The sequence below is a fragment of the Chthoniobacterales bacterium genome, from assembly GCA_039930045.1.
Lineage (GTDB): Bacteria > Verrucomicrobiota > Verrucomicrobiia > Chthoniobacterales > DASVRZ01 > DASVRZ01.
On record JBDSQB010000008.1, the window covers coordinates 1 to 57,671 of the forward strand.

Consider the following 57,671-nt stretch of genomic DNA (forward strand, 5'->3'; position numbering starts at 1 on the left):
CTCAACGAGTTTGCGATGCTGTGGCTGCATGTTCCCAGAAAGTAGGGAGTATGGTGGATTGCCAACCACGACAGTGAATTGCTGTTTGCGCTTCACCTCATTCACTGCTTCCGCTTCATTCGCAAGTGCGTCCCCCCAATCGGCAATGGATAGCTGAATGCTGTCACTTGCGGGTTCAAGGGCATTGGTGAGGTAGACTCTTACCCGCTCCTCTGTACTGAAATGGTAACCGGTCTCGGCGAGCTTGAGGCCGATCTTCATGTGGGAGATGGCGTAGGGGGCCATCATCAGCTCGAAGGCGTGGAGGCGGGGGAGGAGGTGTTGCGGCACATACTCGTTCCACGCGGTGCGCTCTTGGGCATCGGTGAGGCGCTGCTGTTTCCACTTCGCCGCAAGGGTGCGGTGGATGACGTCGATGACTTCGACGAGGAAGGTGGCGGTGCCGGTGGCGGGGTCGAGGATTTGGACGAAGGGTTCGTCCGGGGAGATGGTGCGCTTTTCGCCCGGCTCGTCGGTGAGCGGCGGGAGTTTCAGACCGGGGTGCTTTTTCAGCATCTCGCCCCAGGTGGTGGTGTCGGCGAGTCCGTCGGCGAGTCCGAACTCGGTTTGCAGGAGTTCGTGGACGCTGCGGACGATGTAGGAGACGACGGGCTGCGGGGTGTAGAAGACGCCACGCTGGATTTTGAGTTTCTTATTATAGGCGCTGAGGAAGTGCTCGTAGAAGTGGATGACGGGGTCTTCGCCGCGGGTCTTGTTGTTGAAATCGGCCAGAATAACCTCCATATGGGTATCCGGACTGGTGAGGAGATCGGTGACATCGCTGACGCCGAGTTCGTCGAAGTCGATTTTGCCTTTTCGGCTTTTCAAGCCCAGGAAGATGCCGAGCATTTCCTTCAGAAATGGGCTGGTGAAGTAATGCGTCAGGTCTTCTTTGGCAAAAGCCGTTCCTTCACCCACCACGGTGCGACGCGCTGCTAGTGAGAAGAGTCCATAGGCGACCGTCTGGGCAAACATGTCGGCAAAACCTTCGTCGTCGAGATCGTGAATAAGGCCCGCCTGAAAAGCGATTTGTAGTTTGCGGATTTCGCCAAAGCCGTCCTCCACGCGCAGAATATCACGGATGCGAGTCCGTAGGTTTCTCGCCAGCTCGGCCAGCGCGATCGCGAGGTCGGAGGATGTCCGAATAACGTGGCGATGACGCAGAAGGAAAGCGGAACTCCACTCGGCGCGCCAGGATTCGGGGTCAGCTTCGTATTTGGCATGCCAGCGTAGTTTATTGCTGAGGGTCTGCGCGACATAATCCATGTGCAGCGGCGTATCGTCCGCGTCCCAGCCGAGCACCCGCAACTCGGTGAGTGCGGAAGTCTCATTTTCCACAAAATGGGCAAAGGTGAGTTCGCGATTAGCGTCCTCTCCCGTGGCAGAGATGAAGAGAAGGTCCTTCGGCTGCCAAGCGGGTCGTTCGGCCGCATTAGCAGAGGCGCGCTTTTTGAAGACGAGATGCCGCAAGATGCGGCGCAAAACAACGATGGGCAGACGTTTTCTGCCAAACTCGACAAAGAAAATGCCCCACGGCTGCGCCTGATGGAGTGGCCGAAGCTGATGGATGGCTTTGACTTTGACTTCTTCCTCGGCTTTCAACCCCATCTCGGCGGGTTCGTATTCGAAGGTTAGGTCCTCGAATTCAAAGTCTTCTGTCGGCCAGTCGAGATCGTCCCGGAGATAGTCGATGAGTTCCGGGAAACGGCGGATTTGTTGGAGCTTGTCTGAGGAGATGGACATAGAGATCAGTTAATTCAATTCCATCCAACACTTAAGCACCGGCGTGATTCCCGGTGGAGCTTGAAGGCTTCGAAGATGGCTCTTCACCAGCTCCTTCTCCACTTTCTTGCGCAGGGTAGCGAGAGATGTGCGGTCAATGGAGCAGTGGCGCGGAGTTTTTGGCAGACAGCGCACAAAGTCTGCGATGGCCGCCGGTTCGGAGAGCATCTGGTCCCCCGCCAGATCGCTGCAAACCCAAACAGTAAAACCAGCGGCGTCCGACCAGCGAAGCTCACCACTTTCTCCCGGCACCAAGTCCACATCTGGCCGCGGAATGCGAAAGCAGAAAAAAACGGCTCGCGTGCCGGTTGTGGGATGCTCTTTTCCTGAAAAAAGTTTGAGAGGTAGCTTGTCGAGAGTGGCGGCAAGCTCCGGGTAATCTTTGACGAGTTGATTGTATTCAAGTCGAAGTTGTTCTGTTTCGGATTGGGTGCCGTCGAATTGCTTGTTGAGCTCTTTAGTCACCTCGAAATCGTCGTCACTTTTCAGCAGCTTGCCGTGTTCGATGCCGAGGGTTTTGGAAATGGTTAGCACCTTTCGGCTCACTCGCTCGTAGATGCCGAGCAGGTCGTTCAGTTCATCGGGTGGGAGGAAGTTCCAATAGATGATGCGCCCGCGTTCGCCAGCCAATTCGGGATGAGCGGCATTGATGGCGTCTTCCGTCGCAGGATTCATGCGACGATCCACGCGGCCGATCCGCTGCATGAGCCGAACCGGATTCCAGTGTAGATCGTAGTTAATCAACCGGGAAGCGTCCTGAAGGTTGAGGCCTTCTGCGAGAACGTCCGTGGCGATGAGGATTTGAATCTCCGACCCATCCATTTTACCCGCTGGCACATGGTTATAGAAGGGGGAGAAGCGGTGAATCACCGAACTGCGCTGGCGTTGCGAGCTACTGCCGTCGATGCGCTCAAGTTGGGTAATACCAGCGTTTTTCAGTTCATCTTCCAGATAACGGGCAGTATCAGCAAATTCAGAGAAGACCAATACCTTCTGACCAACTGCAGCTTTGTCCGTTTTAAGGAGCTTGATTAGAGCTTTGAGCTTGTCATCACGATCCGGCTTCACGGCGCGGACCAGTTCGAGGAACTCGGCTAGCTGGTCGAGATCGTCATAAGTATCGTCGATCATTTCATCGACTTTGTAGGTCTTGGGATCGAGCTTTTCGACAGCTTCGATCTCTTCCTCACTGACAAAGTCCTCCGGCAACTCGTCTTCCGTCTCTCCGGGAAACAAATCGGGTTGGTGCGCGTGCACGTAATCGATGAGTTGATCGTTTCGGATTTTCCACTTCGCCAAGCGGTTCTTATCGTGAGCGGAAACCGTATGCGCTTCGATCCACGCCACCAATTTCTTCAACAATCGCCAGCAGGACATTTCAAAAGCCTTAGCAGAGCTTTCAAAGCGTTTGAGAAATTGAACTCGAATCAGCGCAACCACCTGAGCCTGGCGTCCCGTTTCCAAATTTTCCTCCGTCTCGGTGTGGAGGTAGCCGAGCGGATAATAGATGGCCAGCGCGAAGAGGGGCTTGGTTTTGCTGAAGGCTTTCTCGACGCTTTCCAGCAGGCGCCCGTAGGTGATCTTTAATTTATAAGGTGCAACCCGCGGCGTCTCTCGATGGGGAAACATGATTTCTCCACCTTCTAGCAACCGTTGGCTTTCTTTGACGTAAGAGCGGCTGCGCTGAACGACAAGGTGCTCAAAGAGGGTCTCCTTCTGGAGTGCGGTCTCCACTGCGGCAATCTCTAACTGCGCTGAGGAATCGACGTTCTGTTGGTTAAAGAGCTTTTTCTCGAGTGCGACGAAATGGCCGCGGGTGCTGTGAATGCCGAGATTATGGCCATCCTGGGAGAAGTAATTATCGTTGGTCCCGGTCACAAGACCAAGGATGTGACGGAAATCGTGGACTGAGTTGTTAATCGGAGTGGCCGTAAGGAAATAAAGCTGCTTGGGCCGGCTGCCTGGCTGATGGAGCGCCTCCTGCAACATGCGGTACCGGGACGGGGCACGATCCCCTTCGCCGGCAATACCTGGATTTCGGAAGTGATGCGCCTCGTCAATGATGATGACATCGGCATCGCGCAGAATGCGGCGAAGATCACGCGGCCAATTTCCTTTCCGCTGGAGATCGGTGTGGTTACGAACGAGCAAACTAACGAATCCGCTGTTGAGATCGGGTAAAAGCTGCTCTATGACGGGCTCCCAAACATCTTGCCGAGCTGCCTTCGGCGCGAATAAGACCACGTTCTTTTTTTCTTTGCTAACGAACCGCTCGATCAGCATCAAGCCCACGTAAGTTTTGCCCAAGCCAACGCCATCGCAAAGAAAAGCACCTCCATAACGGCGAGCTATCTGCACGAGATTTTTATATGCATCCTGTTGGTATTTAGCGAGTCGTTGAAAGACGACCGACTCTTCGATGTCCCATTCGTCCGGCGTCAATTCGTGACCACTAAAAAATTCATGAAGCGATTTAAACCACACTTCAAAGGGAGTATGCGGCGTTGTATGCCGTTCGATTGTGCGGAGAATGTCTGGAGTAATGTCCTCTGAAAGATCCCAATGACGTTCATACCACTCTTGGAGTAATCCAACTTCTGGCCCGCGTATCTGGACGTTGAGTTCAATATTATCCCACAAGCCCGGAAACGTGAAGTTAGAGGAACCCACTAATCCATAAGAACCAATTACCGCCGAGCGTCCATGCGTGAGGTAAGCCTTGGCGTGAAATTTTTCCTTCCGATAGACGCGGCATAGAATCTTGCCGGATTTAATAGCGGCGACGATGGCGGGCACACCTTCCAGAAAGTCATTTTGGATTTTTTCTTTTTCGATACTTTCATCCAACCGATGGCCAATTAGGGAGAGACCTTTCTCAAACGCTCGTTTTGTTCGGTAGGACACCTCATCGCCCAAAAGAATTCGAAATTGCTCGACCAACTGCCACTTATCTTTAAGAGAAAGAAGCGATCCGATCTCAAAATAGCCCGTGGCAATGTCGATGGCCCTGGCAATTTCGCACCATTCGCTTAGGTAAGTGCCCACTTTCCACTCCGTGTCGCTGTTATCGACAATGAACAGCTCGCTGGCAGATTTATTTGTTGCGCTCATAAACGGGGAAAATCTGACAATTTGATCAAGGTTGCAGCAAGCGCAGGAACGAAAAAATAGGGGTGCGCACCATGACCGCGTACAGATTGCCGAATCCCACAGGAAAAGAGAAGAAAATCTAGCCGCTCTTTATGTTTCACCGCTTTTTAAAAAGTTTGTCTTGCATCACGAGAAGTTCTCGCTGCCGAGCGTCTATCAATTGGAGCGTGTTCGCAGACTTCTTGACTCTCGGGTCAGGCTGTTGTTGCCGCTGGGCCGGCGGTCAATGCTGCTGGGTGAGGTGTTTCACTGGCTTGGACAGGGAAAGACGGCTTCCCCAATATTCTTCAAGTCGTTGCAACCATTTGCCGCCGATGGCCGCTCACGCTCCCACTCGCTCTAACAGCCGGAGCGGTGACGACTGGGGTCGTTGGAGGGATTCCAACGAATCGATCCCGCATTTTCGTCTGGAAAGAAGTCGTTGTGACAGGGGACGCAGACCCACTGGAGGGAGACAATGGCGCTGCGATTAGCAGCGAAGTCGTTTTGACGGTTGGCAAAGTCATTCCAACGGTCTGCAAAGTCGTTGCAACAGTCTCAGAAGTGATTTTAACAGTCAGCGATTTCACTTTTTTATTATCAATTATGATACTTGCGAAGCATATTTGAACAATCTAGTGCGGGCATCAGGCTAAAAACGACCCTTTTGCTCCCAATACTGGCACCAAAGACGTGGTTTTTGCGGTTTTGGAAGGTTTTTTGGGCTTTCTCCCACCGGCACTGCAAAACGGGGCGCAGCGGCTGCTAGTTAGTTTCTTGTTGCGAACAATTACGCCAGCAATCGGGGTTAACTCATCCCTGTTCACCCAATGAGGTTAGAAAGAAAAATACCATGATAGTAAAACCAGCAATCGGATTCCTAACCAAGGATCCCAATGCCAAGCTCGGTGTTAGCATTGACACCATCACCACAGGCATGACTAACAATCCCGCGTATCCGGCGACGGATTCCGGCATTGCCGAGGTCATCACGCTGAACACGGAGTTTAAGCAAGCCACGATCGATGCCGTGGGGGGCGGGGTCGTTCTAACGGCGATCCGTAATACCAAGCGGGCCAACCTGATCAACCGCGTGCGTCTGCTCGCCCTCTATGTCGAGATGACGTGCCAGGGCGACATGGACATTCTGCTCTCGAGCGGATTCACGGCGCAAAAGACGGACCGCACACCCTCGGCGGTATTGCCTGCACCGCGCGTGCTGAGCATCAAACCCGGAGCGAACTCCGGCACGGTGGCGCTCAAGCTCGAGCCACAAGAGGCGCTGATCTATAACTGGCGCTGCTACCTGGCCTCGGCGCCGGGCCAATACACCCTGCTGCCGCAAACCAGCTCGGCGAATGCGTTGTTTCCGGAATTGACGCCGGGGCTGATGTATTGCTTCCAAGGCAACTCGGTGAACAGCGCCGGAACGAGTGACTGGAGCGTGCCTTATTCGCAGATCGTGTTGTAAATGTTAGCAATCACTTCCTCGGAAAAGGCGTGTCGATAAAATCGGCACGCCTTTTTTGTTGGTGTTCTAACATTCCGACCGTTCGGAAAGTTTGACAAAGGTAGGGACGAGCGGCCCGCTCGTCCGAGAAGCTGACCCAACGGACATGCGAGGCCGCATGTCCCTATCTGTCTCAGCGCATTAGGATGGCTGTAGTCGGCACTGGCTCCATGGGAGCCTAATATGCCGCCAAGATAAAAGCGTTGAGCACCGTAGGTGCGACATCGAGAACATGCCGGTCCTACGGACCTGATTTCACTAAACAATTGAATGGCTATAGATAGGTCGACCCGCTGGGTCTAGGGCCAAAATTGTGTCGCGGGTCGAGTAGACATCTCGCCCCTTGTTCCCAAGTTGCACTTGGGGACACACTTGTTTTGGCAGTTGCACTGCCTATGCGTTGGTTTCAAATACAGTAAAATGAGGAGGCAGTGCAACTGCCGGAACACTGGCATTCCCAAGTGCAACTTGGGAACGAGGGGCAATGTTAGTCTGCGCGCTCCACGATCTAGTCAGAAGATGTTAGAAGCTAGCTCAGCAGTTCGCGGAGTTCGGTGACTCTCCGTTGGAAGAGTTCGAGCGAGGCGCGGATGGGGACGGGGGTGGACATGTCCACGCCGGCGGCTTGCAGGGTTTCCAAGGGATACTTCGAGCCGCCGGATTTCAGGAAGCCTAGATAGGACTCTAACTCGGCTGCGCCGCCGGTGAGGACGCGGTCGGCGAGGGCGGTGGCGGCCGAAAGGCCGGTGGCGTATTTGTAAACGTAGAAGGCGTTGTAGAAATGCGGGATGCGGAGGCATTCGAGTTGCAATTCATTGTCGAGGACGACGCGGGGGCCGAAGTAGGCGGTGAGCAGTTCTTGATAGACGGCTTTGAAGGTGTCGAGGGTGAGGGCCTCGCCGCTTTCCTCCAAGGCATGGATGGTTTTTTCGAACTCGGCGAACATGGTCTGTCGAAAGAGGGTGCCGCGGAGGTCGTCGATCTGGCGGTTGATGAGGTAGGCGCGCATCTGGCGGTCGCTGGTGGTGGCGAGCAGATGGTGGGTGAGCAGGTTTTCGTTAAAGGTGGACGCGACTTCGGCGAGGAAGATGGGGTAGTTGTAATCCTGGTAGGGCTGGGTCTTTTGCGAGAACCAGGTGTGCATGGAGTGGCCGGCCTCGTGGGCGAGGGTGTAAACGTCGGAGAAGACGTCGGCCTTGTAGTTCATGAGGATGAAGGGCGGGTTGCCATAGCTGCTGGAGGAAAAAGCGCCGCTGCGTTTCCCCTGGCTTTCGTAGCGGTCGCACCAGCGCTGGCGCAGGCCGGTGGCGAGCGTGTCGCAATACTCGGAGCCGAGGGGCGCGAGGGCGGCGATGACTTGGTCGATGGCGGCGTCGAAGCTGACATTCGACTCAAACTCGGAGATGAGCGGGACGTAGGTGTCGTAGGCGTGCAGCTCGGCGAGACCGAGTTTCTCGCGGCGCAAGTCGTAGTAATCGTGCAGCGGGGCGAGGTATTCGCGGACGGTGGAAATGAGGTTGTCGTAAACGGCGACGGGGATGGCGTCGTGGAAGAGGGAGGCTTCGAGGGCGGAGGGGTAGTTGCGGGCCTTGGCGTCGAAGACATCGCTGCGGACGGAAGACGCGAGGGTGGAGGCGACGGTGAATTGGTGGTCGGTAAACTCGGCGTAGAATTGGTGGAAGGCGGTCTTTCTAACCTGCGGATCGGGCGAGATGAGAAATGACGAAAAGCTGCTCTGGGTGAGCGGACGTTCGCCGCCCTTGGCGTCGCGCAGGGTGCCGAATTTCATATCGACGTTGGTCAGTTGGGAGAAGGTCTCGCTGTGGCCGTGGAGGGCGCTGCCGGCGAGAGCCATGAGGCGTTCCTCGGACGACGAGAGAGTGTGCGGCTTCATGCGCCGGATGCGCTCGAGGCGGCTGAGCCAGGGCGTGAGTTTTTCAGCAGAGAGGAATGCAACCCAGGTCTCGTCGGGGATGGCGACGAGCTCGGGGACGACGAAGGCGGCGGATTCGCCGATCTGGGTCCAGAGGTTTTGCAGGCGGGCGCGGCGGCTGAGGTTGACGTTGTCCGAGCTGTCCTCGCTGGCGCGGAGCATGGAGTAATGGCCGAGGCGCTCGATTTGCAGGTCGAGGGTTTTCTCAGTTTCGAGAAGGGCGAGGAGCGTTTCCGCCGATTCCCCGACGCGTCCGCGATAGGTCTCAATCGACTGGAACTCGGCCCGGAGTTTCTCAAAGGCGGCTTCCCAGTCGGAGTCGGTGGGGTAGAGCAGCGCGAGGTTCCAGGTGTCTTCCAAGGCGATGTCGCTGCGCAGCGGAGTGGAATGCGGTTCGTCTTTGTCGAAGAAAATCATAGGCCACAGAGTACGCCATCGAGGGAACGGGGAAATAAAGAATTTCTGGCGTTTTCGGTTTTCCTCCGGTTAATTCACCGCGTGCGTCCCCAGTTTCTCCTCCTAGCCATTCCCCTTCTCCTCAGCTCGTGTGCCGTGACGGAGTCGATGCAAAAGAAGCGCGCTGAGAAGGTGGAAAATGCCCAGATTCAGAGTTTGAAAGATGCGAATACGGCCCAGCACACGGCGTTTCGCGCGACGAAGACTTGGAAGAGCAAAATCTTTCGCGATGAGGCCGTTCTCGCCCTGGCCAAGAAAGAAAACATGCGCGTGCAGATCGTCCTTGGTGAGCAGCGCGGCTATCTCTTTGTGAAGGATCTCATCGCCTACGACTTCCCGGTTTCGACGGGACGCAAGGGGCATCTGACTCCGACGGGCGACTTCAAAATCATCGCCAAGGAACTCACCCACCACTCGAACTTGTATGGAAAAGTGGTGGATGCCGACGGCAATGTGACCAATGAAAATGCCGACATGGGCAAGATCAAGATTGAGGCCGGCGACATTTTCCAAGGTGCGCCGATGCCGTTTTTCATGCGGCTGACGAACGATGGCGTGGGGATGCACATTGGGCAGTTGCCCGGTTACGCCGCGTCGCACGGCTGCATCCGGCTGCCGAGACTGGTCGCGCCGAAGCTCTACGAGATGGCTCCGATGGGAACGCCGGTGAGCGTGACGGACAAACGGTCGTAGCTCTCGGGCAGCATCCACATATCTCTGAGCCTCAGGGACTTCCCTGACGTAGATTTTTTAAAGAGGCTGGCTCCGTGGCCTGAGATTAGCTACTCACTCATGGCATGTGCATTCAGCTTTTCCCCCGCCAGTGGCCAGTCGCCGCAGGGCTTTTCCTATGTGTGAGCGGCAGTCTTTGCGCCCAGGAATTGGTGCGTCCTCAGTTTGAGACGGCCCAGCAGACGACCAATCTCGCCCCGGTCCAAGTTTCCAAGAAACAGGAAACTGTCTCCGCCATGGACCAGGCGGTGCTCTCGAACAACACGGGCGATCTCGGCGAGCAATGGATCTATCAGTCGAAGGAAACGCCCAAGTCCTTCACCGCCGTCGCCGAGGTTTCAGCCTGGCACACGTCGAACGTCGCTTTGACCTCGCGCAATGCTCTCGATGACAACTACTTCGTCGGCCAGCTCGCCGTCACCTGGCAGCATCCGCTGGCCAAGTCGGTCGTCTTCGACATCAGCCTGCAGCAGGCGTTCTTTCGCTATAATGAGTATTCCCAACTCAATTTTGATAGTCTGAACGCCGGTTTCGGCCTCACCGGCCAGACGACGTTCCTCGGCGGCACCTCGTGGTATGCCCGCTACAATTTCAACCGGCTGACCGCGGAAAACTACGGCAGCGAACTTTACACGAGCCATTCGCTGCTCGTCGGCGGCCAGAAAGTCTTCCAGCTTTCGCGGGCCGACTCGCTCTTTCTCGGGGGGTCGGCGCAGGTGAATTTCGCTGATCCGGCGGAATTGGAGCGCCGCGAGTATGCGCTTTATGGCGGCTACGCGCTGGCCGTCACGCGCTCCATTTCCTGCGACGCGATTTATCGGGCGGCGATCTACGATTACAATCAGACCGACCGCACCGATCTGAACCAGACGCTCTCGATCGGCGTGCACTGGCATCCGCTCGAAGTTCTCACCATCTCCGGCTCGGTCTCCGGCGCGCTCAATCGCTCGGACAAGGCCGTCTTCGATTACGATCTCCTCACCGCTGGCGCGACTCTCTCGGTCAATTACCAGTTTTAAGCTCATGAAAAACCCCTCAGTTCTCACGGTTCTTCTCCTCGGTATTTCCTTGCCCGCCTTCAGCGCACCGCTGAGCGAGGCACGGATCAATCGCGTGCAGCACGATGTCAAAATCACCGAGGCCAGCGGCTCGGCCAAGGCCGCGAGTGAGGGCGAAATGGTCCACGGCACCCAGGGCATTCGCACCGGTGCGCAATCGGCGGCGGAGTTGCTTTTCCCCGATAACACTCTGGCCCGGCTCGGCTCGGACACGATGTTTACCTTCGAGACGGGCACGAGAAAGATGAATCTCGAGAACGGCACGCTGCTTTTCCAGATTCCCAAAGGCGTGGGCGGCGCGAGCATTCGCACGGGAGCGATCACGGCGGCGATCACCGGCACCACGGGTTTTATCGAGCGCGGGCCGACCCATTACAAACTGGTGCTCCTCGAGGGAACGATGCGCGTTTTCCTGAACGACCGGATGCGCGAGTCCATGCTCGTGAGCGGCGGTCAGATGCTGATCGGCCCAATCAAAAGCGGCTCGATCAAGGACTGGCAGACCGTCCCCATCGACACGGCGAAGCTGATGAACACCTCGAAGCTTCTCGACAAAAAGAAGTTTGCCCCGCTCTCTGGGGCGGCCAGCACGAAGATCGAGGAAGTCATCGAGCACCAGAGGACGCAGTTGCAAAAAGGCGGGCTGGCCGAGACGAACCTCGTGATCGACGGCTTCGGAACAACGCTGCTCGCGGTGCAAAACGCCGCCGAGGCGAAAGAGAAAAAGGGCAAGCTGGAGCAGTTTCAGCACGAGTCACATTCCAATCCAACTCCGACCCCCCGCCCGGCCGCGCTTCCGAATCCCGGTCCCTCCCCCACTCCGCGTCCGGCTGCGGTTGATGGCGATGAATTGGCCGATTACCCCGGCGTGAACGACGGGGCGTTTGCGACTTCCACCTATCGCGGCGCGACGACGCACAACAAGCCGTTCACCCTCCAAATCTCCAAGGTGGACTCCCGCACCATTTTCGATCTGCGCGGCAGCACGCCTATGATCAGCGGCAGTTCCTCGGGGAAAAAGGATGACAACAACGACAATGAAAATGATGGCGAACACAACCATTCGTCCACCAGCGGCACGATCTACGGCGGCTGGGCGGCGGACGGTCCGGCCTCCTCATTTCTCTTTAAATCGACCAGCAACTTCGATGTCCAGACGTCGTTCGACGGGAAGTTTGGCTCGAACTACGACTTTGATTTCCCGCGTTCCGGCGTGGCGGTTTTCTCCTTTAAGAAACTGGAAATCAATGGCACTCCCCACGTTTACGGTCTGAGCACGGCGCGCAATATCGCCCTCGTCAGCGCCGATGGAATCAAACTCGGCAAGGACTCCCTCTCGCTCAACGATTTCGCCAGCCTGACTCTGGCCGCGACCAAGGGCGACATTCGTCTGGACAAGGATGGCGATGTTTCCAGCACCGCGTCGGCGTTCCATTTCCTGCACCTCTACAACCGCTCCGGCAAAGTGAAACTCGAGGGAACGATCAGCCTGCCGCAGGCGAATCTCTTCATCGATGCGGCGCGCGACATCGATATCACGGGTGACAGTCATTTGGTTTTCAATCGCGGCGCTTTCAATGCCTGGGGCGACATCACGCTCGACGCTCCGGTGGAGGCCGACTATTTCCAGCTCGACGCGGGCGGCGATCTTTCGCTGAACGGCGTCCTGCAAACGCACGAGCTTTTTGCCCTGGCCGACGGTCAGCTCAATGTCCAGCAGCCGATCTCCGCGACTCCAAAAGCGTCGCAGACGACCGGCGGCGTGGTCAGTCTGGAAGCGGCGGACACGGTGACGGTTTCGTCTACGGTCAACGCCACGAGCGCGCCTGATCCGACCGTCACCGGGGCTGGTTCGCGGATCAAGCTGGTCGGGAAACGTCTCACCGGCACCGCCATTTCCATCAGCAGCACCGGCCAGCTTAATGCCTTGCTCGACACGCTGGCGACGGGCCCCGGCGGAAAAGTGACCCTCGAATCTCGTGGCGGCGCGATCGTGGTCAACGGCACCATCACCGCACCCAAAGGCACGGTCGATATTCAAAACTCCGGGACGAATGGCGTCATCACTTTCAATGGCGCAACCATCGCGGCGGACGTCGTAAAAGTCGGCGCGATGGGCAACAACGGCACGCTGAACATCGGTGGCGGCAGCATTGCGGCGGATACGTTGCTCAAGCTCTACGCCGGCGGCAGCAACGGCACGGTCCACTTTCAGGACAATGTGACTCTCAATGGCAACAGCACGAAAATCATCGCTGCGAACACCGTCCAGATCGACAACTCGAAAGTGGTCACGGTGAATGGACTCACACCCGCCCAAGTTTACACGAACAACGCCCACTACACCGGCAGCGGCGGTGATAGCACCACGACTGGAACCTTCGGCGGTCAGGGCGCCACGACTCAGGCGCACTCGGCCCGGCCTTCCTTCTAACCTATGCAACGACTCGCCAACACAGGCATCATTTCATTCCCTGGTACGGCAACGAACGAGCCGCAGCACGTGAGCTTGGGCGAGTTGCGGGCTAATCGCCTGCTCTCGCGCGTGCCCGGCTCCGTCCTCGCCGAAATCGCCTCGCGCATCCCGCGGGTCACGGTCCCGGCGGAGAACATTATTTTCCAGGAGGACGATCACGGCGACTGCGCCTACCTCATTCTTCAGGGAACGGTCCGCATCTCCAAACGCGGGCGCGGCGGCCAGCAGGAGACGCTGACCTATCTGCAACCGGGCGATTATTTCGGCGAAATGGCGTTGCTCGATTCCAAGGTGCGTTCCGCCCAGGCCTGCGCCGCCGATGGCGCGGTGGTCGGGCTCGTGGACCATTCGACTTGGGACCTGCTCCTGCAACTCGCGCCGCAGCAGGTAATGAGTAATTTCGCCTGGTCGCTGAACGAGCGGCTGCGCAACAACAATCAAAAATACATCGAGGAAATGGTGCGCACCGAGCGGCTTAGCCTTCTCGGGCAAACGCTTGGCTCGGTCGTCCACGATCTGCGCAGCCCGATCACCTGCATCCTGGGTGCGATGGAAATGTTGCAAATGCGCAACACCGATCCCGAGGCGGGCTGCTTCTTTGAAATGATCGGCCAAGCCGTCGAGCGAATGCAGGCGATGACCGAGGAAATCATGGATTTTTCCCGCGGCGTGACGCGTTTGAATGTGACTCGACTGCCCCTCAGCCGGCTGGTGACGGAGATTGCCAAAGAGGAGGCGCATCTCTTTTCGTCGCCGAATGTGAAACTCGTGACCGAGCTGGAGCAGGACGGCTCGATCGAGATCGACCGGGCGCGCATCCAGCGGGTGATTGTGAATTTATTGAAGAACGCCCGCGAGGCGATCAAGGCCAGCGGCACGGTCACGATCACGGCGACGCGGAACGACGGTTACGCAGTGATCTCGGTGCGCGACACTGGTTGCGGGATCGAGCAGCAAAGATTGGCGTCGATCTTCGAGCCCTTTGTCACTCATGGAAAAGCGAACGGAACCGGGCTCGGCCTGGCGATTGCGAAGTCGGTGGTCGAGGCGCACAACGGCCGCATGATCGTCACCAGTGAAGTGGGAGTCGGATCTGTTTTTGAGGTTCAACTGCCGCTCTGCCTCGGGAGCAAGTAAGTCCCCCGGGAGCGCACGCGTCTCGCGTGTTCCAGCGGGCGTCCCGCCCGGTGGCTTTACCATCTTCCCGGCGAGACGCCGGCAAGTGCACGCGAGACGCGTGCGCTCCCGGAAGAGTCACCTCGTCGCGACTGAGTGGACTTCGATCGCTTTCTCGAAGCCGCGGATCGTTTCCGTCGAGACCAATGGCAATGAAAATTCGCCCTCGACCAGCTTCGCCACGTCGCCGCTGATGAGGATTTCCTCCTGCCGCTCGCGGGTCAGCGACTGGAGCCGGGCCGCCAGATTGGCGGCGTCGCCGATGACGGTGAGATCCATTTTTCTCTCGGAACCGATGTTTCCAACGACGCATTCGCCGTGGGCAATGCCGATGCCGAGCGCGAGTTGGGGTCGTCCCTGGGCGAGCCATTCGGCGTTCAAAGTTTTGAGCGACGATTGGATCGCCAAGGCCGCGCGAACGGCGTTCACCGCGTCCTCTTTCACGCCGTCGCTCCGCAGATTTCCCCAGACGGCCATCATGCCATCGCCCATGATTTTATCGAGCGTGCCGCCGTGATGGAAAACGTCCTCGATCACGCGGGCGTAATATTCGTTGAGCTGGGCCACGAGTTCCTGAGCGTTCAGCATATTGACCATCGCCGTGAAATTCCGCAGGTCGGCAAAGAGCACGGTGACTTCTTTGCGAACGCCGACGAGCGACGTGAGGTAACTCTGCGGGCTATCCAGAATTTCCTTGGCGACATGACCCGAGACGTAGCGTTCCAGCGTGGCCCGAACCCGCTGCCGCTCGAAACGTTCGCGGGAAAGGTCGAACAAAATGCCGCCGAAGACGGTGAGCGACAGCACGACGATGGGCGCGGCCAGCGGGACGAGGAACCCGGCGTTATTAAACAGCCACTGCGCGACCATCCAGTAAACGATCACGAGCAGGAGAAACGCGCCGAAGCGAATACCCGACGTGCCGGACAGGCCGTTCAGCAACGCCCCGATGGCGGCCGCGAGGGCGATAATTCCCGCCGCGAGCCACGGGCCCGGCAGATGGATAAATTCCCCTGCCCGCGCCGCCGCCAGCGCGTGGAGATGGACCTCTGGACCCGACATCAGACCGCGCGTGCCGAAGATGGAGGTGAACGGAGTTGGATGCTCATCATGGCTCCAATGGCCCTCGGGGCCGACGACGACGATCTTGTTTTTGAAGAAGGCGCCGTCCTGAAAATTGCTGTGCCAGAAGCTCGGCAGGAAGACCTGATAGACGGAAAAATGCGGATACGTCCCCGGCTCTCCGCTGAAACGAAACGGCGTGCTGCCTGTGTCGGGAAGCTTCAGTTTGGGGTCGGTCAGGTGCAGAATGCTGGCCGCGAGCGAGTTAAAGACGATCGTGCCGTCGGTGCGTTTGCGACCCACGAAATCCTCGGGAGCGGCGCGAAAAATGGCCGAGCGCACGATGCCGTCGTCGTCGGGAACGAAGTTCGCAAAGCCGATCTGCGCGTCCTGTTTTCCCTGCGTGAGGAGGGTGTCGCTTGGCACGCTGAAACTCGGCACCGGCGTGTCCACCCCGGTGAAAGTGCCGCCGATAATGGCCTGATCGGAGTAACGCTGGAGTATGCTGGAAAAGTCCGCGTCGCCGCGGCCCGGTCCCGGAAACAAAAGATCGAAAGCGACGACTCGCGCGCCGGCTTTCATGAGTTTCTCCAGCAGCGCGGCATGAACCGAGCGCGGCCAGGGCCAGCCTTCCTGCATGAGTGCAAACTCGGGAATGGTGTGGATCTCGTCGTCCAGCAGTCCGTCGAGCCGAATCGAGGCCTGGTCGATGGTGAGGAGAACGATGTCGGCGGCGACGGGTGTTTTGCGGCCAAAGACGGCGCGCAAGTCCTTGGTGTAATTCTCCAGGCGCAGCAGCGGGAGGAAGATGAAATTCATCAAGATCCCGGCCAGTCCGACCACGGCGGAGATGGCGAGAAGGAAGACGAATCGTTTCGGGGGACGCTGCATCCCTCGTTCAAAGCAGGAACCGCTCCTCGCCCGACTTTGATTGAGTGCCACCCAAAAAACACGGGTTTCTCTGGAGCCGACGACGGGATTCGAACCTGCGACCTGCTGTTTACGAAACAGCTGCTCTACCACTGAGCTACGTCGGCTTTAATTGGAGAGCCGGTTATTTCGCACAAATTGGCGACGGCGGCAAATTGATTCGCCAGTTGACGATTGAAACCTAACTCGACTCAGGCTTGTCTTCGACTTCGGCCAGTTTTTCCTCGATCCGTCGGTCCGGGATGAACCAAAGAGCGGCGACTCCAATGTAGAGTGCGATGGAGATCCAGACGTTGAAGAAGGCGAAAATGAGGCCCGCGAAATAGAGAACCGGGGAGAGTTTTCCCTTCCAGTCGTGGCCCACGGCGTCGGCTAACAGCGAGTGGCGGCCCTGCTCGCGGATGATGAGCCGTTGCAGGATGTTGTAGGCGACGGCGGCCATGAGGAGGACGAAGCCATAGACGGAGACGGGGGTGGGAGCGAGGTGGTTTTCGCCCATCCAACCGGTGGAAAAGGGGAAAAGCGAGAGCCAGAAAAGGAGGTGGAGGTTGGCCCAAAGGATGGGCCCGGTGACTTTCTCGGTGGATTGGAAGAGGTGGTGGTGGTTGTTCCAGTAGATGCCGACGTAGATGAAGCTGAGGAGGTAGCTCAGGAAGACGGGCAGAAGCGGCTCCAACTCGGGCAGCGTGGTGACGTGGGGAATTTTCAGTTCCAGCACCATGATGGTGATGATGATGGCGAGAACGCCGTCGCTGAAGGCTTCGAGCCGGTGGCTGGTCATGGGGGCGACGTTAGCCGCAGGGGAGTCGGGGCGCAATCGTGGCCGGGCACAAAAAAGCCAGTCTTCGCAGACTGGCTTGATTGCACTGAAACTCGACTGAAAGCGCTTTCGGCTTAGAGCGTGGAGCAGAATTCCTCGAACCGGTCCAGGCCCTTTTTGATGATGTCGAGGCTGGTGGCGTAGCTGAGGCGGATGGTGCGGTCGTCGCCAAATGCGAGACCAGGAACGACGGCGACGCTCTTTTTGCTGAGGAGGCGGTCGGAGAAATTCTGGGAGCTGAGGCCAAGCTTGCTGATGTTGGCGAGCACGTAGAAAGCGCCCAGTGGCTTGACGGCGGTGACGCGGTTAATCGCGCTGATGCGGCTGTACATGTAGTTGCGGCGGATGTCGAACTCGTCGCGCATGTCGATGAGCGATTGCTGGTCGCCCTTGAGTGCGGCGAGCGCGCCTTTCTGGGCGAACGAGCATGGGTTGGAAGTGCTGTGACTTTGAATTGAATCGATAGCCTTCGCGATGGCCTCAGGAGCAGCGAGGTAGCCAAGTCTCCAGCCGGTCATGGAGTAGGCCTTGGAGAAACCGTTGATGGTGATGGTAAGGTCTTTCGCCTCAGGAGTGACGCTCGCGGTGCTGACAAATTCGGTGTCGTCATAGACGAGCTTCTCGTAGATCTCGTCGGAGAGGATGAAGATGTCTTCCTCGGCAGCGACTTCGATGATGCCTTTGAGTTCCTCGCGGGTGTAGATGGAACCGGTGGGGTTGCCGGGGCTGTTGATGATGACCATCTTCGTGCGCGGGGTCATCGCATTTTCAAATTCCTCGGCAGTCATTTTCCAGCCGTTTTCTTCACGCGTTTGAACGAAGACGGGCTCGGCTCCGGCGAGGCGGACCATTTCGGGATAGGAAAGCCAGTAGGGCGATGGAATGATGACTTCGTCGCCGGGCTGGCAGGTGGCGAGAATGGCGTTGTAGCAGCTATGTTTCGCACCGTTGCTGACGATGATCTGGCTCGGCTTGTATTCGAGCTTGTTGTCGGCGAGGAACTTGTCGGCGATGGCCTGACGCAGTTCGGGAGTGCCCGAGCTCGGGGTGTATTTGGTGAAACCGGATTGCAGGGCTTCGATGGCGGCGGCCTTGATGTGGTCGGGGGTGTCGAAGTCGGGTTCACCAGCGGCGAAACCGCAAACGTCGATGCCCTCGGCGCGCATGGCCTTGGCTTTGCTGTCGATGGAGAGCGTGATGGAAGGGCTGAGGCTGGTGGCGCGGGTGGCTAGTTGCATAAAAGTCTAAGTGGAATGGGTTTTTGCAGGGTGAAAATCGGGGACCGGATATTTACAGACTCCCGTAATGGTTTTCAACCAATGGTTTCAGATTATTTTCCGTCACGCGGACGATGGCCATCTCGCGCTTGGCGTTGTCGGGCGAGTCGGAGGCGTGCGCGGCGTTGACCATGATGCTCTCGCCAAACTCGCGGCGAATGGAGCCAGTGGGCGCCTTCGACGGGTCGGTCGGCCCGAGGATGTCGCGGATTTTCCGCACGGCATCGATGCCTTGATAAACCACGGCGACGCATTTCTCGCTGCCGGGTTGAATTTTCTCCGACTCACTGCATTCGCTGGGCCGGCGACCGGACATGAATTTGACCAGGCTCTCCCAATGAATGCGGCCGGAGATCGGGCCGAGGAGGTTGCCGAGGGTGGCTTTGACTTCCGATGGAATGGAGAATCCCAGTTCCTGTTCGAGGGCGAGCACGGAGCGGTTGGCGACGGGCAGGCGGCTGATTTCCTGCAAAATATCGAGGACCGGCTCGTAGAAACGCTCGGCCTGATCGACGCTCATGCGGTGGACTTTGAACGCAATGATGGACAATCCCGATCGCGAAAATAGATCGATCACGCCGCCAGGTCGGGCGTTGGGGAACCGGAAATTATCCGGCTTGATGAGAACGAGCGTCTTCTGGACGTTGCTGCCCGGCGGATAGGAAATCGCCTTCTCCAGAACACCGCCATCGGAGTCGGAATACTTGGCCCAGAGCTTCAAGTTTCGCTCAGCGGAAATAGCATCGGGCGGAGCCAAGGCGGCGGGCTCGAAGTAGGCGACGTGGCCATCGGGATCGAGGACGTAATCGCCGTAAGTGTCTCGGATCGTCTCGCCGCGAGTGCGCTCGTTGGCGATGTGACCGACGACGTTGCGAATCTTGGAGACGGCATTTTCCCCACGGAAAACCAGCAGCATGACGCGAGCCGGAACGCCATGGGAGTCGGGTGAAAAATTCTTCTCCACATACGCCCGGATCAAGCCCTGAGTCTCGGCGTGGCGCGGGTCGGGATCGGTGATGATGGTCGAGGCGTAGGCTTCGACGAGCTCCTTCGATGGGGCGAACATCCGGCCTCCCACGAGATCGAGTCCGCTTCGGGAAATGGCCCGGGAAATGATGCCGCCCGTGCGCGATTTGCGGATCGAATGCGGCGTGATGAGGATGTAGGAAAGTTCGTCGGACATTGAAAAGAGAAACCTGAAACGTGTTACATCTGGAAACCTTCGCCCAGATAGAGCTTGCGGCTGACCGGGTCGTTGATGAGGAAGTCCTTGTCCCCTTCCCTGACGACTTTGCCTTCGAAGAGCAGGTAGGCGCGGTCCACGATGCCGAGGGTTTCACGGACGTTGTGGTCGGTGATGAGAATGCCCAGGCCGCTCGTGCGCAGGCTGGCGATGATCTGCTGCACCTCGGAAACCGCGATCGGATCGACGCCGCTGAACGGCTCGTCGAGCATGAGCAGCTTCGGACTCGTCACCAGCGAACGCGCAATGGTCAGTCGGCGTTTTTCACCGCCGGAAAGGGTGAGCGCGGTGTTTTTCGCGATGTGCTCGATGCCAAATTGCGAAAGCAATTCCTCGCAGCGGGCCTTGCGTTGTTTGCGGCTGAGATCGGTCGTTTCGAGAATGGCGACGATGTTTTCCTCCACCGTCATTTTGCGAAAAATGGATTCCTCCTGCGGCAGATACCCCATGCCCATGCGCGCGCGGCGATGCATCGGGAGTTTGGTCACATTCTCGCCCTCGAAAATGACTTGGCCGCCGTCGGGTTTCACAAGACCGACGATCATGTAGAAACTGGTGGTTTTTCCCGCTCCATTTGGGCCGAGCAGTCCGACGACTTCGCCGGCGCGAACATTCACATCGACCCCATTGACGACGGATCGGCCGCCGTAGATTTTCAGAAGTTTGTCGGTTTGCAGGAGTGGCGCTGACATCGGGAGAGTCTTTTTCTCCGATGCGCCCGCCTTGGGCAAGGTAAAATCCGGAAAAGAGAAAAAAGCGGGCGTTTTACTTCGGCTTTTTGTCGTCGTCGGACGGCATGATCGTGGTCCGGCTCGGCCCGTCGGTCTGCAGGCGGCCATCCTTGAAAATCGTCATCTTCGTCCGTGGATCGGTGGAAATGTGTGTGTTGCCGCCCTGCTGAATCTGCGGGCTGCCGGTGAGAACGATGCGACCGTCGATGGTGGTGTAAATGGCGTGCTCGCCTTTGCCGGTGGATTTTTGATCCGGACCTCCATTCTTATCTTTCTGGATGGAAACGATGTTGACGTTGCCGTCGGCGTTGGCCTGCTTCATGCCGCCTTCCTCCTTGTTGAGCTGCACCGTGAGCTTGTCGCAGGTCATGCTGAACTGCGGGTCCTGCACCTGAACATTGCCGACAAAGACGGCCACGTGGTTCTGGTTGTCGAACGTGGCCTCAGTCGAGGCGGTAACGATGGTCGGGCCCTTGGCCTTGTCATCACCGAAGAGATTCAGGGATTTGTCCTGTGCGGGCAGGTGGCAGGCGGCGGTGCAAAAAAGAGTGAGGAAAAGGAATTTACGGACCATTGGGTGTGGGTGTGGGTGAAGGCTCCGAAGTCTCGGCTGATCGATTGAAAATTTCCATGCGGATCTTGCTCAAAACGCGGCCAGCGCGTTTTTTGCTGTCAAACTCCATGCCGACGCCAGTCAGCACGAAATCGTTGCGGCGGACTTCCACGCTGTCGTCGGATTTGATCACGCTGCTGGACAGGTCGTAAGTCGCCGTCGGGAAATGCACCAGCATGTCGCGCTGGCCCTTGTCGTCGAAGGTCTCGACTTTCAATGCTTTCATCTCGACCACATTGTCCGTGGTGCGATTGGCCGTCTCGGCGTCAAACTGCATCTTCAGCCGTCCCATAAAATCGTAGAACGGCAGGTGCAGACCCTTCACTGGCTGGTTCAGCGGCACTGCGATATTGATCTTGCCCGCCTGGTTGTCGAGTTGCGCAGCCTTGTCGGCTTTATCGGCTTTATCGGATTTTTCGGATTTGGCCGGCTTGGGTGAGGTCGCCGGAGTTTCCGCAGGGGCGAGTTGCATCGTAATCAGGCCGAGCGCCAGAACGCCAAACTTAAGACAGCGCCGCATGGATTTTGAGCAGGGTGCGAAGGACGCCCGAGAGATCGGCCAGCGGCACTTGATTGGGTCCGTCGGAGAGCGCTTGCGCCGGGTTTTCGTGCGTCTCCATGAAAATGCCATCGCAGCCAGCGGCCATTGCGGCGCGAGCCAGAACCGGAGCCAGAATGCCGTCGCCGCTGGTTTTGTCGCCACCACCACCGGGACGCTGCACGCTGTGAGTGGCATCGAAGACGACTGGGTAACCTTGTTCGCGAATCCAGTAAAGCGCACGCATGTCGGCGACGAGATTGTTGTAGCCAAAGGTCGTGCCGCGCTCGGTGAAGAAGAACTCCGTGCACTCATGCGCCTGCAACTTGTCGCCGATATTCCGAACATCCCACGGAGCGAGAAACTGGCCTTTTTTCACATTCACGGCGCGTCCGGTTTGCGCAGCGGCCACGATCAAATCGGTCTGGCGGCAGAGAAACGCCGGAATCTGCAGCAGGTCGATAAATTCCGCTGCGATCTCCGCCTCCTCGGGCGAGTGAATGTCGGTCGTCACTGGCACGCCGTATTCACGGCCGAGGTCGGCGAGCAGGCTGCAACCCTCTTGAATGTCGATCCCGCGATACGAGGAGCCGGAGGTGCGGTTGGCCTTGTCGTAGCTCGCCTTCAGAATGTAACTCGCGCCCAGTTCGCCGCAGATTTCGGCGATTTGACGAGCCATGCGCCGAAGAAAAACCTCCGACTCGATGACGCACGGTCCGAGGATGAAAAGCGGAGTGGAGTCGCCGAGGGTGAGTGAACCGATTTGGCAGGGACGCATGGAGAGGGGAAATGACTAAATCCTAAATCCTAATGACTAAGAATTACGAGCCGTAGCTTTTGCTGAAGCGCTTTTTGTCATTGGAGGAAATAGTCGTATCGGTGCTGATGACTGGCGTCGATTCGATTTTTGGCTCCTCGGCAATTTCCTCTTCACCCTGACCGAACCCGCCGCGCGAGACTTCGAGAAAGGCGAGTTGCAGATTGCTCAGAGCGTTGTTGATGATCTTTTCTTCGTCCGAAGTCAGGTTTCCACGGGTTTTTTCGCGAACCATTTCCAGCTGGTCGATGAACATCCTGGCGGCTTCGAGGTTCACGGTCGCCTCGCCCGTTTGCGGATTCGGGATTTGCCCGAGAAACAACGCCGCGTGCTGCGACTGCATCATGACAAATTCGATGAAGCGCTGGGTCATTTCGCCCATGTTGGAGGATTTTTGGATTTCGGCCATAGGTTTGGAGGTTAGTTTTTAGGTTGCACGGTGGCAATGACGCGGGGTTTGCCCAGGAAATATTTTTGCGCGACGCGCTTGGTGTCGTCCAAAGTCACGGCGTTGATGCGTGCCTCAGTGCCGAGGTAATAGTCGTAGCCGAGGTTGTAGAGTTCGTTCAAGGCGCAACTGTAGGCGAGCGAATCGTTGCTCTGATTCTGGATTTCCTGCTGCCCGAGCAATTTCTTTTTTGCGCGGTTGAGCTCCGTTTCAGTGAGGCCGTCGTTCGCCAGTTTGCCGATCTCTTCCAGCATCGCGGTTCGCACTTTTTCCACCTTCAGCGGATCGGTGCCGAGATAGAAGGTAAACACCCCAGGGGCGAGGCCGGTGAGCTGGCTGGTGCCCACGGAATAGGCGAGACCGAGGTTGTCGCGGATGGTCACAAAAAAACGTGAGCCGAGATCGCTGCTGGCCTCGTCGATGAGGTCGAGCACCGGTTTGTCAGGGCTGTAAAGATCGACCGACGGATAGCCGATCATGAGAATGGCCTGAGCGCGTTTTTCGTTCTTCTCGACCGACGTTTCGGCGGCCAGCGGCGCGGGTTTGGGTGGATTCACCAGCGCTGGTTCGCCCTTCGGCAACGAGGCGAGTTGCATTTCAATTAGGCGGCGCACTTCCTCCGCTTTTACGTCGCCGAAGATGGCGATGACTCCATTTTCTCCGACGCAATACTGGTCGTGATAATCCAACAGGCTCTTTCGATTTTCCGCCGTGACGCTTTCCGGGGTGCCGCTCGCGGGAATGCCGTAGGGGTGGCTCGGAAACAACGTCGAGCGCAGCAGGTCGCGGGCGACGGCGTTGATTTGCTCCTTCTCCGCTTTTTGCGCGGCGAGCAGCGATTCTTTTTCACGCGAGATGATCGGCTCCGGGAACGACGGGTTCTTCAACACGTCGGAAAGCAAATCGACGATCAAGGTCAGATCGGCCTTCGTCGCCTCGACATTGACGGCGAAGGAATTATTCCCCGCATCGCTGGAAATGCTGCCGCCGACAGACTCGATTTCGTTGGCGATTTGCTCGGCGGTGCGGTTCGTCGTGCCCTTGGTCAGCACGCTGGCAAAAAGTCGGCTAAGTCCTGCGGTTTGCGGTGTTTCGACTAACAATCCGGCCTTGAAAACTGCCGTCGCTGATACCAATGGAAGTCGGCTGTCCTCGCGAACGAGCAGTCGCAATCCATTGGAGAGCGTGAACTTCTGGATCGGCTTCGCTTTCGGCGCGGTATCGACGGTGCTCGCGACCGCCAGACTCCCCGGCGGATTGAGCGAGACGACGGTTTCATTCGTTTCGGTGAGATATTTCTGGGCGACGGCGCGCACTTGATCGGCAGTGACGCGATTGATCGCCTCGACGTATTGACGGGAGAAATCCAGATTTCTCGCCACGAGCCAGCTCGAACCCAAATCACTGGCCCGGCCCTTGGTCGTGGTCAGCCCCCCGATCGTGCTGGCGAGGAATATTTTCTTGGCGCGGTCGAGCTCGACCTGGGTGATGCCGTTTTTCGCAACCTCGGCGAACATCGCCTCGACAGCCTTCGTTGCCTCGACGCGTTTGCCCGGTTCCGTCGCGGCGGATGCGATCAGCAAACCCGGATACGCTGGCGAATAGACCGAACTGGAAATGGAGAAGACGAGCCCTTTTTTCTCGCGCAATTCCCGGTAAAGCCGCGCGGTGCGTCCGTCGCCCATGATCGTCGCAAGCACGTCGAGCGCAGGAATGTCGGGATGATCCAAACCGGGCACGTGCCAGGCGAGCATGACCCGGCTGAGTTCGGTCGGAAACTCTTGGTGAACCTCACGTTTGCCGAGTTGCGGCGGCTCGGCGGGAATGTAAACCGGCGGCAGCGCTGCGCGTGGATAGTCGGCGTAAAACGACTCGAGTTGCGTGTGTATCTGACTCGCATCGACATCGCCGACGACGACGAAAGTCAGATTATTCGGCACGTAGCGAGCCTTGTAATAACGCATCACGTCCTCGCGAGTGAGCGTGTTATAGACGCTCATGTGGCCGATCACGGGATAGGCGTAGGGATGCACCTGATACGCCGTGTCGAAGAGCAGCAGGCTCGTCATCCGATCCGGATTGTCGTAGCCCATGGCAAATTCCCGGCGGATCACCTCCTGCTCCTTGGTGTATTCCGCCTCGGGCAAGGTCGCATTCACCGAGACATCGGCCAAAATATCGAGCGCCTTCGTCACGCCCGCCTTCGGAACTTCGATCCAATACACCGTGCGGTCGAACGACGTGTAGGCATTAATGTAACCGCCCTCGTCCTGGACTTCGTTGGCGATTTTACCCGGCGGACGCGTCTTCGTTCCCTTAAAAAGCATGTGCTCCAAAATGTGCGACATGCCCGCACCGAGCAGTTTGTCCTCGTGAATGCTCCCGGTGTTGCACCAGGCCTGCACGCTGGCCACGGGCGAACTGTGATCCTCCTCGACGATGATGGTGAGGCCGTTTTGCAGGACCCATTTTTGGACGTTGCGCCCCGGGATGGTGAGCGGTGCGGCGGGACTGACGGTGGACATTTCGGAGATGGAAAACATGAGCGCGAAGAAAAGGAGAAGGTTTTTCATGCGACGGGACGATCCGGGCTGGCCGATTCCGAGGAGCGTTTCGCCGATGGCAAAAACGGCTCAACGAAAGCCACATGGAAGTCGAATCCGTTTTGGAAATCCTCGATCGAGTCCGTCGCATTTTTTCCGAAAACGCCGGCGTGGATGAGGTTGAAAACCATCTCGCCCACATCCCCGCAAGTTTTGATGCCCCAATACTCCAGCACGGTCGGCACCATCGGGCCAAACTCGCGCAACGCATAGAGCCGAACGCCGTCGATCAGCTCGGCGGGAGTCACATGCGAGACCGCGTTGGTGCGGGCCTTGCGCTTTTGTTTCACCGTAAATTCGAGTGCTTCCTTCAGGAAAACATAAGCTTCGCGGTCGTAGCGGGAGTCGTGTTCGAGGAGTTCGTCGAGAGCTTGGAAGAGTCCGTTTTTAGGCATGGAATGAGGTTTAAGGTGCGGCAGAATCATCGGCCAGTCCGGCGGTTTTTTGCGGCTTCACCAGACTCGCCACCACGTCCGTGGACCGTGTGCGCAAGTGATGAATCACGGCCCCGCTCGCCACGGCCAGCAGCACGGCGGCGATTAAGATTTGCTCCCGGATTGTCAGTGAAAACATTCGCGTGCGCAAGATACACGGGTGACGGATATTCGCAATCTCATGAACCTGACGCGCTTCAGCCTGGCCGCCGTGCTGCTGTTTGCCACCGGCGAAGGACCGCTGCATTCGACTGAAACTCCCGCGCCGACTCCGGGTCAAACGGCCGATCCACGGCAGCAGATGAACCAGGAAATCGCCACGCTGCGGACGGCTTTGAGTCTGATGCAACTCAGCCGCGCCAAACAAACCGACGAGCAGATCGCCACCACGCGGAAGCTCTACGACGACTTGATCGAACATTTTCCAAACGAGCCGGAGCCTCATGCGGCGTTTGGCGAATATCTCTTGCTGATCGGACGCAACGAGGAAGCCTTCCAGCAATGGTCCATTGGACTGCAACTCGACCCGCAGCGGGCGGACATTCTCGCGGCGCAATCCGACTTGCTGCTGCAAACCGGACAGATCGTGGCTGCGGCAGACGCGATGGAAAAGGCCGCCCAACTGGAGCCGAAAAACGCCTCGCATCTTTACGGGCTGGCCCACATTTACACGCTGTTCCGCCGCGATCTCATGGCTTCGCGCCACCTCAGCGAGGACGAGATGATCACTCGTGGCACGGAGTATTTCCGCCAAGCCGCCGAGCTGGCTCCAGAAAATCTGATCTACGCCAAGGCTTACGCAGAGACCTTTTACACCCAGCCCCGGCCCGATTGGAAGCTGGCCCGCACGGCTTGGGAATCGCTCCTCGCCCGCTCCAGCGAGAAAGATTTCATTCATACCCAACTCGTCCGGATCAATCTCCAACTCCGCGACAAGGCCGCAGCCAATGCGCATCTCGCCGCGCTCACCGATCCTGCGTTTGCTTCGGTAAAAGCCAAGCTCCAGAGGCAGGTGGACCAGCTTTAGTTCCCTGCAACTTCACGAAATTTTCACTGGAGACGGAGCGGCGCTCGTTTCAGGATGGACGCTTTCCGATGAGCCTGCCAAACCCACGCATTCCCCGTCACGTCGCCGTCATCATGGACGGCAACGGCCGCTGGGCCAAGGAACGCGGGTTGCCGCGAGTCGAAGGTCATCGCAAGGGTGCGGAGACCGTCCAGCGCGTGATCGACGGCTGCATTGAGACCGGAGTCGAATTCCTCACGCTCTACGCTTTTTCCATCGAAAACTGGAAGCGTCCCCAACTCGAAGTCAGCGCGCTGATGCGGCTCCTGATCGAGTTTCTCCGCTCGCGGCACCAGGAAATGCTCGATAAAAACATCCGTCTCCGCGTGATTGGCCGACTCTCCGATTTGCCATTGAAGACGTTTGCCCAAGTCGAGAAATCCATCAACGCCACCGCGCAGAACACCGGGCTCACGCTCATTCTTGCCCTCAGCTACGGCTCGCGCACCGAGATCCTCGAGGCGGTGAACAAACTCATCGCGCAGGCTCCGAAAGCACCTGTCACCGAGGAGCAATTCAGCCGCGCGCTTTACACCGCCGACTACCCGGACCCCGACCTGCTCATACGGACTTCGGGTGAAATGCGGCTCTCCAATTTCCTCCTTTGGCAAATGAGTTACGCCGAGATTTACGTCACGAAAAAGCTCTGGCCCGAATTTTCTCGTGAAGATTTTCTCGACGCCATGCGGGATTTTGCGCAAAGAGAGAGGCGCTATGGTGGAATTTAGCCATATCGTCCGATCTCTCACATGCAAACCATCCTCATCGTTGATCCAGAAACTGACTTTCTCGAGTGGGCTCAGCACCAGCTCACTACTCCTGCCACCTCGGTTCTGACCGCCACCACTGCCGACGAAGCCATCCGCCTTTTCGCCAAGGAAGAGCCGGACTTGGTCATTACCGAGACCCATCTGATGCCCTTCAGTGGTATGGAACTCCTCGCCCGCATCCGCCAGCGCGATCCGAATGCGATGGTCATCCTGATCAGCGCGTTTGGCACGACTCAGAGCGTGATCGAGTCGATGAAGCTGGGAGCCTTTGACTTCATCCGCAAGGAAGCGCTCCCATTTAATCTCAAGCCGGTCGTCGATGCCGCGCTCACCTCGCAGGCGGAAATGCGCGCCGCGACTGCTTTCAAACCCCAGCTCACCGTCGAGCAGCACAACGAAAGCATCGTCGGCCAGTCGCCCGCCATGCAGCAGGTCTTCAAAATGATCGGACGCGTCGCCCACAGCGAAGCCCCAGTCATGATCACGGGTGAGTCCGGCTCCGGCAAGGAGCTCGTCGCCCGCGCCATTCACCATTACAGCAACCGCAGCGAGGCCAGCTATCTGGCGATCAACTGCGCCGCCATTCCCGAAAATCTCCTCGAGAGCGAACTCTTCGGTCACGAGAAAGGCGCGTTCACCGGAGCCATCGCCCAGCGCGTCGGACGCTTCGAGCAATGCAACGACGGCACTCTTTTCCTCGACGAAATCGGCGACATGCCACTTCCAGTCCAATCGAAAATCCTCCGCGTCCTCCAGGAGGGCGAATTCTCGCGCGTTGGCGGCAACGTCACCCTGAAGACCGACGTCCGCATCATCGCCGCCACCAATAAAACCCTCGAACAGGAAGTCGCCGCCAAGCATTTCCGCGAGGACTTGTTCTATCGGCTCAACGTCGTCCGCATTCATCTGCCGCCGCTCCGCCAGCGCAAGGAAGACATCCGGCTTCTGGCCGAGTATTTCCTGCAAAAAGTCTCCGTCACCCGGCATGTCCCGCGCATCCGCATCTCCGAGGAAGCCGTCCGCGTTTTGGAAGCCTACCCGTGGCCGGGCAACGTCCGCGAACTGGAAAACACCATCCAGCGCGCTTCCGTTCTCGCCACCAGCGAGGTCCTCATGCCCAAGGACATCCCGCTCGGCATGGCCGCTCCGATCAACGACGACGCCAGCGCTACCGGTGCTGGCGGCGGAACGTCTGGTGGCCTCGCCACCGTCGAGAGTGCGATCGAACTCCTCCTCAGCAAGGCACTCGCCGACAGCAGCATCCAACTCCTCCCCTGGCTCGAGCGCGAATTCACCCTCTACGCCATGCAAACCACCCGTGGCAACCAAGTGAAATCCGCCAAGCTCCTCGGCATCACCCGCGCCACTCTCCGCAAACGCATCGAGCGCTACGGCATCACCAAGGAACTCACCATCCAGTAGCAGAGCCCCCGGGAGCGCACGCGTCTCGCGTGTCTCCAGCGGACGTCTCGTCCGATGGCTGGACGGGAGAGTGCCCCACCAACCCCATGTCCTCCCACAGCTACCAATGGCACTCCGGCTCCTGGCAGCCCTTCTCCGGCATCCCGCTCACCGACCGTGCCTTCCGCCACGGCATGTCGGCCTTTGCCACAATCCGCATTTATCGGGGGAAATACATCAGTCTCCCTGAGCACCTGGCCAAACTCCGCCTCACCTGCGCCCAGCTCGGACTCCGACTCCCTCCGGACGACAGCGCCAGCCTCCCTCCTGGCATTGAGCATGGACTCGCCCGCATCACTGTCACCGCAGGCGACGGTTCTTTTCTCGATCCTTTAAACGACGGACGCCTCTTCCTCGTTCTCACGCCCACCCCTGCCGAGCCTCCCCGGCCCCGCAGCCTCGCCCTCCTCGATACGACTCATACTCCGCTCTTCGCCGGATTGAAGATCGGCAACTACTGGCCCCAGATCGACGCCCGACGCCGCGCAGCCGTCCTCCATTGCGATGAAGCCGTCCTCGTCAACGCCAGCCACCACGTCATCTCCGCCAGCCTGGCCAACCTCTTCGCCTGCATCGACGGCCTCCTCCTCACCCCGCGAGTGAACAGCGGCGCGCGGGCCGGAGTCACCCGCGACTGGGTTCTCAGCCGCGAAGACATCATCGTCGGCGACTTCCACCCCGAGCAACTCCGCGAGGCGAGTGATATCTTCCTCACCAGCAGTGCCTACGGCATCGCCCCCATTGCCTGTCTCGACGGAAAACCCCTCCCCTGCCAATCCATTGGAACTCGCCTCCAAGCCGATTACCTGCACTGGCTCGCCGCCCAGTAGCCTGCCCTGTCCGCTGGAAAACTTCGACAGCCGACCTCCGCTGTGCGCTGTTTATTCGGGTGGACTTGTGAGCAAAAAGGACCACTATGACTCTCGTAAACTGGTAAATCCATCCCGGCAGTCTGTTGTTATGCAAGATGTCCCCCCCGCCTCTTCGGACTCGAAGGAACTCCGTGACTTAAAATCAGCGCTCGATGAGCACGCCATTGTGGCAGTGACCGATCCGCAGGGCCGCATCCTGGAGGCAAATGACCGGTTTTGCGCGATCTCGCAGTATTCGCGGGAGGAGCTGATCGGGCAGGATCATCGGCTGATCAACTCGGGGCACCATTCCAAGGAGTTCATGCGCACTCTTTGGAGCACGATTAGCCAGGGCAAGGTGTGGAAGGGGGAGATCAGGAACCGGGCGAAGGACGGCACTCACTACTGGGTGGATTCAACCATAGTGCCATCCCTCGATGAAGCTGGGAAACCCCGCCAGTATCTGGCGATCCGCCAAGACATCACTGCGCGCAAGCAGGCCGAGGAGGCCAGCCGGTGGCTGGCAGCGATCGTGAATTCCTCGGAGGACACCATTATCGGCAAGACTCTGGAAGGCATCGTCACGAGTTGGAATCCGGGTGCGGAGCGGATGTTTGGCTATCGGGCGGAGGAAATGATCGGACGATCGATCCTGCACCTGTTTCCCCCGGAGCTGGAGCACGAGGAGAGCGAATTGATCAATCGGATTGCCCGTGGAGAGTGCGTGAGGCATTTCGACACCAAGCGAAAGTGCAAGGATGGCTCCGTGTTGAATGTATCCGTCACCCTGTCGCCGATCATGGACGAGGAGGGCCGGATCGTCGGGGTGTCGAAGATTGCCCGCGACATTACGGAGCGGAAAAAGGTGGAGGAAAACCTGCGGGCGACCCATGAGCAGTTGCATCAATTACTGGAACATAGTCCGGCGATTATCTACGCCGGCAAGTGGGTGGATGGAGAGGCCGTCCCGTATTTCGCCAGTGCCAACATTGTCCAGATTCTAGGATATCTGCCCGAGGAAGCCCTGCGACCCGAGTGGTGGACGGAGCAGTTGCACCCCGAGGACGAGGAGCGTGTGCTGGCCAGCCTGCAGGAGACCTTCAACCACGGCACGAGCCGCACAGAATTTCGCCTACGCCACAAGGACGGCACCTATCGCTGGATGGACGACAATCGCCGCCTCGTCCGCACGCCCGAGGGCGATCCGGAAGAGATCATCGGCGTCTGGAACGACGTGACCGAGCGCCGGAAGCTGGAGGAGCAATACCGCCAGGCGCAAAAGATGGAGGGCATCGGCCAGCTCGCCGGGGGCGTGGCGCACGACTTCAATAACATTCTCGCCATTATCCAGATGCAGGCCGAGCTGATGGCGATCAGCGGCGGCCTCTCCGATGTGCAGAAGGAGTTTGCGGACGAGATCAACATCACGGTCCAGCGCGCTGCGGCGCTCACCCGCCAACTCCTCCTCTTCAGCCGGCGCGAGGTCTTCCAGCCCCGCGACCTGGACCTGAACGACTCCATTACCAGCACCACCAAGATGCTCAACCGCATCCTCGGCGAAAACGTGCAGATGCAGCTCAAACTCGCCTCGATGCCCATGTTCATCCATGCCGACGCAGGCATGATGGATCAGATCCTCATGAATCTGGCCGTCAACGCCCGCGACTCTATGCCCGAGGGCGGTCACATCATCATCGAGACCGAGGGCGTGCATTTCGACGAGTTGGCTGCCACCCAGGCCACCCAGGCACGGGTCGGCTCGTTCGTGCGGCTCAGCGTCAGCGACAGCGGCTGCGGCATTCCCCCGGAGCTGCTCGCGAAGATCTTTGAGCCCTTCTTCACCACCAAGGAAGTGGGCAAGGGCACCGGGCTCGGTCTCGCCACCGTTTTCGGCATCGTCCAGCAGCACCAAGGCTGGGTGAATGTTTATAGCGAGATCAACCACGGCACCACCTTTCGCATTTACCTGCCGCGTCTGGTTCGGAATGAATCGAAGCTCACCGCCGCTTCGCCCGAAGCCATGCCCATGGGCACCGAAACCATCCTGATCGCGGAGGACGATCCCGCTCTGAGGCTCTCCGTTCGCACCGCCCTCAGCTACCTCGGCTACCGCATCCTCGAAGCCCCTACCGGAGTCAAGGCGGTGGACGTCTGGAATCAGAACCGGGAGGAAATCAGTCTCCTGCTCACCGATCTCGTCATGCCCGACGGCATGTCTGGCAAAGCCCTCGCTGAACGGCTGATCGGCGAGAACCCCCAGCTCAAGGTGATCTTCATGAGCGGCTACAGCGCCGAGATCGTGGGCAAGGATTTCCCCCTCAAGGAAGGGGTGAACTTCCTCACCAAGCCCTTTGCCGCCGCCAAGCTCGCCCACGCCGTGCGAAACGTCCTCGACGGTTGACTTCATCCGGCGGCGGGGGAAGTTCGGGGTCCGATGAGGGGACTTTCAGTGTTATGACGGGATTGTTGCAGGCCGTGGGAGCGTTGCCGGCGCTGCGCAAGCGGCTGGAGGCGATCCGGAAAAAAAGAAATGCCGTGGAGTTCAGCCATGTGGCGGAGGCGGCGCAGGCGTTCGTAGTGGCTTGGCTGGCCTCGGAGTTGGACTGCGCTCTGTGGGTGGTGTGCGAGAATCTGCGGGAGCAGGAGCGGGTGCATAATGAGTTGCTCACCTGGCACCCGGACGGGGCGTTGTTTCTTCCAGAGATCGAGGCGTCCATCGTGGAGAATGCGATTCCCGACCCGGAGATCGCGGCGGAACGGCTGGAGGTGCTGCAACGGCTGGCCAAACCGGGGCGCAAGGTGGTCGTGCTCACGCGTCAATCGCTGGAAGGCGCTGTGCCAGCGGCGTCGGCCATGCAGAAGCAAAGCGCGCGGCTGGCGCGGGGTCAGCGGCTGGACCGGGAGGAATTGGTCGGGAAACTGGTGGCGGCGGGTTACGAGGGTGTGCCGCAAGTGGCGTTGAGGGGGCAATTTTCCGTGCGAGGGGGCATCCTGGATGTCTTCTCCTGGCAGCACACGCAGCCGGTGCGGCTGGAGTTCTTTGATGATGAGATCGAGTCGATTCGCAGCTTCGATCTGGATGAGCAGACGTCGGTGGAGGTGCTGGATGTGTGCCAGGTGTTGCTGGGCGACCTCGAGCAGAAGCTGGTGCCGTTGCGGAGTTACCTGGAGAAAACGGCGGTAACAGTCGAGTTAGGGAGCACTCTGGAGGAGGCGCAGGTGCGGATCCTGGAGGGCGCGGCGGAGGGCGGCGACTCGGTGGAAGACTACGCGGGGGCATTCTTTCCGCAGAACTTCGGGGAGTTGGAGGCGGGCGATCTGATCGTGGAGGAGGCCAAGCGCGAGGCGCTCTTCCGTCAACTCCGGGAGTGGGATCGTGATGGGTGGCGGATGGTGCTTTTCTGCAACAACGAGGGAGAAACGGAGCGGTTTCAGGATTTGCTGAAGGATCACGAGGTGGAGTTGGCGCGGCTGACGTTTGCCGAGGGGAGTCTGGCCCGTGGTTTTACCTGTCCCGAGGCGCGTCTGGCGGTGCTGACGGATGGGGAAATCTTTGGGCGGTATCAGAATAACCGGAGCCGCCGGCTGGCCCTCCGTCGGGCTCGGGTGCAGGCGCAGCGGAGTCAGATCGATTTCAGCGAGCTCACGGAAGGAGATTTCGTGGTGCATCTGGAGCACGGCATTGGGCGGTTTCTGGCGCTGGAGACGTTTGAGCGCGATGGCAATGAGCAGGAGGTGCTGGTGCTGGAGTTTAAGGACGATGCGAAGCTCTACGTGCCGCTGGAGCAGGCGTTCCTGGTGTCGAGATACGTTGGAGTCGGCAAGCGGACGCCGGATCTGAGCGCGCTGGGCGACGCGAAATGGGCGAAGGCAAAGAAGGCGGCGGAGAAGGCGGTGTTCGATTACGCGGCGCGGCTGCTTTCGATCCAGGCGGAGCGGGAAACGACGCAGGGCTATGCGTTTCCACCCGATGGAAAGTGGCAGCACGAGTTTGAGAGCGCCTTCGTTTACAAGGAGACCCCGGATCAATTGACAGCCATCGCGTCGTCGAAGGAGGACATGGAATCGACCCGCCCGATGGACCGGCTGATCTGCGGCGACGTGGGCTTTGGCAAGACGGAGGTGGCGATCCGCACGGCCTTCAAGGCAGTGATGGGTGGCAAGCAGGTGGCGATCCTCGTGCCGACGACGGTGCTGGCGCAGCAGCATTACCAGAATTTCCGGGAGCGGATGTCGGATTACCCCGTGACAATTGAAATGATGAGCCGTTTCCGGACGGCGGCGGAGCAGCGGAAGACGGCCCAGGGTTTAACCGATGGCACGGTGGACATTGTGGTCGGCACGCACCGGCTGATCTCGAAGGACATCCAATTCAAGGACTTGGGTTTGGTCGTGGTGGACGAGGAGCAGCGATTCGGGGTGTTGCATAAGGAGAAATTCAAGGAGCTTTTTAAGAAGGTGGACGTGCTGACGTTGTCCGCAACGCCGATCCCGCGAACGCTCTATTTGTCGTTGATGGGGGCTAGGGATATGTCGGTGATCGAGACGCCGCCGCAGAACCGACTGCCCGTGGAGACGGTCGTCTGCGGCTACGATGAGCGGATCATTCGCGACGCGATTAACCGGGAATTGGGGCGTCAGGGGCAGGTCTATTTCCTGCATAACCGCGTGATGACGATCGAGAAAGTGGCCAGTCGAGTTAGGGAACTATGTCCGCAGGCGCGCATCGGGATCGGGCACGGCCAGATGGATGAGCACGAGCTGGAAGACGTCATGAGGGCGTTCATCGACGGCGAATTCGACGTGCTTATTTCCACGACGATCATCGAGAGCGGGATCGACATTCCGAACGCGAACACGATCATCATCGACCGCGCGGATCGTTTCGGGCTGGCGGATTTGTATCAGCTCCGGGGTCGCGTCGGCCGGGCGCAGCACAAGGCTTACGCGTATCTCATGCTGCCGCGCGACCTGATGACTGTCGGTGCCGCGCGGAAACGAGTGAACGCGATCAAGCAGTATTCGAGTCTCGGCGCGGGCTTCAAAATCGCCATGCGCGACCTGGAGATTCGCGGCGCGGGAAACGTCCTCGGCACAGCCCAGAGCGGGCATATTATCAACGTCGGGTTCGACCTTTATTGCCAGTTGCTGCGGCAGGCGGTGTCGAAGATGAAGGGCGAAAAAGTAAAGCCGCGCATCGAGATTTATATCGGACTCGACTTCGTTTCCCTCAACGAAGCCGAATGGCTGCGCGAGCCGCAACTGGCTCCGGCGTTTCTCCCGGCGAGCTACATTTCCGAGCCGAAAGTCCGCATCGCCGCCTACCGCGCTCATGCGGAGGTGAACAATCCCGGTCAACTCGCCAAGCTCCGCAAAACCTGGCGCGACCGCTTCGGCCCCCTCCCCGACGCCGTGGAAAATCTCCTGCGCCTGTCCGATCTCAAGCTAGCCGCCGCCGCTTCCAAGATCACTCGCGTGGAGGTGCGCGAAAGCAAGGTCATGCTCACGCGCGGCGGCGATTACATCCTCCTCGGCGGTAAGTTTCCCCGCTTGACTTCAAATTCGCCGGAAATAGCTTTGGCGGACCTTTTGACCCTGCTGAAGAAGTTCTAACTCGAATCCATGTTTATCAATCGCCTGCTCCGCACCGCCTGTGTGCTGTCCGTTTTCACCTCATTTGCGGGCCAGCTCGTGGCCGAACCCGAGGTTCTCGACGGCATCGCGGCCGTGGTCAACAAGGAGGTCGTCACCTTCTCCCAAGTCCGCGAAATGGTCGCCCCGCGCGAGCGCGCCCTGCGCCAGGCCTACTCGGGAGCCGATCTGGAGGCCAAGGTCAAGTTGCTGCGCGAGAACGCCTTGCAGGAATTGATCGACCGCCAGCTCATTCTCCAGGACTTCAAGAAGAACGATTTCAAACTCCCTCCCTACGTCATCGAGGAGCACATTAAAACAATCATCCGCGAGGAGTTTGGCGGCGATCGCGGAGCCTTCATTCGCACCCTCCAGGCGCAGGGTTACACGCTCAGCAAGTTCAAGGAAATGGAGATGAACAAGATCATCGTCCAGGCCATGCGCGGCCAGAAAGTGAAGAGCAATCTCGCCATTCCGCCGACGAAAGTGCGCGACTATTACGACAGCCACCGGCAGGAATTTGCCGCCAACGAATCCGTGCAACTCCGCATGATCGTCATTCCCAAGCAGTCGCCGGACGGCGGCAGCGCCACGGCCCAGAAGGAACTCGTCAGTGAAATCCGGGCCAAGATCAAAAACGGCGCGGACTTTGCCAAGATGGCCCAGCTTTATTCCCAGGATAGCTCGGCTGATGTCGGCGGCGAATGGGGCTGGATCGACAAAAAGACGCTCAACCCAGCGCTCACGGAGGCTGCGTTCGCCTTAAAGCCGGGTGAGGTCGGCCCGGTTTTTGAGCAGGCCAGCAACTATTACCTGATGAAAGTCGAGGCCCGCAAAGAGCCGACTTACGCTCCATTCGATACGGTGAAAAAGGACATTGAGGCCAAACTCCTCGGCGAGGAACGCCAGAAGGCGTCCGAAAAGTGGCTGATCGAGTTGCGCAACAAAGCCTACATCAAACGCTTCTAGCCCCGAAGTGAGCCGCAGGTCAGCGGATTCATTTCACCAATAACATGCGACTCGCCATCACTTTGGGAGACCCCGCGGGCATCGGACCTGAAGTCGTCGATGCCGCCCTCGATCACCTGCCGAAAGGGGTGAAAGTCACCCTGCTCGGACGCGCTCGAAACCCCGGCGAGCCTGATCTCGCTGGAGCCCAGGCCGCCTGGGACGCCCTGGAGGAGGCCGCCCATCTCGCCATTAAAGGCAAGATCGACGCCATCGTCACCGGCCCCGTCAGCAAGCATCAGCTCCACCAGATCGGCTACCCGTTTCCGGGCCAGACCGAGTTCTTTGCAGTGCGCTCCAAGACGCCGAACTACGCCATGTGCCTCACCGGCGGCAACCTCACCGTCGCCCTCGTCACCGCCCACATCCCGTTGCGACACGTCACGCTGACCACGCCGGAAATCATCCGGGTTTCCCGCCTGCTCGCCAGCCATCTACGAAGACGCGGCATCGTCAAACCCGCCATCGCCATCGCTGGATTCAACCCCCACGCGGGGGAAAATGGCGACCTCGGCACCGAGGAAATCGACATCATTGCGCCCGCCGTCGCCGCGTTGCAGAAGGAGAAACACGCCAGCTTCGCCGGTCCATTTCCGCCCGACACGATTTTTCATCAGGCCGCCATCCTGCACAAATGGGACGGCGTCGTTTGCATGTATCACGATCAGGGCCTGATTCCGCTCAAACTCCACGCGTTTGACGAAGGGGTGAACGTCACGCTCGGGCTCCCCTTCGTCCGCACCAGCCCCGACCACGGCACCGCCTTCGACATCGCCGGCAAAGGCATCGCCTCGCCAAAAAGCATGATCGCCGCGCTGCACCTCGCCATCGCCCTCGCCACTTCCCAGCACTAACTTCGCATGACGAAATACCTCAAAGTCTTCGACATCGCGCTGCAAAACACCTTCGTTTATCGCTGGAATTTCCTCTTGCGCTCCCTCTTCGGACTCGTCCCGCTCGCGGGTACCATTTATATCTGGGGCGCGATCTTTCACGAGCGGCAGGCTGCCATCGGCGTTTACGATTACTCCAGCATGATCTTTTATTTCATGCTCATCATCGTCGCGGAAAGCCTTATCACCCCCACCGAGGACGAATGGCAAATCGCCGCCGACATTCGCGATGGCCAGCTCAATTCCTTCCTCACCAAACCGATCGATTACCTCGTTTATCGCCTCAGCCTCTTCGCCGGTTATCGCCTGCTTTACACCGTCGTCACCCTGCCCTTCATCCTCCTCATTTTCTGGATGCTGCGCGAACACATCACCCTTCCGGCGCACGGTATCACCTGGCTTTACACCGTCATTTCACTGGGACTCGCCGCCATTTTGCAATTTCTCATCGCCTACTCGCTGGCCATGTTTGCCTTCTGGATTTTGGAAATCTCCACCATCGTCTTCATCCTCTACAGCTTTGAATACTTCCTCAGCGGCCAGCTTTTCCCGCTCGACATCATGCCCGCATGGTTCCAGCGCTTCCTCGATTTTCTTCCCTTCAAATACGAGCTCTACTTCCCCATCGCCGTCTTTCTGGAAAAAATGAAGCCCGCCTTGCTCCTGCAAGGCTTCCTCTTCCAAATCGCCTGGGTCGCGATCCTCTACGGCATCGCCCGCCTGCTCTGGCGCCGGGGCCTCCGCAAATACTCCGCCGTCGGCGGGTGATCAGGCCGTCCGTCCGCAGCAGGCTTTGAATTTTTTGCCGCTGCCGCAGGGACAAGGATCGTTTCGGCCAACGCTGGGAGCAGCCGCACGTTTGGGCAGGTCGAGCGTCAGAGTTTGCGCTCCGCCATCGCCGCCGGTGCTGGCGTCGGGTGCCTGTTGGTGAACCATCAACGTCGGAAGATTGGCGAGGAATTTCTCAAAAGCCATCAGGTTGGTCGTGCTGCGGAAGAGATTGTTGAGGATCTCACCCCGGATGTTGCCCATCAGCTCGACGAACATGGCGTAGGCCTCGTTTTTGTATTCCACGAGCGCATCTTTCTGGCCGTATTGGCGGAGGTAGATGCCTTCGCGGAGGGCGTCCATGCCGTAAAGATGCTCCTGCCAGAGGCGGTCGATGGCGTTGAGGAGGATGTAACGCTCAAGGCTTTGCAGGGCGAGATCGTCCTCGTGCTCGGCTTTGCTGGTGTAGGCTTTTTTGAGGCGCTCAACGAGAAAGGCGGAGTTGCCGGCGGTGTCGCGGGTCTCAAATTGGGCGTTCTCGGCGGTGAGCCCGAGCGGGAACGTCGTGTTGCACCAATGCAGGAGCGCGCCGTAGTTCGGCTCCTCGCCGTTCGGCTTGTCGAGAAACTCAGAGACTTTGACCGGGATGGCCTCGTCGATGGTTTCAAAAATGAGTTTGCGCGGTTCCTCGCCGTCGATGGCGTCGTTTCGGAAGCCGTAAACGACTTCGCGCTGTTTGTTCATCACGTCGTCGAAGTCGAGCGTGCGTTTGCGCATGAGGTAATCGCGTTGCTCGACGCGCTTTTGGGCGGTCTCGACGCTGCGATTGAGCCACGGATGCTCCAATTCCTCACCATCGGCGAGGCCGAAGCGCTCCATGATGCGGGTCATGCGGTCGGCGGCGCCGAAGTTGCGCATAAGGTCATCCTCGAAGCTGACGTAGAATCGACTGGAACCCGGATCACCCTGGCGCGCGCAACGTCCGCGCAACTGGCGGTCCACGCGGCGCGATTGGTGGCGCTCGGTGCCGACGACATGGAGCCCGCCGACTTCGGTGACGCCCGGCCCGAGTTTGATGTCGGTGCCGCGTCCGGCCATGTTTGTGGAAATGGTGACGCTTCCGGCGATGCCGGCGCGAGAGACGATCTCGGCTTCTTGCAGGTGGTATTTCGCGTTGAGAATAGTGTGAGGAATTTTCTCACGCTTCAACATTCGGCTGATCAATTCACTAGCCTCGACGCTGACCGTGCCGACGAGAACGGGCTGGTTGCGAGCGTGCGCCTCTTTGATTTCGGCGATGACGGCGTTGTATTTTTCGCGACGGGTTTTGTAGATTTTGTCGTTGCCGTCGATGCGTTTGATCGGGCGGTTCGTCGGGATGACGATCACGTCTAATTTGTAAATGTCGTGCAACTCGGTTGCCTCAGTTTCGGCGGTGCCGGTCATACCGCCGAGTTTTTCGTAAAGGCGGAAATAATTCTGAATCGTGATCGTTGCGAGCGTCTGCGTTTCGCGATCAATCTGCACGCCTTCCTTGGCTTCGACGGCTTGGTGCAACCCATCGCTCCAACGGCGTCCGGGCATTTTGCGGCCGGTGTTTTCATCGACGATGATGACTTTGTTTTCCTCGACGACGTATTCGACGTCCTTCTCGAAGAGGCAGTAGGCCTTCAAAAGTTGCGAGATGTTGTGGATGCGCTCGCTTTGAAAATCGAACTGCTTCTGGCGCTCCTGCTTGAGAGCTTCGCGTTGCTCGGCGGGCGTCTCTTTGTTCATGTCGATCTCGGAAAACTCCGTGATCAAATCGGGCAAAACGAACGCTTCCGGCTCGTCAGGATTCAAAAAATCGCGCCCCATATCAGAGAGATCGGCCTCGTGAGCTTTCTCGTCGATGGTGAAGAAAAGCTCCTCTTTTAGCGCAAACAATTCGTCCTTTTTCGTGTCGCCGTAGAAGGAAAGCTCGGCCTTATCCATGGCCTTGCGCTTTTCGTGATCTTCCATCATGCGGAAGAGCGCCTTGTTGCGCGGCTGGCCGAGTTTGCACTTGAACATGAGCACGCCCGCAGTCACGGAGTCGCCGCGCTGAAACGCCAGATCGGCGTCCGAAATGAGTCGCGTGCAAAGCTGCGTTTGCTTGCGCACGAGCTGATCGACGAGCGGGCGGAACTTGTCGTATTGATGCGTGCTGACCGTGGCCGGACCGGAAATAATCAGCGGCGTGCGAGCCTCGTCGATCAGGATCGAATCGACCTCATCGACAATCGCATAATAGTAGCCGCGCTGGACTTGCTGCTCCTTCGTCGTCGCCATGCCGTTGTCGCGCAGGTAATCGAAGCCAAACTCGGAATTCGTCCCATACGTGATGTCGGCGGCGTATTTTTCCCGACGCTGCGACGGCTGGTCGTCGTGCTGCGTGGCGGTGCAAGTCAGACCGAGAAATGTGTAAAGCTGGCCCATCCATTCGGCGTCGCGGCGGGCGAGATAATCATTGACCGTGACGACGTGAACGCCGCGTCCGGTGAGCGCGTTCAGGTAAACGGGGCAGGTCGCGACGAGCGTTTTGCCCTCACCCGTGGCCATTTCGGAAACGCGTCCGTTGTGCAGGACCATGCCGCCGATGAGCTGCACGTCGAAGTGGACCATGTTCCAAGTTTCCAGGTGATCGCAGACGAGCGCCTGATGCTTGCGCTCGGCGAGCCGGCGGGCGGCGTTTTTGACGACGGCAAATGCCTCGGGAAGGATTTCATCCAAGCGACGGGCGAGAAGATCGTAGTCCTCAATCGCATGTAACTCCGCTTGCCACGCTTTCGTCTTGGCGCGCAAATCGTCGTCGGAAAGTGAGTGGAGTTTCAGTTCAATCTCGTTGATTTTGGCAACGGTCGGCCCGAGGCGTTTGATTTCGCGCTGGTTCTTGGAGCCAACGATTTTTTTGAGAAGCCAGTTAATCATACAGGGAAATTATTTGGAGCCGGGACGCGTCAGGGGAATCGCAGCCAGATCAGGCGGAAGCTGATCGGCGGCCCAGGTCTCGACATGGAGTTTGAGCAGACTGAGAAAAGGGCAGCCGAAGTCTGGCGTCTGGTCGCCGCTGCGATCCACGAGCGTGCCGACAGCGGCGACGATTCCGCCGTATTGCTGGACAATGGCGATGGTCTCGGCGACGCGGCCGCCTTTGGTGACGACATCCTCCAGCACGAGAAAACGCTCGCCGGGTGTGATCGTGAAGCCTCGGCGCAGCACGAGCGCGTTATTTTCCTTCTCGGCGAAGATATGTTTCTTACTCAACTGGCGGCCAATTTCGTGTCCCACAAACAGCCCGCCAATCGCTGGGGAGATGACCGTGTCCGCGTCGATGTGACACATTTTTTCCGCTAGCTGACCGCAGACTTGCGCCGCGATCACGGGATATTGCAGGAGCAGCGCACACTGGAAAAATTGCCGGCTGTGCAGACCCGAGCGCAACACGAAATGCCCCTCGAGAAGCGCATTCGTCTGGCGAAACAGGTCTAGGATTTCCTCGGACATCGAATTTTAAGGAGCAGCGATGACTTCGATCTCGACCCGCGAGCCTTTTGGCAAACCGGCGACCTGAATCGTGGACCGGGCCGGATAAGGCTCGGTGAAATACTTCGCGTAAACGGCGTTCATCTCGCCGAACTCCGCGAGATCCATCAGGAAGACGGTCGTTTTCACCACGTTCGCAAATGTGAAACCCTTCGCCGCCAGCACCCCGCGAATATTTTCGCAAACCTGAGTGGCTTGCTCAGTCACCGTCGTGCCGACCAGCTCGCCCGTGGTCGGATCGAGTGGAATCTGACCCGCGCAGAGAAGGAGCGACCCCGTCCAGACGGCTTGCGAGTAAGGGCCGACTGCGGCGGGAGCTTCGGTGGTGCTGATAATTTCTTTCATTACGGGTCAATTTTAGGGCAGACAAACTATCATTCGGGCCGGGGGTGTCAATCCGTGGTATGGCTCTGCCACCAGAAGAAAGTCCGGCGCATGAACCGTCGAAATACACTGCGACTCATTTATGCATCTGCCCCGGACTTGTTCCACGATACACAACGACATGAATGTTCTCATAGTCGAAGACGACCGCACCACGCGACAGGTGATGAATCATCTGATCTCGGTGCGAGGACATCAAATCACAGCCTGCTCCAGCGCGGAGGAAGCCGAGACGGCCTTGGAGACGAATAACTTCGAAGTCGTCATTCTCGACTGGATGCTCCCGGGAAAGACGGGCCCGGAATTTTGCCGCTGGCTGCGCGGCCGGCCCGGTGGCGACGATATTTATGTGCTCCTCATCACAGCCCGCGCAACACCTGCCGACCTCGATGAGGCGCTCGATGCCGGTGCCAACGATTACTTGGTAAAACCATGGGAGATCGAAATTTTCCGATCCCGTCTGCGCATCGCCGAGCGGCAGGTCGTGGACATCGCCGAACGCCGCAAAAGCCGCATCGCTCTCAATGATTCCAACCAGCGCCTCGAACGCCTCGCCCTCGTGGCCCGCCAGACGCAAAACGGCGTGGTGATTCTCAATGCCAAAGGCGAGGTCGAATGGGCCAACGCCGCCTTTGGAAACATGATCCGGCTGAACTCGAAGTCGATCGTGGCCAATGATTTCACCCAGATGCTCGCCGGCGTCGAGTCGGCCCAGCGTCTGGAAATGGAAGAAGCTATCGCCATGGGCCGCGCGAGTGAGGGTGAATTGGCGCTTCTCGGCAACGACGGCGCGAAGCACTGGCTGCATTATTCCCTAACTCCGCTGGAGTCGGACAAGGGCGTTTCGCGTGGCCAGGTCTGCCTTTTCTCGGATATCACAATGGTCAAAAAAGCGGACGAGGAACGCTTCAAGACCAGCAAGATCGAGTCGCTCGGCGTGCTCGCAGGCGGCATCGCACACGACTTGAATAACATTCTCACCGTCATCAGCGGCAATATCTCCCTGGCCCGCCTCTGCATGGACGGCACCCGCGACAAAGCGCTCGAGCACCTCGACACAGCGGACAAGGCCTCCTTCCGTGCGGCCGATTTGTCGAAGCAACTCCTCACGTTTGCCAAGGGCGGCGACCCGCTCAAGCAGGTCATCGACATCAAGGAACTCGTGGAAAAAGCCACCAAGTTTGCCCTCTACGGTTCGAATCTGACTTGTCTCTTCGCCATTCCGAGGCTCCAGAAAGTGCAGGCCGATCCGTATCAAATCGAGCAGGCGGTCAACAATATCGTCATCAACGCCCGCGAAGCCATGCCCCATGGCGGCAAGCTCCAGGTCCGTGGCCACAACGAAACCCTCGCCGAATCCAATCCCTACGATCTCGTTCCGGGCGAATACATTCGCATCTCATTCGCCGACAATGGACCCGGCATCGAGCCGGGCGTTTGGCCGCAGATTTTCGATCCCTATTTCACGACCAAACCCACCGGCAGCGGCCTGGGTTTGACGATTGCCTTCTCGATCATCACGAAACACGGCGGACGCATCCTCGCGGAGCCGGTGCCGAGTGGCGGGGCGGTTTTCAACGTCTTTTTGCCTGTGGCCAACATCAGCACCGGAGAAGAAACCACCGAGCTGGAGACGAGCGACGGCCAGCGCACGGTGCTTTGCATGGACGATGAACCGACCATCCGCGAACTCACCTCTGCCATGCTCACGATGTCCGGCTATCAGGTCGTCACCACCCGCGACGGCACGGAGACGCTCGCCGCCTACACCGAGCAAATGCGGAAGGGGAAAAAATTCGACGCCGTCATCCTCGACGCCACCATTCCCGGCGGCATGGGCGGCGTCGAAACGATCAAGGCCCTCATCCACATCGACCCCGAAGTGCGGGCCATCATTTGCAGCGGCTACTCCGACGAATCGGCTCTGGCTGCCATGGAAAGTTTCGGCTTCAAAGCCTCCCTGCCCAAGCCCTTCACCAGCAAGCAACTTGAGGCCCTCATCGACAAAGTCATCCGCCAGGCTGCGTAGCTGGGCAGTCGGGAAATCGCCTGCTTTTTTCCTTCGTCTCTTCGCGCCTTCGTGGTTCATCTTTGCCACATGAAACTGCGTTGCCTCGCGCTGCCCCTCGTCCTCATCGTTGCATTGTCCCTCTCCGGCTGCGGCCCGTCCCTGCCCACTTGGGAACCGCCCCTGCGCCGGGCGGAGTTTCAGAAAGTTCGCACCACCGCCTACACCCATAGCGAGTCCGATCATATTCGCTACGGAGTCAAAAACGCCCTCGGCACTCCCCTCCTCTACGGCACGGTAAAGAGCGCCGCCGCCGACTGGGGCCGCTGGCCTGCGGGCACCGTCTTCAAAATCTTGGCCACCGGCGAAGTCTATGAAGTCGATGATTACGGCTGGGCCCTCGCCGGACGCAACACCATCGACCTCTACAAACCGACCCGCAGCGAAATGAACCGCTGGGGCGTCCAGCGCGTCACCATCCAAATCCTCGAATGGGGCGACCTCCGCAAAAGCCGCCGCGTCCTCGCCCCGCGCAAAAAATACAAACACGTCAAACGCATGTTGGCCGAGATCGACGACCAGCTTTAATCCAAGAACTGCTGGCCTTTGCATTCGAGTAACATCACATTCCGCCAATGACCATCTGGGACTACGCCAACCCTCAACTCCGCGACCTCGTGGCCTACATTCCGGGCAAACCCATCGAGGATGTCGCCCGCGAACTCGGGCTCGAACCCGCGCAAATCATCAAGCTCGCCTCCAACGAAAATCCGCTCGGCCCCTCGCCGCTCGCCAAGCAGGCCATGATCGAGGCTCTCGACCGCGCCCACTTCTATCCCGATGGCGGCGGCTACTATCTGCGCGAGGCCATTGCCAAAAAAACAGGGTTGAGTCTCAATCAAATCATCCTCGGCAACGGCTCGAACGAGATCATCGAATTTCTCGGCCACGCCTTTCTCCAGCCGGGTGATAACATCATCGTCGCAGAGCACGCCTTCGTCGTTTACAAGATCATGGCCAAGCTCGCCGGTGCTAGTACCATCGAAGTCGCCGACCCCGGGTTTAAGCACGATCTGCCTGCGATGTTAGCAGCCATCACGCCGCGCACGAAACTCATCTTCGTGGCGAATCCTAACAATCCTACCGGCACACTGGTCGGCCAGGCCGAGATCGATGCGTTTGTTAGTCAGGTGCCGCCCAACGTCATCGTGGTTTTCGACGAGGCTTACTACGAATTTCTGCGCACTCCGGTGGACACGTTGAAGTTTCTAACCTCGCACGACAACGTCATCGTTCTCCGCACGTTTTCCAAAATTCAGGGGCTCGCCAGTCTGCGCATCGGCTATGGACTCGCCAGCGAGGCGCTTATTTCCGTGCTGCAAAAAACGCGGCAACCTTTCAATGCCAACGCCATCGCCCAGGCGGGCGCGCTGGCAGGTTTGCTCGACGAAAACCATCAGGAAACCACGCGTCAGATCACTTTCGAGGGACGCGATTACTTGGAAACTCAGTTCGCCATCCTTGGGCTCGAATACGTCCCGAGCGAGGCGAATTTCGTTCTCGTGAAAGTTGGCGACGGCGCGAAAGTCTTTCAGGCGATGTTAGAAAAGGGCGTCATCATCCGCGCGATGGGCGAATACAAATTGCCCGAGTGGATTCGCGTCTCCGTCGGCACCATGGAGCAAAACCGGCGCTTCATCGAGGAGTTGCGCTCCTATCTCGCGTCCTAGCTAATGACCGACACGATCTCGGCCATTTCCTCTCCGTTTGGCGAAGGCGCCATCGGGGTTTTGCGTCTGAGCGGACCACAAAGCCATTCGATTCTAACTCGACTCTTCTCCGGCAAACTAGCTAAGGCGCGTGAGTTGAGTCACGGTCGATTGGAGAAGGACGGCACCATGTTAGACGACGTGCTCGCCACGAAGTTCGACGCGCCACGCAGCTACACCGGTGAGGACATGGCGGAGATTTTCTGCCACGGCGGATTGCTTGTCACACGGCGAATTCTTGATGCTTTGTTAGAAGAAGGCGCGCGCCTCGCCGAGCCGGGCGAGTTTTCCTTCCGCGCCTTTTCCAATGGCAAAATGGATCTCACCCAGGCCGAGGCAGTGATGGATGTGATCCACGCCCAGACCGACCTCGCCCTGCGCGCCTCGCAGCAGCAACTCGCCGGACGCCTCGGACACGCAATGGACGCCCTGCGCACGTCGCTTCTGCAAATCCTCGCGCACCTGGAGGCTTACATTGATTTTCCAGACGAAGACATCGATCCCGATACCGGCCAATCGTTTCTAACTCGCATCGAAACTGTTAGCACCGAAATCGCCAAACTCCTCGCCACGGCGGACCGCGGACGCATTCTTCGCGAGGGTGTTAGAACCGTCATCTACGGCGAGCCGAACGTCGGCAAAAGCTCCCTGCTCAACGCGCTCTCCGGCTTTGACCGCGCGATTGTTAGTCCGACACCCGGCACGACTCGCGATGTGATCGAGGAAAGTGTGAACATCGGCGGCATCCGATTGATTCTGATGGACACAGCGGGCATTCGCGACACGAGCGACGAAATCGAAAAACAAGGCGTCGCCCGCAGCCAGAAGGCGCACGACGAGGCGGATCTCATCATCGAAGTCCACGCGGCGAATCTGCCATTGCCATCTAACTCGAATGTTAGCAAAAACACCTTGTTAGTCGCCAACAAAGCCGACCTCGGCGTGCATCCGAGCTGGACGGATCACGCGGTGCTGGTGAGTTGTCTCCAGGAAACGGGCTTCGACGATCTGGAGGCGGCCATTCTCCAGAAAGTCTTTGGAGGCGGCGCACAGCTCGACAACGCTTCCGCCGCGATTAATGCGCGCCACAAAAACTGCCTGCAACGCGCCCAATCCGGTTGCATCGCCGCGATGACCGGCCTCCGCGAAAACCTCGCCATCGAGCTGATTTCCATCGAACTCCACTCGGCGCTCGACGCCATCGGCGAGGTGATGGGCAAGGTCGAGAGCGACGACATTCTCGGCGAAATCTTCAGCACTTTTTGCATCGGAAAATGAGATCACTCCTTCACTTCGGCTACGAAAAAATCGTCCGGCCCGCCTTCTTCTCGCTCGACGCCGAAAAGGCGCATCACGCCGCCATGAGTTCGCTTGCCCGGCTCTCGCGGCATCCGGCTTTGCTCACGATTTTGAGCAAATTGCTCACGGAAAAAAAGCCGGTCGAACTCTTCGGCCTGCACTTCCCAAATCCCGTCGGACTCGCGGCCGGGTTTGATAAAAATGCCGTCGCCCTGCCCGCGTGGGAGGCGCTCGGATTTGGCTTCGCCGAATTGGGCACGATCACCGCGCAGGGGCAGCCGGGGAATCCGCTCCCTCGCATTTTTCGTTACCCGCAGAAGCAGGCTCTGATCAATCGTATGGGCTTCAACAACGAGGGCGCAAACGAAGTCGCCGAGCGGCTCGCCCGCTGGAAACGCTCCGGTCTCTGGCCGAAATTTCCGGTCGGCATCAACATCGGAAAATCGAAGGTGACCGCGCTGGAGCATGCGCTCGCCGACTACCAATTTTCTTTTGGCCGGCTCGCGCCGTTTGCCGATTACGTGGCGTTGAATGTGAGCTCGCCGAACACGCCGGGCCTCCGCGAATTGCAGGAGCGCGACGCGTTGAATGAGCTGATCGGCGGCATTCAAAAGAGCAACCGCCAACTGATGCGTCCCGTACCGGTGCTGGTAAAAATCGCGCCGGACATGGGTTGGGGCCAAATCGGGGAAATCATCGAGATCGCCACGGACCACGGGCTGGCCGGAATTATTGCTACGAATACGACGCTGGATCATACGTCGGTGCTGGAATTGGGCGATCAAACGGGAGGTTTGAGTGGCGTTCCGCTGGAGGCACGTGCGACGGAAATCATCCGGTTTATCTGCGAGAAAACGAAGCTGCCCGTGATCGGCGTCGGCGGCATCACGGACGCGGACTCGGCACAACGCAAACTCGACGCCGGGGCGAGTCTGATTCAACTCTACACAGGCTACATTTACGGCGGGCCGGCGCTCGTTCCAGAGATCGTGAGCCGACTTCGGTAGCGGCCATTTTTTTTGAATCCACCCGCAGCCGGAAACTAGTATATCTCACCAGAATGAATCAGCGTCCCTTTAACCACACTGGCAGACTCACCTCGGACATCGGCCTCGGCTGCTGGCAGCTCGGCGGCGCGGATTGGGGCGCGGTGGACGACGACAGCGCCTCGGAAATCCTCTCGACGGCGGTGGCAGCGGGTGTGAATTTTTTCGACACGGCCGATGTCTATGGCGGCGGCCGGAGTGAGAGTCTGATCGGCAAATTTCTCAAGGACACGAAGGAGGAAATCTTCGTCGCCACGAAGCTGGGCCGCACCAGCGCGCTCTATCCCGATGGCTACACCGAGGCCAACATCCGCGCGGCGACCGAGGCGTCGCTGAGCCGGCTCGGAGTCGAATCGCTCGACCTCACGCAGTTGCATTGCATTCCTCCGGCGGAGCTGAAAAAGGGCGACGTTTTCGACGTTCTCCGGGCGTTGCAGACGGAGGGAAAAATCCGGCAATTCGGAGCCAGCGTCGAATCCATGGATGAGGCTCTCGTTTGCCTGGAGCAGGACGGGCTCGCGTCGCTGCAAATCATCTTCAACATTTTCCGCCAGAAGCCGATCACGACGCTCTTTGAAAAAACGAAAGCGAAAGGCGTCGCGCTAATCATTCGGCTCCCTCTCGCCAGCGGTTTGCTCAGTGGAAAAATGACCGTCAACACGCAATTCGACGCCAAGGATCACCGTTCCTACAACCGCGACGGAGCCGCCTTCAACGTCGGGGAAACCTTTGCCGGTCTGCCCTACGAACTCGGGGTCGAGCTTGCCGAGGAGATCAAGCCGCTTGTGCCCGAAGGCATGACGATGGCCCAGATGGCGCAGCGCTGGATTCTGGATTTTGACGCCGTGTCGGTGGTCATCACCGGAGCCAGCCGTCCGGATCAAGTCGTCGCCAACGCCACCAGCTCCACGCTCCCGCCGCTGGGCCGCCTGCTGCACGACAAGCTCAGTCGTTTCTACGAGGAGAAAGTGGCGGCGCACATTCGCGGGCCGTACTGAGCGGAGTTCCATTCTTTTCTTGGTGACTGCGGCGGACGGTGCTTAATTTCGGACCCCGAATGGACCGCCTCCGCCAGATTTTAGCCACCAAAGAAGAAGAAGTTCGCAAGCTCCTGCACCGTCAGGAGCATTTGCGCGCGGCTGCGCTGGCGCGAAACGATTTCCGTCCGTTTGCGGCCGCCGTTCACCAAGGAGAACACGCGCTCAGCCTCATCGCCGAGGTCAAAAAGGCGTCCCCGTCCGTTGGCGTCATCGCGGAAAACTTCGACCCCGTCCTCATCGCCAAAGCCTACGAAAGCGCCGGGGCCCACGCGCTCTCCGTGCTCACCGACGAGACGTATTTCCAAGGTCATCTGCGCTACCTCATGCAGATCCGGCAGGCGACTTCCATTCCGGTCTTGCGCAAGGATTTCATCATTCACCAAGTCCAGATTTACGAGGCGGCGGTGGCTGGAGCCGATGCGATTCTTTTGATCGTCGCCGCGCTGACACAGGACGATCTCTTGCATCTCCTCCAGGTCGCTGAAACCTGCCAACTCGACGTTTTGGTCGAGGTCCACGACGAGGAGGAAATGGAGCGCGCCCTCGACACTCCGGCGACTCTCATTGGCATCAACAACCGCAATCTCCGCACGTTCGAGATCGATCTCGCCACCACGGAACGCCTCAGCGAGGAGGTGCCCGAGCACATCACGCTCGTCAGCGAGAGCGGCATCAAGACCAACGCCGACGCGCGCCGCGTCTTCGAGGCGGGCGTGAATGGCTTGCTCGTCGGCGAGACGCTGATGCGCGCCGACGATGTTCACGCGGCAGTGGCCGGATTGCTCGATCTCGATTAACCCGAGCCCAAGCGCATTTTAAGTTAGGTTCAAATGGTCCAGACCCCTCCCAACAGCGGCGATTTCACCGGCGGCGTGCAGCGCGGTCCGCGTTTCGTGCCGGGCAGCATTAAGAACGACGCCCCGGTCGCCGCCTCTTATTGCGTGACGTTTTTGAAGCCGGAAATGCAGCACATTTACCGGCAGATCACCGCGCTGCGCCGCTATCGCCCGGTCGTTCTCACCCAGCGCCGTGAGAACGAACTCACCTTCCCATTTCCCGATGTGCGATTGTTAGGAAAACCCTGGACGCACCAGCTTCGCCGCTTCTGGTCGCGCAGCGTGCGCGGCGTGCCGATCACCGCCTACGGCCACGAGGCTTCGCGCGTTCTCAGCGAGCTAAACAAGATGAACGCGCAAGTGCTGCACATCTACTTCGGCAACATGGGAATCTATCTCCTGCCCTTGCTGCGGCGGCGGCAGATTCCGGTGATTGTTAGTTTTCACGGTGCCGATGCTACTGTGAACGCCACCGACACTGTCGTCCGCAGATACTACGAGGAAATGTTCGCCCTCGCCGACCTCGTCGTGGCTCGCAGCGAGTCATTGCTGGGAGCGCTGGAGAAGTTAGGTTGTCCTCCGGAAAAGCTCCGGCTCCATCGCACCGGCGTGTCGCTTACGATGAGCGTGCCAATTGTTAGAACCACGCCCGTCGATGGCGACTTTCGTTTCGTTCAAGCTAGTCGTCTCATCGAGAAAAAAGGGCTCGATGTCGCCATCAAGGCGTTTGCCAATTTCGCGCGCGAGTTTCCGCAGTCGGAGTTCATCATTGCCGGCGAGGGTCCGTTGAAGAAACGCCTCCAGGCGCTCGCCGTCGAGCAGGGCGTCCAGTTTCAGGTGCATTTCGCCGGGTTTCTCCCGCAGAAAACACTGCACGAACTCTACGAGCGCAGTCACGTCTTCGTTCATCCGAGTCAGACCGGACTCAATGGCGACCAGGAAGGCGTGCCCAATGCGATGCTGGAAGCCATGGTCACCGGCATGCCCGTCATCGCCACGCGCCACGGCGGCATTCCCGAGGCGGTCGAGCACGGCGTGAGTGGATTGTTAGTCGAGGAAAAAAATGTCGCCGCGCTCACCGAGGCTTTCCTCGCAGTCGGACGCGACGGCACGTTGCTGCAAGACCTCAGCATCGCGGCTTCCGAGCGAGTGAGAACGCACTTCGACCGGCAAAAGCAGGCGCGCTTGCTGGAAGATTATTACGACGAAGCCATCCGCCGCCATCGGAGTTAGATCGTTATGTTAACATCCGCCCCCGACGGCCTCGATGTTTACGGCATTCTTAGTCCACAAGTCGGCGATTGGTTCCGTGCGAAATACGGCGAATTCACCCACGCGCAGACGCTCTGCATCCCGGCGATTCACGAGGGAAAATCCATCCTGCTCTCCTCGCCCACTGGCAGCGGAAAAACCCTCGCGGGATTTCTCGGCATCATCGACCGGCTGCTAACATTGCCGCCCAGGGAGCGCGACCTAGGCATCCACGCGATCTACATTTCTCCGCTGCGCGCGCTGGCTTACGACATCCAGAAAAACCTCACCGAGCCGCTGCGCGAGATGGAACTGGAAGACGACATTCGAGTCGCACTCCGCTCTGGCGACACCAGATCGACCGAGCGCGCGAGGCAGCGCCGCAAGCCGCCGCACATCCTTCTTACCACGCCGGAAAGCCTCGCGATTCTCCTCTGCGCCGAATGGTTTCGCGAGGCTTTGCGGGCGTGCCGCTACGTCATCATCGACGAAGTCCACGCCATCGCTGAAAACAAGCGCGGCACCCATCTCAGCGTCTCGCTGGAGCGCGTGGAGCGTTTGGTTAGCACGCCACTCTGCCGCATCGGACTTTCCGCCACCGTCGCACCGCTGGAATTGGTCGCGCAATTTCTCGTCGGCATGGATCGTCCCTGTCTCATCGCCGAGGCGAAGGCCGTGCGCCGCATCGAAGTGGAAGTCTTTTCACCGCTCCGCAAGCAACCCTATCCACCCGCTGGCTGGACTGCGGGCCGGCTGCAAAAGGAACTCGCTGAATTGGTTAGAAGCCGCCGTTCCGTGCTCATCTTTACCAACACGAGATCCGGCGCGGAGAGCGTGGGCATTCGCCTGAAACAATCCCTCCCCGAGCTGGCGGATCAAATCGAAACGCACCATTCCTCCATCGACCGCGAGATGCGATTGGAAGTCGAGGACCGTCTGAAAAATGGCGAACTGCGCGCCGTGGTTTGCTCGACCAGTCTGGAAATGGGCATCGACATCGGCGCCATCGATCTCGTGATCATGATTTCCACTCCCAAGGGAATCTCGCGCACGCTGCAACGCATAGGACGCTCCGGGCACAGCATCCACGACGTGAGTCGCGGCGTGCTCGTGGCGACTAACATCAACGATCTCGTCGAATGCGTCGTCACCTCCGATCTCGTCAAACAGCGCCGGCTCGACCCCGTGCGCATTCCGGAAAATTCCTACGACGTTCTTGCGCAACACATCGTCGGCATCGCCATGACGGCTCCCATTTCCATCGAAGACCTCCTAACACTCGTGCGCCGCGCGTGGCCTTACCGCCATTTGACTAACGAAGAAATGGAATCCGTTCTCATCTATCTTTCCGGCGGGGGACGTTCCCTGCAAAAACAATACGAGGACACCTTCGGCAAGATCCGCGTGATCGACGGAATGGTGCACGCGTTGAACACCAAAAAAGCCGAGCGCGAATACCTCGTTAACGTCGGCACCATCGCTGCCGACGGGAGTATCAGCGTGATGTTAGGACGCAAACGACTCGGCACCGTCGATGAGTATTTCATTAAACACCTGCGTCTCGGCGACATCTTCGTGTTAGGAGGCCGCATGGTGCGCCTGATCGAAACCGGCATTCAGGAGGCCAAGGTCGAGGCCGCCGATCACGAGTTGCCCACCGTCCCGCGCTGGAATCAAAACAAGATGCCCCTCACCTCCGGCATTGCACGGGAAGTCACACGACTCCGCACGGAGCTCAACTCCCAGCTTGAAAACACTCTGGTTTCAAGTTTCGAGTCTCAGGTTTCCTCCTCCGCCAACTGGCTGGTCGAACGCTACGAACTCTCGCTCTCCAACGCACAGGCCGTGGTGAATCACTTTCTGGCGCAACGCCATTTCTCTGCCATCCCGGTCGAGCGCCTGATGTTAGTCGAACTCCACCGCGAGGAGAAACTCTCGCATTACATCTTCCATTCGCTGATCGGACGCAGCGCCAACGACGCCCTCTCGCGATTGTTAGTCAAACGCGTCAACCAGCTCGTCGGCGGCAACGCGCTTGTCACCATCGACGACTACGGATTCCTTCTAACCATGCTGCGTTTCCAGGAACTAACCATTGAGCAATGGCACTCGCTTTTCACCCGCGCCAACGCCGAGGTGGAGTTACAGGAGGCCCTAAAAGATTCCGAGCTAGTGAAATGGCAGTTCCGCGGCGTCGCGCAAACCGGGCTGATGGTTCCGCGCAATCATCCCGGACAGGAGCGCCGACTCAAACAACTGCGCTGGAGCAGCGAAATTCTTTTCCGCGTCCTGCAAGAACACGAGCCGGATCATCCACTGCTCGCCGAAACCTATCGCCAGGCCGAGCAAGTCTTCCTCGACGCCCCCGCCGCATTTGCCTTTCTGGAGGAGGTGCAGGACTACGAATGGCGCCTCGTGGAAACGCCCAAAATCAGCCCATTCGCCTTCGGCATCTACGTTAGCAAAATCAAGGAAAGCATGCTCATGGAAGACCCCAACATCGCCATCGAACGCCTCTTCAACGAGATGTATGGAGACCAGGCGGCAGCGGGTCTATAACATGACAAACAATCGCTTGAACGCGAGATGGAGAAACTGGAGGCTGCGCGCCACCTATGGAGAGTCAACCCTCTCTAGCTGACTCGACAGGCTGCGCGAAAACGTCTTTATTGAGGGTGCCATGCTGCCCGAGATCACGACTTCCATTCCCGGGCCGCGCTCGGTGGCGCTGGCGGCGCGTCTGCGGAAATCGGAGAGTCGCAATGTGACCTATGTGAGCGACGAATTTCCTGTCTTCTGGGAGCGCGCCGCGGGGACGAATGTCTGGGACGTGGATGGCAACCGGCACCTCGATCTCACCTCGGGGTTTGCCGTGGCCGGGCTGGGCTACGGTCAGCCGGAGATCGTCGCCGCGATGCGTGAGCAGGCCGGGCAGCTCTACCACGCGATGGGCGACGTGCATCCCACGGAATTGAAAGTGCGGCTTTGCGAGGAACTGAGTCGGGTGACGTTTGAACGCTGGGGCTTGGGCAATGGAAAAACCATTCTCGCCAATTCGGGTTCGGAGGCTGTCGAGGCGGCGTTGAAGACGGCCTTTATCGCGACGGGAAAACGCGGAGTGATCGCCTTCGAGGGCGCGTATCACGGGCTGGGTTACGGTGCATTGGAGGCGGGCGGGCTGCCGTTTTTTCGCGATCCCTTTCGGCGTCAGTTGGGAGATTTCGCGCATCTGGTTCCTTTCCCGGAAAGCGGGGCGATGACATCGCCCGACGCGCCCTTTCCAGAGTGCGATGGAACTCCAATGGCGGCCATTGCGGCCCAGATCGAGCGGCTTCTAACCAATGAGGAAATCGGCTGCATATTGGTCGAGCCGTGTCAGGGCCGCGCCGGGGACATTGTGCCGCCGCGCGAGTTTTTGCCGTTGCTAAGAACGCTCTGCGACCGGCATGGCGTGCTGCTGGTTTTAGACGAGATTTACACCGGCTTCAACCGCACCGGGGAGCTTTTTGCCTGCGATCATTCGACGGCGAAACCGGACTTGATCTGTCTCGGCAAAGGTCTCACCTCAGGCTTCCCGCTTTCGGCCTGTGTCGGGCGCACCGCCGTGATGGATGCCTGGCCCGAGTCGGCGGGAGAGGCGTTGCACACGAGCACGTTTCTGGGCAACCCGCTCGGCTGCCGCATGGCGCTGGAATCGCTGCGTTTGCAGGTTGCTCCTAACATTGCGATGCAAGTCCGCTCAACGGGCGAGAAACTCTGGCGCGCGCTCGCCGCCATCGCACATCCGAGGTGCGGTCGCGTGCGCGGCATTGGGCTGATGTTAGGACTCGAAATTCTCGATAACGATGGAACTCCCGATCCGGCGCTGATGGGGCAAATCATCACCCGCGGTCTGCGCGATGGTTTGATCCTGCTCGGCGGCGGGAAGACGGGGAATGTCCTTTCCTTTACGCCGCCGTTCGCGCTGTCCGATGATGAGATTCATTACACTCAAACTCGCCTGCAAACTTACTTCGATGAAAGCGTCTAACATTGACGCCTTTACCCTGATCGAATTGTTAGTTGTCATCGGCATCATCGCCGTGCTCGCGGGAATTATTTTACCTGTGATGTCGAGCAGCCAGGCCACGGCGCAGGCGGCCAAGTGCCAGGCGAATCTGCGTCAGATCGGGATCGGACTCACCTTGTATGCGAACGACAACAATAACATTCTCTCGAACTCCGCCTATGGCAGCACGACTCTGGCGACTAACAACAGCACGACTTACAAATGGATGGACGCGATCTATCCGTATGCGTCGAGCGAGAAGATTTTTCTCTGCCCGTCGGACACTGGTGCGAAGTATCGCGCTTCGCAAAATCTGAAGAGCGGTGAGACGAGCACCGACTACGGAAGTTATGGGTTGAACGGCGCGTATTCCGCTGCGGGCGATGGCCAGACTCCGCCGCGTTCATCTGCACTCTATCAGGTGAATCGACTGCAACTCGAGGACCCGGTGAACACGGTCTGGGTGACCGATACTAACAATCGGGGAGGCAACGGCTCCTTCGGATTTACCTGGACGAATGCGGGCGCGAATCCGTCGCTTACCAGCACGTCACCGCGGCAGTTGGACAAAATTATCGAGCGTCATCACAACGGAACGAACGTCCTCTTTTGTGATGGTCACGCCGAACTGCGCAAACTGGAAACGCTCACCCCGACGCATTCCGTGACCGATCCAGTGGACGGCGCAACCAAGAACGTGATGTATCTTTTTTCAGTCGAGTCCGATTGAAATCTAAGACTTCTTTGCGCGCTGGGCGGCGACTGCTTCGACAGTGATCGCCGGAGCGTCGTGGCCGTAAGTTTTCCGAATGTGCGTGAGCACGGCGGCGACTTCGGCGTCGGTGAGTTGGGCAAATGGCGGCATGGTGTTTGAGTAGCTGTCGCGCGCGGGATCGAGGACTAGCGCCGGGCCTTCGAGGAGGACGCGAATGAGTCGGACTGGATCGCCGGCAACGACCGGGCTGTCGGCCAGCGGCGGTTGCATCATGGGCACTCCGCTGCCGTCCTCCATGTGGCAGACGGCGCAGTTTTTAGAATACAATGTGGCTCCACTCATGATCGGCACCGGAGTTGGAGTCGGATGGCTGGCTGGCTCCTCGGGTTTGCAGCCGACGAGACAAAGGCCGACCGCGAGGAGAATGGGAAATTTCACGGTTTCGCCCCGGTATAAATGATCCGGTAAACGCGTCCGTGCGCGTCGTCGCCGACATAGAGCGAGCCGTCGGGACCCATCGCGAGACCGCAGGGACGATGCTTCGCCTGGCCGGGCGATTGCACCTCGTCGAGGCCGGAAAATCCGTCGGCGAAGATTTCGTAACTGCCGAGTGGCAGGCCTTTGGCGTCGAACGGCACGAAGCTCACATTGTAGCCGCGCTGCGGTTTGGGCGCGCGATTCCAAGAGCCGTGAAAGGCGACGAACGCGCCATTGCGATATTTCTCGGGGAATTGCGTGCCGGTGTAGATGACGGTTTGCAGAGGCGCCCAGTGTCCGGGAAAGGCGACCAGCGGCGGCTCGTATTTGTCCGCACCCTCGGCCTTTTTCTTGCCATCGCCGCCGTACTCGGGAGCGGCCATGTAGGATTTCTGCTGCCAGTCATAATAGGCAAACGGCCAGCCGTAGTTGCCGCCTTCCTTGAGTCGATACATCACTTCCGACGGCTGCTCGGCGCTCATTTCGGCGTCGTAGAATTGCGGGGCGACGGTGCTGAGCTGGTCGCGGCCCATTTGCATCACGAAAAACGACTTCGACACCGGATGCCACGCGATGCCCAGCATGTGGCGGTGACCGGTGGAAAAGTGGGTGCCGTCCTTTTGCTCCTGATTCAATTTGTCGGCGGAGAAACGCCACCAGCCGCCGTGGGTTTTCAGAAATTCCGTGGGATCGCCGCCCTTCGCACCGAGGGCGCGATCGGGAGTGCCAAAGGAATTCGAGGGCGAGCCGACCTCGACGAAGAGGTTGCCCTCGGGGTCGAAGGCGAAGGATTTGGCGTTGTGCTGGCCCTTGTTGGGCAGGCCTTTGACGATGGTTTCTTTCTCGCCGCTGGGAACGAGTTCGCCGGGCTTCAGCGCCTGCCGGAAAACCGCGTCGTCGCTGGAGTAATAGACATAGCCATTGTGCAACGCCACGCCGGTGCCGCCGCCATCGCCGAAGGTCTGCACCGACTCGGCGC

45 protein-coding genes and 1 tRNA gene (1 of these 46 running past the window's edge) are annotated in these 57,671 nt (G+C 58.8%); 25 read left to right on the forward strand and 21 right to left on the reverse strand.

Annotated elements, in window-relative coordinates; all coding sequences use genetic code 11:
* Positions 1-1,782: DNA methyltransferase (locus tag ABIT76_06705; GenBank protein MEO7932830.1), on the reverse strand; the 1,782-nt coding region annotated here is incomplete at its 3' end.
* Between the two features lie 9 nt (positions 1,783-1,791).
* Positions 1,792-4,932: a helicase-related protein gene (locus ABIT76_06710; GenBank protein ID MEO7932831.1), complete on the reverse strand. Its 3,141-nt coding sequence runs from the start codon at positions 4,930-4,932 to the stop codon at positions 1,792-1,794.
* 871 nt (positions 4,933-5,803) lie between these two features.
* Between ABIT76_06710 and ABIT76_06715 the strand changes: the two genes are divergently transcribed.
* On the forward strand, positions 5,804-6,421 hold the full coding sequence (locus ABIT76_06715; protein MEO7932832.1) for a hypothetical protein: 618 nt from the start codon (positions 5,804-5,806) through the stop codon (positions 6,419-6,421).
* Between the two features lie 568 nt (positions 6,422-6,989).
* On the opposite strand, the gene pepF is transcribed toward ABIT76_06715, so the two are convergent.
* Complete coding sequence (gene pepF, locus ABIT76_06720) at positions 6,990-8,810, reverse strand: oligoendopeptidase F (protein ID MEO7932833.1); 1,821 nt, start codon at positions 8,808-8,810, stop codon at positions 6,990-6,992.
* An 81-nt stretch (positions 8,811-8,891) separates the two neighbouring features.
* Here pepF and ABIT76_06725 point away from each other — a divergent pair, with 81 nt between their 5' ends.
* The 4 genes from ABIT76_06725 to ABIT76_06740 all read left to right on the forward strand — a co-directional run bounded on the left by ABIT76_06725 (position 8,892) and on the right by ABIT76_06740 (position 14,252).
* Positions 8,892-9,542 carry a L,D-transpeptidase family protein gene (locus ABIT76_06725; protein ID MEO7932834.1) on the forward strand — a complete coding sequence of 217 codons (651 nt, stop codon included), beginning with the start codon at positions 8,892-8,894 and terminating at the stop codon, positions 9,540-9,542.
* A gap of 104 nt (positions 9,543-9,646) precedes the next feature.
* On the forward strand, positions 9,647-10,600 hold the full coding sequence (locus ABIT76_06730; protein ID MEO7932835.1) for a hypothetical protein: 954 nt from the start codon (positions 9,647-9,649) through the stop codon (positions 10,598-10,600).
* 4 nt (positions 10,601-10,604) lie between these two features.
* Entirely contained in the window at positions 10,605-13,073 is a 2,469-nt protein-coding gene (locus ABIT76_06735; GenBank protein MEO7932836.1) for a FecR family protein, read from the forward strand.
* Between the two features lie 3 nt (positions 13,074-13,076).
* A complete protein-coding gene (locus ABIT76_06740) occupies positions 13,077-14,252 on the forward strand; it encodes an ATP-binding protein (protein ID MEO7932837.1) in 1,176 nt (391 codons plus the stop codon).
* A 117-nt stretch (positions 14,253-14,369) separates the two neighbouring features.
* On the opposite strand, the gene ABIT76_06745 is transcribed toward ABIT76_06740, so the two are convergent.
* The 13 genes from ABIT76_06745 to ABIT76_06805 all read right to left on the reverse strand — a co-directional run bounded on the left by ABIT76_06745 (position 14,370) and on the right by ABIT76_06805 (position 25,946).
* Positions 14,370-16,244, reverse strand: coding sequence for an adenylate/guanylate cyclase domain-containing protein (locus tag ABIT76_06745; GenBank protein MEO7932838.1), 1,875 nt, complete (start codon positions 16,242-16,244; stop codon positions 14,370-14,372).
* A 71-nt stretch (positions 16,245-16,315) separates the two neighbouring features.
* Positions 16,316-16,390, reverse strand: a tRNA-Thr gene (locus ABIT76_06750).
* A gap of 74 nt (positions 16,391-16,464) precedes the next feature.
* Positions 16,465-17,064, reverse strand: a complete 600-nt coding sequence (locus ABIT76_06755; protein MEO7932839.1) for a TMEM175 family protein — start codon at positions 17,062-17,064, stop codon at positions 16,465-16,467.
* A 113-nt stretch (positions 17,065-17,177) separates the two neighbouring features.
* Positions 17,178-18,341, reverse strand: a complete 1,164-nt coding sequence (locus ABIT76_06760) for a pyridoxal phosphate-dependent aminotransferase (GenBank protein ID MEO7932840.1) — start codon at positions 18,339-18,341, stop codon at positions 17,178-17,180.
* A gap of 52 nt (positions 18,342-18,393) precedes the next feature.
* A complete protein-coding gene (locus ABIT76_06765; protein ID MEO7932841.1) occupies positions 18,394-19,563 on the reverse strand; it encodes a nucleoside-diphosphate kinase in 1,170 nt (389 codons plus the stop codon).
* Between the two features lie 23 nt (positions 19,564-19,586).
* A complete protein-coding gene (gene lptB, locus ABIT76_06770) occupies positions 19,587-20,315 on the reverse strand; it encodes an LPS export ABC transporter ATP-binding protein (protein MEO7932842.1) in 729 nt (242 codons plus the stop codon).
* Positions 20,316-20,388: 73 nt separating this feature from the next.
* Positions 20,389-20,928 carry an LptA/OstA family protein gene (locus tag ABIT76_06775; protein ID MEO7932843.1) on the reverse strand — a complete coding sequence of 180 codons (540 nt, stop codon included), beginning with the start codon at positions 20,926-20,928 and terminating at the stop codon, positions 20,389-20,391.
* Positions 20,918-21,487, reverse strand: a complete 570-nt coding sequence (gene lptC, locus ABIT76_06780) for an LPS export ABC transporter periplasmic protein LptC (GenBank protein ID MEO7932844.1) — start codon at positions 21,485-21,487, stop codon at positions 20,918-20,920. The genes ABIT76_06775 and lptC overlap by 11 nt, the downstream gene beginning before the upstream one ends.
* Positions 21,471-22,283, reverse strand: a complete 813-nt coding sequence (gene kdsA, locus ABIT76_06785; GenBank protein MEO7932845.1) for a 3-deoxy-8-phosphooctulonate synthase — start codon at positions 22,281-22,283, stop codon at positions 21,471-21,473. The genes lptC and kdsA overlap by 17 nt, the downstream gene beginning before the upstream one ends.
* 43 nt (positions 22,284-22,326) lie before the next feature.
* A complete protein-coding gene (locus ABIT76_06790; GenBank protein MEO7932846.1) occupies positions 22,327-22,731 on the reverse strand; it encodes a DUF1844 domain-containing protein in 405 nt (134 codons plus the stop codon).
* 11 nt (positions 22,732-22,742) lie between these two features.
* The gene (locus ABIT76_06795; GenBank protein MEO7932847.1) at positions 22,743-25,343 is read right to left on the reverse strand and encodes a pitrilysin family protein; all 2,601 of its coding nucleotides are present in this window, start codon (positions 25,341-25,343) and stop codon (positions 22,743-22,745) included.
* The gene (locus tag ABIT76_06800) at positions 25,340-25,768 is read right to left on the reverse strand and encodes a Minf_1886 family protein (GenBank protein ID MEO7932848.1); all 429 of its coding nucleotides are present in this window, start codon (positions 25,766-25,768) and stop codon (positions 25,340-25,342) included. The genes ABIT76_06795 and ABIT76_06800 overlap by 4 nt, the downstream gene beginning before the upstream one ends.
* 10 nt (positions 25,769-25,778) lie before the next feature.
* Positions 25,779-25,946, reverse strand: coding sequence for a hypothetical protein (locus ABIT76_06805; GenBank protein ID MEO7932849.1), 168 nt, complete (start codon positions 25,944-25,946; stop codon positions 25,779-25,781).
* Between the two features lie 42 nt (positions 25,947-25,988).
* On the opposite strand from ABIT76_06805, the gene ABIT76_06810 reads away from it, so the two are divergent.
* The 9 genes from ABIT76_06810 (at position 25,989) to ABIT76_06850 (ending at position 38,255) form a co-directional block, all read left to right on the forward strand.
* Positions 25,989-26,834 (forward strand): hypothetical protein, encoded by an 846-nt coding sequence (locus ABIT76_06810; protein ID MEO7932850.1) that lies wholly within the window; start codon positions 25,989-25,991, stop codon positions 26,832-26,834.
* Positions 26,835-26,902: 68 nt separating this feature from the next.
* Entirely contained in the window at positions 26,903-27,601 is a 699-nt protein-coding gene (locus ABIT76_06815) for an isoprenyl transferase (protein MEO7932851.1), read from the forward strand.
* A gap of 21 nt (positions 27,602-27,622) precedes the next feature.
* Complete coding sequence (locus ABIT76_06820; protein MEO7932852.1) at positions 27,623-29,065, forward strand: sigma-54 dependent transcriptional regulator; 1,443 nt, start codon at positions 27,623-27,625, stop codon at positions 29,063-29,065.
* Between the two features lie 86 nt (positions 29,066-29,151).
* The gene (locus ABIT76_06825) at positions 29,152-29,934 is read left to right on the forward strand and encodes an aminotransferase class IV (GenBank protein ID MEO7932853.1); all 783 of its coding nucleotides are present in this window, start codon (positions 29,152-29,154) and stop codon (positions 29,932-29,934) included.
* A gap of 130 nt (positions 29,935-30,064) precedes the next feature.
* On the forward strand, positions 30,065-32,356 hold the full coding sequence (locus ABIT76_06830; GenBank protein ID MEO7932854.1) for a PAS domain S-box protein: 2,292 nt from the start codon (positions 30,065-30,067) through the stop codon (positions 32,354-32,356).
* 53 nt (positions 32,357-32,409) lie between these two features.
* Positions 32,410-35,568 carry a transcription-repair coupling factor gene (gene mfd / locus ABIT76_06835; protein ID MEO7932855.1) on the forward strand — a complete coding sequence of 1,053 codons (3,159 nt, stop codon included), beginning with the start codon at positions 32,410-32,412 and terminating at the stop codon, positions 35,566-35,568.
* Between the two features lie 9 nt (positions 35,569-35,577).
* Positions 35,578-36,555, forward strand: a complete 978-nt coding sequence (locus ABIT76_06840) for a peptidyl-prolyl cis-trans isomerase (protein ID MEO7932856.1) — start codon at positions 35,578-35,580, stop codon at positions 36,553-36,555.
* 44 nt (positions 36,556-36,599) lie between these two features.
* Complete coding sequence (pdxA, locus tag ABIT76_06845) at positions 36,600-37,448, forward strand: 4-hydroxythreonine-4-phosphate dehydrogenase PdxA (protein MEO7932857.1); 849 nt, start codon at positions 36,600-36,602, stop codon at positions 37,446-37,448.
* A 6-nt stretch (positions 37,449-37,454) separates the two neighbouring features.
* On the forward strand, positions 37,455-38,255 hold the full coding sequence (locus tag ABIT76_06850; GenBank protein ID MEO7932858.1) for an ABC-2 family transporter protein: 801 nt from the start codon (positions 37,455-37,457) through the stop codon (positions 38,253-38,255).
* Here the strand turns inward: ABIT76_06850 and secA are convergent, their stop codons facing one another.
* Genes secA through ABIT76_06865 form a run of 3 tightly spaced genes read right to left on the reverse strand, consistent with a single transcriptional unit; the run spans position 38,256 to position 42,164 of the window.
* Positions 38,256-41,204, reverse strand: coding sequence for a preprotein translocase subunit SecA (secA, locus tag ABIT76_06855; protein ID MEO7932859.1), 2,949 nt, complete (start codon positions 41,202-41,204; stop codon positions 38,256-38,258).
* 9 nt (positions 41,205-41,213) lie between these two features.
* Positions 41,214-41,780, reverse strand: coding sequence for an orotate phosphoribosyltransferase (gene pyrE / locus ABIT76_06860; GenBank protein ID MEO7932860.1), 567 nt, complete (start codon positions 41,778-41,780; stop codon positions 41,214-41,216).
* A gap of 6 nt (positions 41,781-41,786) precedes the next feature.
* A complete protein-coding gene (locus tag ABIT76_06865; GenBank protein ID MEO7932861.1) occupies positions 41,787-42,164 on the reverse strand; it encodes a RidA family protein in 378 nt (125 codons plus the stop codon).
* A gap of 160 nt (positions 42,165-42,324) precedes the next feature.
* Here ABIT76_06865 and ABIT76_06870 point away from each other — a divergent pair, with 160 nt between their 5' ends.
* The 11 genes from ABIT76_06870 to ABIT76_06920 all read left to right on the forward strand — a co-directional run bounded on the left by ABIT76_06870 (position 42,325) and on the right by ABIT76_06920 (position 56,230).
* Positions 42,325-44,232: a response regulator gene (locus ABIT76_06870; protein MEO7932862.1), complete on the forward strand. Its 1,908-nt coding sequence runs from the start codon at positions 42,325-42,327 to the stop codon at positions 44,230-44,232.
* A gap of 69 nt (positions 44,233-44,301) precedes the next feature.
* Positions 44,302-44,799, forward strand: coding sequence for a hypothetical protein (locus tag ABIT76_06875; GenBank protein MEO7932863.1), 498 nt, complete (start codon positions 44,302-44,304; stop codon positions 44,797-44,799).
* A gap of 47 nt (positions 44,800-44,846) precedes the next feature.
* Complete coding sequence (gene hisC / locus ABIT76_06880; GenBank protein MEO7932864.1) at positions 44,847-45,941, forward strand: histidinol-phosphate transaminase; 1,095 nt, start codon at positions 44,847-44,849, stop codon at positions 45,939-45,941.
* A 3-nt stretch (positions 45,942-45,944) separates the two neighbouring features.
* Positions 45,945-47,258 carry a tRNA uridine-5-carboxymethylaminomethyl(34) synthesis GTPase MnmE gene (mnmE, locus tag ABIT76_06885; GenBank protein ID MEO7932865.1) on the forward strand — a complete coding sequence of 438 codons (1,314 nt, stop codon included), beginning with the start codon at positions 45,945-45,947 and terminating at the stop codon, positions 47,256-47,258.
* Positions 47,255-48,286, forward strand: a complete 1,032-nt coding sequence (locus ABIT76_06890) for a quinone-dependent dihydroorotate dehydrogenase (GenBank protein ID MEO7932866.1) — start codon at positions 47,255-47,257, stop codon at positions 48,284-48,286. The genes mnmE and ABIT76_06890 overlap by 4 nt, the downstream gene beginning before the upstream one ends.
* A 53-nt stretch (positions 48,287-48,339) precedes the next feature.
* Positions 48,340-49,323 (forward strand): aldo/keto reductase, encoded by a 984-nt coding sequence (locus tag ABIT76_06895; protein ID MEO7932867.1) that lies wholly within the window; start codon positions 48,340-48,342, stop codon positions 49,321-49,323.
* A 59-nt stretch (positions 49,324-49,382) separates the two neighbouring features.
* Complete coding sequence (trpC, locus tag ABIT76_06900; protein ID MEO7932868.1) at positions 49,383-50,162, forward strand: indole-3-glycerol phosphate synthase TrpC; 780 nt, start codon at positions 49,383-49,385, stop codon at positions 50,160-50,162.
* A gap of 33 nt (positions 50,163-50,195) precedes the next feature.
* On the forward strand, positions 50,196-51,434 hold the full coding sequence (locus ABIT76_06905; protein MEO7932869.1) for a glycosyltransferase: 1,239 nt from the start codon (positions 50,196-50,198) through the stop codon (positions 51,432-51,434).
* A 6-nt stretch (positions 51,435-51,440) separates the two neighbouring features.
* On the forward strand, positions 51,441-54,011 hold the full coding sequence (locus tag ABIT76_06910) for a DEAD/DEAH box helicase (protein ID MEO7932870.1): 2,571 nt from the start codon (positions 51,441-51,443) through the stop codon (positions 54,009-54,011).
* A gap of 121 nt (positions 54,012-54,132) precedes the next feature.
* Positions 54,133-55,482: an aspartate aminotransferase family protein gene (locus tag ABIT76_06915; protein ID MEO7932871.1), complete on the forward strand. Its 1,350-nt coding sequence runs from the start codon at positions 54,133-54,135 to the stop codon at positions 55,480-55,482.
* Entirely contained in the window at positions 55,469-56,230 is a 762-nt protein-coding gene (locus ABIT76_06920) for a prepilin-type N-terminal cleavage/methylation domain-containing protein (GenBank protein MEO7932872.1), read from the forward strand. Before ABIT76_06915 ends, ABIT76_06920 begins: the two co-directional genes overlap by 14 nt.
* A 3-nt stretch (positions 56,231-56,233) precedes the next feature.
* Here the strand turns inward: ABIT76_06920 and ABIT76_06925 are convergent, their stop codons facing one another.
* Positions 56,234-56,653, reverse strand: coding sequence for a cytochrome c (locus ABIT76_06925; GenBank protein MEO7932873.1), 420 nt, complete (start codon positions 56,651-56,653; stop codon positions 56,234-56,236).
* Positions 56,650-57,671, reverse strand: the 3' portion of a protein-coding gene (locus tag ABIT76_06930) for a PQQ-dependent sugar dehydrogenase (GenBank protein ID MEO7932874.1). It continues 247 nt past the right edge of the window; the window shows 1,022 of its 1,269 coding nt (coding positions 248-1,269); its start codon lies off the right edge, out of view; its stop codon occupies positions 56,650-56,652. The genes ABIT76_06925 and ABIT76_06930 overlap by 4 nt, the downstream gene beginning before the upstream one ends.

Excerpts from the sequence above, each read along its gene's own strand:
- ABIT76_06710 (MEO7932831.1), bottom strand. The coding sequence starts at position 4,932 with ATGAGCGCAACAAATAAATCTGCCAGCGAGCTGTTCATTGTCGATAAC.
- ABIT76_06715 (MEO7932832.1), top strand. The coding sequence starts at position 5,804 with ATGATAGTAAAACCAGCAATCGGATTCCTAACCAAGGATCCCAATGCC.
- pepF (MEO7932833.1), bottom strand. The coding sequence starts at position 8,810 with ATGATTTTCTTCGACAAAGACGAACCGCATTCCACTCCGCTGCGCAGC.
- ABIT76_06730 (MEO7932835.1), top strand. The coding sequence starts at position 9,647 with ATGTGCATTCAGCTTTTCCCCCGCCAGTGGCCAGTCGCCGCAGGGCTT.
- ABIT76_06735 (MEO7932836.1), top strand. The coding sequence starts at position 10,605 with ATGAAAAACCCCTCAGTTCTCACGGTTCTTCTCCTCGGTATTTCCTTG.
- ABIT76_06740 (MEO7932837.1), top strand. The coding sequence starts at position 13,077 with ATGCAACGACTCGCCAACACAGGCATCATTTCATTCCCTGGTACGGCA.
- ABIT76_06745 (MEO7932838.1), bottom strand. The coding sequence starts at position 16,244 with ATGCAGCGTCCCCCGAAACGATTCGTCTTCCTTCTCGCCATCTCCGCC.
- ABIT76_06755 (MEO7932839.1), bottom strand. The coding sequence starts at position 17,064 with ATGACCAGCCACCGGCTCGAAGCCTTCAGCGACGGCGTTCTCGCCATC.
- ABIT76_06760 (MEO7932840.1), bottom strand. The coding sequence starts at position 18,341 with ATGCAACTAGCCACCCGCGCCACCAGCCTCAGCCCTTCCATCACGCTC.
- ABIT76_06765 (MEO7932841.1), bottom strand. The coding sequence starts at position 19,563 with ATGTCCGACGAACTTTCCTACATCCTCATCACGCCGCATTCGATCCGC.
- lptB (MEO7932842.1), bottom strand. The coding sequence starts at position 20,315 with ATGTCAGCGCCACTCCTGCAAACCGACAAACTTCTGAAAATCTACGGC.
- ABIT76_06775 (MEO7932843.1), bottom strand. The coding sequence starts at position 20,928 with ATGGTCCGTAAATTCCTTTTCCTCACTCTTTTTTGCACCGCCGCCTGC.
- lptC (MEO7932844.1), bottom strand. The coding sequence starts at position 21,487 with ATGCGGCGCTGTCTTAAGTTTGGCGTTCTGGCGCTCGGCCTGATTACG.
- kdsA (MEO7932845.1), bottom strand. The coding sequence starts at position 22,283 with ATGCGTCCCTGCCAAATCGGTTCACTCACCCTCGGCGACTCCACTCCG.
- ABIT76_06790 (MEO7932846.1), bottom strand. The coding sequence starts at position 22,731 with ATGGCCGAAATCCAAAAATCCTCCAACATGGGCGAAATGACCCAGCGC.
- ABIT76_06795 (MEO7932847.1), bottom strand. The coding sequence starts at position 25,343 with ATGAAAAACCTTCTCCTTTTCTTCGCGCTCATGTTTTCCATCTCCGAA.
- ABIT76_06800 (MEO7932848.1), bottom strand. The coding sequence starts at position 25,768 with ATGCCTAAAAACGGACTCTTCCAAGCTCTCGACGAACTCCTCGAACAC.
- ABIT76_06805 (MEO7932849.1), bottom strand. The coding sequence starts at position 25,946 with ATGTTTTCACTGACAATCCGGGAGCAAATCTTAATCGCCGCCGTGCTG.
- ABIT76_06810 (MEO7932850.1), top strand. The coding sequence starts at position 25,989 with ATGAACCTGACGCGCTTCAGCCTGGCCGCCGTGCTGCTGTTTGCCACC.
- ABIT76_06815 (MEO7932851.1), top strand. The coding sequence starts at position 26,903 with ATGAGCCTGCCAAACCCACGCATTCCCCGTCACGTCGCCGTCATCATG.
- ABIT76_06820 (MEO7932852.1), top strand. The coding sequence starts at position 27,623 with ATGCAAACCATCCTCATCGTTGATCCAGAAACTGACTTTCTCGAGTGG.
- ABIT76_06825 (MEO7932853.1), top strand. The coding sequence starts at position 29,152 with ATGTCCTCCCACAGCTACCAATGGCACTCCGGCTCCTGGCAGCCCTTC.
- ABIT76_06830 (MEO7932854.1), top strand. The coding sequence starts at position 30,065 with ATGCAAGATGTCCCCCCCGCCTCTTCGGACTCGAAGGAACTCCGTGAC.
- mfd (MEO7932855.1), top strand. The coding sequence starts at position 32,410 with ATGACGGGATTGTTGCAGGCCGTGGGAGCGTTGCCGGCGCTGCGCAAG.
- ABIT76_06840 (MEO7932856.1), top strand. The coding sequence starts at position 35,578 with ATGTTTATCAATCGCCTGCTCCGCACCGCCTGTGTGCTGTCCGTTTTC.
- pdxA (MEO7932857.1), top strand. The coding sequence starts at position 36,600 with ATGCGACTCGCCATCACTTTGGGAGACCCCGCGGGCATCGGACCTGAA.
- ABIT76_06850 (MEO7932858.1), top strand. The coding sequence starts at position 37,455 with ATGACGAAATACCTCAAAGTCTTCGACATCGCGCTGCAAAACACCTTC.
- secA (MEO7932859.1), bottom strand. The coding sequence starts at position 41,204 with ATGATTAACTGGCTTCTCAAAAAAATCGTTGGCTCCAAGAACCAGCGC.
- pyrE (MEO7932860.1), bottom strand. The coding sequence starts at position 41,780 with ATGTCCGAGGAAATCCTAGACCTGTTTCGCCAGACGAATGCGCTTCTC.
- ABIT76_06865 (MEO7932861.1), bottom strand. The coding sequence starts at position 42,164 with ATGAAAGAAATTATCAGCACCACCGAAGCTCCCGCCGCAGTCGGCCCT.
- ABIT76_06870 (MEO7932862.1), top strand. The coding sequence starts at position 42,325 with ATGAATGTTCTCATAGTCGAAGACGACCGCACCACGCGACAGGTGATG.
- ABIT76_06875 (MEO7932863.1), top strand. The coding sequence starts at position 44,302 with ATGAAACTGCGTTGCCTCGCGCTGCCCCTCGTCCTCATCGTTGCATTG.
- hisC (MEO7932864.1), top strand. The coding sequence starts at position 44,847 with ATGACCATCTGGGACTACGCCAACCCTCAACTCCGCGACCTCGTGGCC.
- mnmE (MEO7932865.1), top strand. The coding sequence starts at position 45,945 with ATGACCGACACGATCTCGGCCATTTCCTCTCCGTTTGGCGAAGGCGCC.
- ABIT76_06890 (MEO7932866.1), top strand. The coding sequence starts at position 47,255 with ATGAGATCACTCCTTCACTTCGGCTACGAAAAAATCGTCCGGCCCGCC.
- ABIT76_06895 (MEO7932867.1), top strand. The coding sequence starts at position 48,340 with ATGAATCAGCGTCCCTTTAACCACACTGGCAGACTCACCTCGGACATC.
- trpC (MEO7932868.1), top strand. The coding sequence starts at position 49,383 with ATGGACCGCCTCCGCCAGATTTTAGCCACCAAAGAAGAAGAAGTTCGC.
- ABIT76_06905 (MEO7932869.1), top strand. The coding sequence starts at position 50,196 with ATGGTCCAGACCCCTCCCAACAGCGGCGATTTCACCGGCGGCGTGCAG.
- ABIT76_06910 (MEO7932870.1), top strand. The coding sequence starts at position 51,441 with ATGTTAACATCCGCCCCCGACGGCCTCGATGTTTACGGCATTCTTAGT.
- ABIT76_06915 (MEO7932871.1), top strand. The coding sequence starts at position 54,133 with ATGCTGCCCGAGATCACGACTTCCATTCCCGGGCCGCGCTCGGTGGCG.
- ABIT76_06920 (MEO7932872.1), top strand. The coding sequence starts at position 55,469 with ATGAAAGCGTCTAACATTGACGCCTTTACCCTGATCGAATTGTTAGTT.